This is a genomic window from Leisingera sp. ANG-S5, assembly GCF_000813925.1.
GTDB lineage: Bacteria > Pseudomonadota > Alphaproteobacteria > Rhodobacterales > Rhodobacteraceae > Leisingera.
In genome coordinates, this window is record NZ_JWLH01000002.1 from 181,184 (window position 1) to 238,247 (window position 57,064).

The 57,064-nt window shown below is 63.1% G+C and carries 49 protein-coding genes (2 of these 49 cut by a window edge); 26 read left to right on the forward strand and 23 right to left on the reverse strand.

Annotated elements, in window-relative coordinates:
- Positions 1-267 carry the final stretch of a Crp/Fnr family transcriptional regulator gene (locus tag RA25_RS04445; protein ID WP_019298193.1) on the forward strand. The gene continues 429 nt to the left of window position 1, outside the view, so only the last 267 of its 696 coding nucleotides appear in the window; the start codon falls outside the window, past its left edge; the stop codon is at positions 265-267.
- Between the two features lie 30 nt (positions 268-297).
- Here the strand turns inward: RA25_RS04445 and RA25_RS04450 are convergent, their stop codons facing one another.
- Together RA25_RS04450 and RA25_RS04455 are read right to left on the reverse strand one after the other, a co-directional pair.
- Positions 298-1,701, reverse strand: coding sequence for a methyl-accepting chemotaxis protein (locus RA25_RS04450; protein ID WP_152610578.1), 1,404 nt, complete (start codon positions 1,699-1,701; stop codon positions 298-300).
- 249 nt (positions 1,702-1,950) lie between these two features.
- A complete protein-coding gene (locus RA25_RS04455; RefSeq protein WP_039150935.1) occupies positions 1,951-2,160 on the reverse strand; it encodes a hypothetical protein in 210 nt (69 codons plus the stop codon).
- Between the two features lie 123 nt (positions 2,161-2,283).
- On the opposite strand from RA25_RS04455, the gene RA25_RS04460 reads away from it, so the two are divergent.
- Genes RA25_RS04460 through RA25_RS04480 form a run of 6 tightly spaced genes read left to right on the forward strand, consistent with a single transcriptional unit; the run spans position 2,284 to position 7,172 of the window.
- Entirely contained in the window at positions 2,284-2,736 is a 453-nt protein-coding gene (locus tag RA25_RS04460) for a c-type cytochrome (protein ID WP_039150931.1), read from the forward strand.
- A 13-nt stretch (positions 2,737-2,749) separates the two neighbouring features.
- Entirely contained in the window at positions 2,750-4,093 is a 1,344-nt protein-coding gene (locus tag RA25_RS04465; RefSeq protein WP_039170509.1) for a cbb3-type cytochrome c oxidase subunit I, read from the forward strand.
- 3 nt (positions 4,094-4,096) lie between these two features.
- Complete coding sequence (locus tag RA25_RS04470) at positions 4,097-4,891, forward strand: CbbQ/NirQ/NorQ/GpvN family protein (RefSeq protein WP_039170510.1); 795 nt, start codon at positions 4,097-4,099, stop codon at positions 4,889-4,891.
- Between the two features lie 4 nt (positions 4,892-4,895).
- Positions 4,896-6,776, forward strand: coding sequence for a nitric oxide reductase activation protein NorD (locus RA25_RS04475; RefSeq protein ID WP_039170511.1), 1,881 nt, complete (start codon positions 4,896-4,898; stop codon positions 6,774-6,776).
- 1 nt (position 6,777) lies between these two features.
- A complete protein-coding gene (locus RA25_RS22950) occupies positions 6,778-6,951 on the forward strand; it encodes a hypothetical protein (RefSeq protein ID WP_019298186.1) in 174 nt (57 codons plus the stop codon).
- Complete coding sequence (locus RA25_RS04480) at positions 6,948-7,172, forward strand: hypothetical protein (RefSeq protein ID WP_039170512.1); 225 nt, start codon at positions 6,948-6,950, stop codon at positions 7,170-7,172. The genes RA25_RS22950 and RA25_RS04480 overlap by 4 nt, the downstream gene beginning before the upstream one ends.
- A 117-nt stretch (positions 7,173-7,289) precedes the next feature.
- On the opposite strand, the gene RA25_RS04485 is transcribed toward RA25_RS04480, so the two are convergent.
- A complete protein-coding gene (locus RA25_RS04485; protein WP_019298184.1) occupies positions 7,290-7,538 on the reverse strand; it encodes a calcium-binding protein in 249 nt (82 codons plus the stop codon).
- A gap of 321 nt (positions 7,539-7,859) precedes the next feature.
- Between RA25_RS04485 and RA25_RS04490 the strand changes: the two genes are divergently transcribed.
- On the forward strand, positions 7,860-8,990 hold the full coding sequence (locus RA25_RS04490) for a GNAT family N-acetyltransferase (RefSeq protein ID WP_039170513.1): 1,131 nt from the start codon (positions 7,860-7,862) through the stop codon (positions 8,988-8,990).
- 27 nt (positions 8,991-9,017) lie between these two features.
- Positions 9,018-10,247: a polysaccharide biosynthesis/export family protein gene (locus RA25_RS04495; RefSeq protein WP_039170514.1), complete on the forward strand. Its 1,230-nt coding sequence runs from the start codon at positions 9,018-9,020 to the stop codon at positions 10,245-10,247.
- Positions 10,248-10,295: 48 nt separating this feature from the next.
- Here the strand turns inward: RA25_RS04495 and RA25_RS04500 are convergent, their stop codons facing one another.
- Positions 10,296-11,459, reverse strand: a complete 1,164-nt coding sequence (locus RA25_RS04500) for a glycosyltransferase (RefSeq protein ID WP_039170515.1) — start codon at positions 11,457-11,459, stop codon at positions 10,296-10,298.
- Between the two features lie 118 nt (positions 11,460-11,577).
- Between RA25_RS04500 and RA25_RS04505 the strand changes: the two genes are divergently transcribed.
- On the forward strand, positions 11,578-12,312 hold the full coding sequence (locus RA25_RS04505) for a hypothetical protein (RefSeq protein WP_039150912.1): 735 nt from the start codon (positions 11,578-11,580) through the stop codon (positions 12,310-12,312).
- Between the two features lie 7 nt (positions 12,313-12,319).
- Here RA25_RS04505 and RA25_RS04510 read toward each other — a convergent pair whose 3' ends face one another.
- The gene (locus RA25_RS04510) at positions 12,320-13,417 is read right to left on the reverse strand and encodes a DegT/DnrJ/EryC1/StrS family aminotransferase (protein WP_039170516.1); all 1,098 of its coding nucleotides are present in this window, start codon (positions 13,415-13,417) and stop codon (positions 12,320-12,322) included.
- The gene (locus RA25_RS04515) at positions 13,414-14,979 is read right to left on the reverse strand and encodes a lipid II flippase MurJ (protein WP_039150907.1); all 1,566 of its coding nucleotides are present in this window, start codon (positions 14,977-14,979) and stop codon (positions 13,414-13,416) included. Before RA25_RS04515 ends, RA25_RS04510 begins: the two co-directional genes overlap by 4 nt.
- A 552-nt stretch (positions 14,980-15,531) precedes the next feature.
- Here RA25_RS04515 and RA25_RS22075 point away from each other — a divergent pair.
- The 10 genes from RA25_RS22075 to RA25_RS04565 all read left to right on the forward strand — a co-directional run bounded on the left by RA25_RS22075 (position 15,532) and on the right by RA25_RS04565 (position 27,532).
- On the forward strand, positions 15,532-16,554 hold the full coding sequence (locus tag RA25_RS22075) for a sugar transferase (protein ID WP_199275839.1): 1,023 nt from the start codon (positions 15,532-15,534) through the stop codon (positions 16,552-16,554).
- 85 nt (positions 16,555-16,639) lie between these two features.
- The gene (locus tag RA25_RS04525; protein ID WP_039170517.1) at positions 16,640-18,106 is read left to right on the forward strand and encodes a hypothetical protein; all 1,467 of its coding nucleotides are present in this window, start codon (positions 16,640-16,642) and stop codon (positions 18,104-18,106) included.
- Between the two features lie 70 nt (positions 18,107-18,176).
- On the forward strand, positions 18,177-19,409 hold the full coding sequence (locus tag RA25_RS22080) for a polysaccharide deacetylase family protein (protein ID WP_152612160.1): 1,233 nt from the start codon (positions 18,177-18,179) through the stop codon (positions 19,407-19,409).
- Positions 19,385-20,827, forward strand: coding sequence for an O-antigen ligase family protein (locus RA25_RS04535; protein WP_039170518.1), 1,443 nt, complete (start codon positions 19,385-19,387; stop codon positions 20,825-20,827). The genes RA25_RS22080 and RA25_RS04535 overlap by 25 nt, the downstream gene beginning before the upstream one ends.
- Position 20,828: 1 nt before the next feature.
- Positions 20,829-22,052: a glycosyltransferase family 4 protein gene (locus tag RA25_RS04540; RefSeq protein WP_039170519.1), complete on the forward strand. Its 1,224-nt coding sequence runs from the start codon at positions 20,829-20,831 to the stop codon at positions 22,050-22,052.
- Complete coding sequence (locus RA25_RS04545) at positions 22,049-23,212, forward strand: glycosyltransferase family 2 protein (protein ID WP_019298172.1); 1,164 nt, start codon at positions 22,049-22,051, stop codon at positions 23,210-23,212. Before RA25_RS04540 ends, RA25_RS04545 begins: the two co-directional genes overlap by 4 nt.
- On the forward strand, positions 23,205-24,380 hold the full coding sequence (locus RA25_RS04550; RefSeq protein ID WP_039170520.1) for a GNAT family N-acetyltransferase: 1,176 nt from the start codon (positions 23,205-23,207) through the stop codon (positions 24,378-24,380). The genes RA25_RS04545 and RA25_RS04550 overlap by 8 nt, the downstream gene beginning before the upstream one ends.
- Before the next feature lie 56 nt (positions 24,381-24,436).
- On the forward strand, positions 24,437-25,489 hold the full coding sequence (locus tag RA25_RS04555) for a lipid II:glycine glycyltransferase FemX (RefSeq protein ID WP_237754618.1): 1,053 nt from the start codon (positions 24,437-24,439) through the stop codon (positions 25,487-25,489).
- Positions 25,486-26,421, forward strand: a complete 936-nt coding sequence (locus RA25_RS04560; protein WP_082023036.1) for a sulfotransferase family protein — start codon at positions 25,486-25,488, stop codon at positions 26,419-26,421. Before RA25_RS04555 ends, RA25_RS04560 begins: the two co-directional genes overlap by 4 nt.
- A 13-nt stretch (positions 26,422-26,434) precedes the next feature.
- Positions 26,435-27,532: a GNAT family N-acetyltransferase gene (locus tag RA25_RS04565; RefSeq protein ID WP_039170522.1), complete on the forward strand. Its 1,098-nt coding sequence runs from the start codon at positions 26,435-26,437 to the stop codon at positions 27,530-27,532.
- 33 nt (positions 27,533-27,565) lie between these two features.
- Here RA25_RS04565 and RA25_RS22085 read toward each other — a convergent pair whose 3' ends face one another.
- The 9 genes from RA25_RS22085 to RA25_RS04610 all read right to left on the reverse strand — a co-directional run bounded on the left by RA25_RS22085 (position 27,566) and on the right by RA25_RS04610 (position 37,168).
- A complete protein-coding gene (locus RA25_RS22085) occupies positions 27,566-28,960 on the reverse strand; it encodes a M10 family metallopeptidase C-terminal domain-containing protein (RefSeq protein ID WP_052254159.1) in 1,395 nt (464 codons plus the stop codon).
- Between the two features lie 401 nt (positions 28,961-29,361).
- Complete coding sequence (locus RA25_RS04575; RefSeq protein ID WP_019298166.1) at positions 29,362-30,504, reverse strand: M56 family metallopeptidase; 1,143 nt, start codon at positions 30,502-30,504, stop codon at positions 29,362-29,364.
- Positions 30,494-30,910, reverse strand: coding sequence for a BlaI/MecI/CopY family transcriptional regulator (locus RA25_RS04580; RefSeq protein WP_019298165.1), 417 nt, complete (start codon positions 30,908-30,910; stop codon positions 30,494-30,496). The genes RA25_RS04575 and RA25_RS04580 overlap by 11 nt, the downstream gene beginning before the upstream one ends.
- Positions 30,911-31,154: 244 nt before the next feature.
- Positions 31,155-31,433, reverse strand: coding sequence for a DUF2160 domain-containing protein (locus RA25_RS04585; RefSeq protein ID WP_019298164.1), 279 nt, complete (start codon positions 31,431-31,433; stop codon positions 31,155-31,157).
- Positions 31,433-32,230, reverse strand: a complete 798-nt coding sequence (locus tag RA25_RS04590) for a carbohydrate ABC transporter permease (protein ID WP_019298163.1) — start codon at positions 32,228-32,230, stop codon at positions 31,433-31,435. Before RA25_RS04590 ends, RA25_RS04585 begins: the two co-directional genes overlap by 1 nt.
- Positions 32,231-32,243: 13 nt before the next feature.
- Complete coding sequence (locus tag RA25_RS04595; RefSeq protein WP_019298162.1) at positions 32,244-33,107, reverse strand: carbohydrate ABC transporter permease; 864 nt, start codon at positions 33,105-33,107, stop codon at positions 32,244-32,246.
- Entirely contained in the window at positions 33,107-34,207 is a 1,101-nt protein-coding gene (locus RA25_RS04600; RefSeq protein WP_019298161.1) for an ABC transporter ATP-binding protein, read from the reverse strand. The genes RA25_RS04595 and RA25_RS04600 overlap by 1 nt, the downstream gene beginning before the upstream one ends.
- 7 nt (positions 34,208-34,214) lie before the next feature.
- Positions 34,215-35,279, reverse strand: a complete 1,065-nt coding sequence (locus tag RA25_RS04605) for an ABC transporter ATP-binding protein (protein WP_039170523.1) — start codon at positions 35,277-35,279, stop codon at positions 34,215-34,217.
- A gap of 155 nt (positions 35,280-35,434) precedes the next feature.
- Positions 35,435-37,168 carry an ABC transporter substrate-binding protein gene (locus RA25_RS04610; protein WP_039170524.1) on the reverse strand — a complete coding sequence of 578 codons (1,734 nt, stop codon included), beginning with the start codon at positions 37,166-37,168 and terminating at the stop codon, positions 35,435-35,437.
- Positions 37,169-37,435: 267 nt separating this feature from the next.
- Here RA25_RS04610 and RA25_RS04615 point away from each other — a divergent pair, with 267 nt between their 5' ends.
- A complete protein-coding gene (locus tag RA25_RS04615; protein ID WP_039170525.1) occupies positions 37,436-38,554 on the forward strand; it encodes a THUMP domain-containing class I SAM-dependent RNA methyltransferase in 1,119 nt (372 codons plus the stop codon).
- Between the two features lie 99 nt (positions 38,555-38,653).
- Positions 38,654-39,454: a TIGR03084 family metal-binding protein gene (locus RA25_RS04620; protein ID WP_039170526.1), complete on the forward strand. Its 801-nt coding sequence runs from the start codon at positions 38,654-38,656 to the stop codon at positions 39,452-39,454.
- 63 nt (positions 39,455-39,517) lie between these two features.
- Here RA25_RS04620 and RA25_RS04625 read toward each other — a convergent pair whose 3' ends face one another.
- Entirely contained in the window at positions 39,518-40,369 is an 852-nt protein-coding gene (locus tag RA25_RS04625) for a 2-dehydro-3-deoxygalactonokinase (RefSeq protein ID WP_039170527.1), read from the reverse strand.
- A gap of 849 nt (positions 40,370-41,218) precedes the next feature.
- On the opposite strand from RA25_RS04625, the gene RA25_RS04630 reads away from it, so the two are divergent.
- The 3 genes from RA25_RS04630 (at position 41,219) to RA25_RS04640 (ending at position 44,257) form a co-directional block, all read left to right on the forward strand.
- A complete protein-coding gene (locus RA25_RS04630; RefSeq protein WP_052254160.1) occupies positions 41,219-41,908 on the forward strand; it encodes a sugar transferase in 690 nt (229 codons plus the stop codon).
- Between the two features lie 73 nt (positions 41,909-41,981).
- Positions 41,982-42,899: a CpsD/CapB family tyrosine-protein kinase gene (locus tag RA25_RS04635; RefSeq protein WP_052254161.1), complete on the forward strand. Its 918-nt coding sequence runs from the start codon at positions 41,982-41,984 to the stop codon at positions 42,897-42,899.
- A 116-nt stretch (positions 42,900-43,015) separates the two neighbouring features.
- On the forward strand, positions 43,016-44,257 hold the full coding sequence (locus tag RA25_RS04640; protein ID WP_039170529.1) for a chain-length determining protein: 1,242 nt from the start codon (positions 43,016-43,018) through the stop codon (positions 44,255-44,257).
- Positions 44,258-44,322: 65 nt separating this feature from the next.
- Here the strand turns inward: RA25_RS04640 and RA25_RS04645 are convergent, their stop codons facing one another.
- Positions 44,323-45,693, reverse strand: a complete 1,371-nt coding sequence (locus tag RA25_RS04645) for an oligosaccharide flippase family protein (RefSeq protein ID WP_039170530.1) — start codon at positions 45,691-45,693, stop codon at positions 44,323-44,325.
- Positions 45,694-45,930: 237 nt separating this feature from the next.
- On the opposite strand from RA25_RS04645, the gene RA25_RS04650 reads away from it, so the two are divergent.
- Positions 45,931-47,139 (forward strand): glycosyltransferase, encoded by a 1,209-nt coding sequence (locus RA25_RS04650; RefSeq protein ID WP_019298150.1) that lies wholly within the window; start codon positions 45,931-45,933, stop codon positions 47,137-47,139.
- 132 nt (positions 47,140-47,271) lie between these two features.
- Here the strand turns inward: RA25_RS04650 and RA25_RS04655 are convergent, their stop codons facing one another.
- The 6 genes in view from RA25_RS04655 to RA25_RS04680 are tightly spaced (each overlapping or abutting the next) and all read right to left on the reverse strand, a layout consistent with a single transcriptional unit that may run on beyond the window.
- Positions 47,272-48,108, reverse strand: coding sequence for a glycosyltransferase family 2 protein (locus tag RA25_RS04655; protein ID WP_039170531.1), 837 nt, complete (start codon positions 48,106-48,108; stop codon positions 47,272-47,274).
- Positions 48,105-50,609 carry a hypothetical protein gene (locus tag RA25_RS04660; RefSeq protein WP_039170532.1) on the reverse strand — a complete coding sequence of 835 codons (2,505 nt, stop codon included), beginning with the start codon at positions 50,607-50,609 and terminating at the stop codon, positions 48,105-48,107. Before RA25_RS04660 ends, RA25_RS04655 begins: the two co-directional genes overlap by 4 nt.
- On the reverse strand, positions 50,606-51,544 hold the full coding sequence (locus RA25_RS04665; protein WP_039170533.1) for a hypothetical protein: 939 nt from the start codon (positions 51,542-51,544) through the stop codon (positions 50,606-50,608). The genes RA25_RS04660 and RA25_RS04665 overlap by 4 nt, the downstream gene beginning before the upstream one ends.
- Positions 51,541-52,230 carry a 4'-phosphopantetheinyl transferase family protein gene (locus RA25_RS04670; RefSeq protein WP_039170534.1) on the reverse strand — a complete coding sequence of 230 codons (690 nt, stop codon included), beginning with the start codon at positions 52,228-52,230 and terminating at the stop codon, positions 51,541-51,543. Before RA25_RS04670 ends, RA25_RS04665 begins: the two co-directional genes overlap by 4 nt.
- The gene (locus RA25_RS04675) at positions 52,227-56,795 is read right to left on the reverse strand and encodes a MupA/Atu3671 family FMN-dependent luciferase-like monooxygenase (protein WP_039170535.1); all 4,569 of its coding nucleotides are present in this window, start codon (positions 56,793-56,795) and stop codon (positions 52,227-52,229) included. The genes RA25_RS04670 and RA25_RS04675 overlap by 4 nt, the downstream gene beginning before the upstream one ends.
- Positions 56,792-57,064 carry the 3' end of a glycosyltransferase family 2 protein gene (locus RA25_RS04680; RefSeq protein ID WP_039170536.1) on the reverse strand. Its footprint extends 744 nt past the window's final position, so 273 of the gene's 1,017 nt are visible here — the last part of the coding sequence; its start codon lies beyond the right edge, outside the window; its stop codon occupies positions 56,792-56,794. The genes RA25_RS04675 and RA25_RS04680 overlap by 4 nt, the downstream gene beginning before the upstream one ends.

The following is a 57,064-nucleotide window of genomic DNA, read 5'->3' on the forward strand; positions in this document are numbered from 1 at the left end:
GAACTGGCGACGCAAGCCGTGGAGCAGCGGGTGGCGGCGGCGCTGTTGCGAATGGTGAACCAGTCGGGCCGCAAGGTGGAGGAAGGGATCGAGATCGCCTTCCCGGTGACCCGCCGCAATATCTCCGAGATGACCGGCACCACGCTGCACACGGTGAGCCGTCTGCTGTCGGCCTGGGAGAAGGAGGGCATTGTGCACTCCACCCGCAAGCATATCGTGGTCACGGCCCCGCACAGGCTGGTGCTCCTGAGCGGGGCGCAGGGGTAGTATCTTCCGCCGTGGCAGCGAATGATGAGGTCAGAAGTTATCCCAACCCTGGGCCATCGGCAGATCTTCCTGTCCAGGCCGTGTGTCCGTGAAGGAAGCTGGCGGTGCGGATTTGCGGGCCGTTGCTGCCGGTTCCGGTCCCTCGCTGCCATCTTTGAACTTGGACACCTCCTGGGTGAGATGGCAGGCGTCATTGGTCAGCATCTGACTCGCCGCTGAGGTCTGTTCGACCATCGCCGCGTTTTGCTGGGTGACCTGATCGAGCTGCGCAACCCCCTGATTGATCTCAATCAGTGCCGTCGACTGCTCGGAAGCGCCGGTTGCGATATCCTGGATATGCTCTGAGATTGTGGCGACGCTCTTGATGATCTGCTGCAGTTCTTCGCCGGACTTGCCAACAAGATCGACGCCTGCCGCGACCTGCCGGTTGCTTTCACCGATCAGCTGCTTGATTTCGCCGGCAGCGTCCGCGGAGCGCTGGGCAAGCGCGCGGACCTCGGAAGCAACAACCGCGAACCCGCGTCCGGCTTCACCGGCCCGGGCGGCTTCAACGCCGGCGTTCAGCGCCAGAAGGTTGGTCTGGAACGCGATGTCGTCAATCACTCCAATGATTTTGGAGATCTGTTCAGAAGAATTTTCAATCTGCGCCATCGCGTCAATTGCGCTGCTCACGACCTCGCCGCTGCGTTCTGCCGATGTTTTGGCTTCTGTTACGATGCCGTCCACTTTCTGGGCGCCTTCGGCAGAAGCTTTTACAGTTGCTGACAGCTGTTCAATGGCCGCAGCCGTTTCCTCCAGGGTGGCGGCCTGGCTTTCAGTCCGCTGGGACAGGTCGCCGGCTGACTGCGAAATTTCCTGGGCGGTGCGGCCAACTGCGGAGGACACTTGCTTGACCGTCCTCACAGAAGAGCTGAGCTGCTCAAGCGAGTGATTGAACGTCTTGCCCAGGGCGCCGACATCCGGAAGGTCGGAAACCGCGACCCGGTGGGTCAGGTTGCCGCCGCTGAGTTCCTCAAGGCCTTCTCCGATCTCATCAAGCGCGCGGCGCCGCGCGGTGATGTCGGAGGCAACTTTCACCACCCTCACCACCTTGCCGTTTTCATCTTCCACCGGGGCATATGTCGCCTGGATCCAGATTGTTTCACCGGCCTTCGTCACTCGCGGAAACTGGTCCGAGAACACTTTGCCGCTGGCAAGATCCGACCAGAAGGTTTTGTAGTCATTTGATGCGACCAGTTCCGGAGCGACAAACATGGAATGGTGTTTTCCCTGGATCTCCTCCAGGCCATAACCCAATGCGCTCAAAAAGTTCTGGTTCGCGGTGATGATCGTGCCATCAGGGTGGAATTGAATGGTCGCCTGCGTGCGGTCAACCATTCCGGCGATGATGGCAGAGGTGTCGTCCTTCTCAGTCGTATTCGACTTTTTCCTCATAAAAAACACTAGCTGTACTCCAAGGATTGCTGGGCCTCACTCCTCTGGATCACCAGTCATATCGTAAAAACAGAATAAAAAAGTTAATGCGCCTTTGGCGCCTTCTGAGCAGGACGAGACATGAGTGCTTCAAGTCTTTCCAGGCAGTGAACCTGCCCAATCATACGGCACTGAAAGTACAAGCTCAGGTGTAAAGACAGTCAGCAGCGGGCGGATGCTTCGCGACCTGCAATCCAGCCCCGGCTAGTCTCAAACTAACGCGGCCCCCCGCAACTCCTCCCTGAATGCCATCTCCTCCAGCCCGTATTCCTCGCAGGCATCGATCAGCGTGTGGAACGGTGCGATCGGGCAGCCGGGGCAAAGCATCTGACGGTTCATGAACTCGCCCGCGCAGGCGGGCCAGTGGTGGAATAGTTCTGACAAAGGCAAGTCGGGATCGTCGAAATCGGGGCGGCGCATGGGCATCCTCCTTTTCCTGCATCTTGCGTGCAGCAATGGGGCTGGTCTTTGCGCTTCGACAATATTCGCGGCGGTGCGCGGGTTTAGGCAGAACCCATCCGCAACTGTACTCAGGACCGCGATATGTCAGAGATACTTACCAAGTCGCGGGCCAGGAACGTGTTCTACGGGGGCTCCTTGTTCTTCGTTGTCGTGTTCGTGGCCATGACCGCGCACAGCCACCGCTTCATCGTCAACACGTCCACCGCTGGCATGGAGCTGACCGACGAGGTTCGCCAGGGCAAACATGTGTGGGAGCGCCATTCCTGCATCAACTGCCACACGCTGCACGGCGAGGGTGCCTATTTCGCACCGGAAGTGGGCAATGTGATGACCCGCTGGGGCGTGCTGGACGACCCGGAAGGCGCCTATGAAATGCTTGATGGCTGGATGAAGTCGCAGCCCTCCGGAGTCGAGGGCCGCCGCCAGATGCCGTTCTTCGATCTGACGGAAGAAGAAACCAAGGCCTTGTCCGAATTCCTACGCTGGGCGGATCAGACCGACACCCAGAACTGGCCGCCGAACGACGCGGGCTGAGGGGAGAAAAACAATGAAATATCAATCTCAAAAAGTGGCCTATGCCTATTTCATGGTGGCAATGGGCCTGTTTGCCATTCAGGTTCTGGGCGGCCTGCTGGCCGGCTGGATTTATGTCTGGCCCAACACGCTGAGCGAGCTTCTGCCGTTCAACATCGTGCGGATGCTGCACACCAATGCGCTGGTGGTCTGGCTTTTGCTGGGGTTCTTCGGCGCTGCTTATTACCTGATCCCCGAGGAAAGCGAGCGGGAAATCTTCTCGGTCAAGCTGGCCTATATCCAGCTGGCGATTTTGGTGGTCGGCACCCTGGGCGCCGTCGGTTCCTACCTTGTCGGCATCCACGGCGGGCGGGAGTTCCTGGAACAGCCCCTGTGGGTCAAGTTCGGCATCCTGGTTGCGGCGGTGATCTTCCTCGTGAATATCTCCCTGACCGTGCTGGCAGGCCGCAAGACCGCGATCACCAACATCCTGCTGATGGGCCTGTGGCTGCTTTCGCTCCTGTGGATCTTTGCCTTCATCAACCCGGACAACCTGTCGCTTGACAAGATGTACTGGTGGTTTGTTGTCCACCTGTGGGTGGAAGCCACCTGGGAACTGGTGATGGCCGCGATCCTTGGCTACCTGATGCTGAAGCTGACCGGTGTTGACCGCGAGGTGGTGGAGAAATGGCTCTATGTCATCGTGGCGCTGGCTCTGTTCTCCGGTATCCTTGGCACCGGCCACCACTTCTTCTGGATCGGCACCCCCGGTTACTGGCAGTGGATCGGCTCGATTTTCTCGACTCTCGAAGTGATCCCGTTCTTCGCGATGATGAGCTTTGCCTTCGTCATGGTCTGGAAAGGCCGCAAGAACCACCCGAACAAGGCGGCTCTGCTGTGGTCGCTGGGTGCATCCACCGTTGCCTTCTTCGGCGCGGGCGTCTGGGGCTTCCTGCACACGCTGCACGGGGTGAACTACTATACCCACGGCACCCAGATCACCGCCGCCCACGGGCACCTTGCCTTCTACGGCGCCTATGTGGCGATGAACCTGGCGATGTTCACCTATGCGATGCCGCAACTGCGCAACCGCGACCCCTATAACCAGGTGCTGAACATGGCCTCCTTCTGGCTGATGACCGGCGGCATGGCCTTCATGACCTTCGTGCTGACCTTTGCCGGCACCATCCAGACCCACATGCAACGCATTGTCGGTGAGTACTTCATGGACGTGCAGGACCAGCTGGGACTGTTCTACCTGATGCGCCTCGGTTCCGGTGCTGTGGTGGTCCTGGGCGCGCTGCTGTTCATCTATGCAACTGTGGTGGTCCGCCGCGAAGTCATCAAACCCGGCCCCGCGGCCGTACCGGGAGAGTAAGCCATGAACGCGATGAATACGCCTTCCGTGCCCTTCTACCGTCCCGCAGGCGATGAATGCACCGTCTTCGAGATGGCCCAAGCCAACGGTCTGCCCCTTCTTCTGAAGGGGCCCACCGGCTGCGGCAAGACGCGGTTCGTGGAACATATGGCAGCCCGGCTCGGGCTGCCCCTCCACACCGTTGCCTGCCATGACGACCTGTCGGCTGCCGACCTGATCGGGCGCTACCTGCTGAAGGGCGGGGAAACCGTCTGGGTCGATGGTCCGCTGACCCGTGCGGTGCGCGAGGGCGGCATCTGCTACCTGGATGAGGTGGTCGAAGCCCGCAAGGACGTGGCGGTGGTGCTGCACCCGCTGACCGACGACCGCCGCCGCCTGGTGATCGACCGCACCGGCGAGGAGCTGGCCGCGCCCAAGCCCTTCATGCTGGTGGCCAGCTACAACCCCGGCTACCAGAACATCCTCAAGAAGCTGAAGCCCTCGACCCGGCAGCGCTTCCTGTCGATCGGCTTTGACTTCCCGGAAGCCTCCGCCGAAACTGCGGTCGTCGCTTGCGAGAGCGGCCTGGATGAGGACCGTTCCGCCGCGCTTGTGCGCCTGGCGGGCCATATCCGCAAGCTCTCGGGCATGGATTTGGAGGAAGGTGTCTCCACCCGTCTCTTGATCTACGCCGCCACACTGATTGCCAAAGGTATGGGTGTGGAGCGCGCGGTGGAGGCCGCCATCATCGAACCCCTCAGCGACGAGGCTGATGTGCAGCAGGCGCTGCGCGACCTTGCCGCCAGCGTCTACGGGTGATGCCATGATCCACGCTCTCGACCTTCTGGAACCCGAAGAAACGGTTGGCAACCTGTGGCACGGCATGGCCACACGGATCGGCGCCGCAGAAGATGGGACCGAACACACCGTCCGGTTCGAGGACATGCGCGCCAGCGTGGCGGCCTTGTTCCGGGCGCTGGGCGGGGCCGGGGGCGTGGAAATCCAGGTGGCGCCCGCGGTGCTGTCGGATCACCGTCCGGACCGGCTGCGCCGCATCGGCACCCCGCGCGAGATGGCGCATATGGCCAGTTTCGATGGCGAACGCCTGCGCCTGCCGCCGGAGATGGCTGTTTTTCCCAGCCTGGAATTGAACCGCAAGGCCTATCTGTGGCTGGCTGCAATGGCCGCCTCGATCGAATTGCCTGAGCGCAACGAAGACCGGTGTCAGGCCGATCAGCTGGAGATCGCTGCCAATGCCCGCGCTGCGGACAAGGTGTTTGCCGCCTGTCCGGGGCTGCGGTCTGCCTATGGTGCGTTCTGTGCCCATATCGCCGGGATCCGCAAACGCAATGGCCTGCCACGTTCCGAAGCGCGGATCGAACGGATGGTGCTGGATCAGATTGGCACCGACTGCCGCGTCGCTGAACCCTGCACCTGCATTGCCCCGCGCGGTTACCGGACTTATCAGCCGGTGCCGTTCTGGCTGCGCCTGCCGGTGCCGCAAGCGGGCAGGGGGGCAGCCCCCGCAGCGGATGAGGCGATGAAAACCCCGGGCCTCGCCATCTCCACCCGCAAGACGGCCAAGCGGCAGGATCAGGACCAGACCACCCGCAAAGACAGCTTCATCGTCCACCGGTTCGAATCCATCCTGTCCTGGGCCGAAAGCCTGAACATCAACCGCATGGTGGATGACGACGACAACGAGAACGCACAGAAAGCGGCGGAGGACCAGGACAACCTGACCCTCTCGCAGCATATGAAACGCGCGGCCTCGCGGCTGCGGATCTCGCTGGACCTGTCGCCGCAGGATGCCGAACATGAACGGCTGGCGGGCCAGTTCACCTATCCTGAATGGAATCACCGGCTGGGCAAGCACATGTCCGCCCATACTTGCGTGCTGGAAGCCGAAGGCAAGCCTGCCGACAGCTTCCAGCCCGACCCGCGGCTGGTGTCCCGCGTGCGGCGCCAGTTCGCCCCGCTGCACCCGCGCCGGGTGATGCTGCCGCGGCAGCTGGACGGCGACGAGCTGGATCTGGAAGCGGTGGTGAAATCCCATGTCGATCTGGCCTGCGGTCAGCAGGGCAGCGACCGGGTTTGGCAGGCCAGCCGCCCGATGGCCCGCGACCTGAGCGTGGCGGTGCTGATGGACTGCTCCCGCTCGACCGAGGCCACGGTCGGCGACCGCCCGGTGATCGAAACTGCCCGCGAGTCTCTGGCAGCCCTCGCCGGCGGTATCGCCACGGCTGGCGACCGGCTGGGCATTTGGGGGTTCTCCTCCCTGCGCCGGGACCGGGTGTTCCTGACCCGTGCCAAAGGGTTCGAAGATCCGATGTCCGAGGCAGTCACCGCCCGCATCGGCGGCTTCAAGCCCGGCCACTACACAAGGCTCGGTGCGGCAATCCGCCATGCTTCTGCTCAGTTGGCGGAGGAAGGCGCCGAACGCCGTTTGCTGCTGGTTCTGACCGACGGCAAGCCCAACGATCTGGACCATTATGAGGGCGTGCATGGCATCGAGGACAGCCGCATGGCGGTGCGAGAGGCGCGCGCCCTGGGCCAATCGGTGCATGGCGTTGTGATCGACGCCGACGGGCAGGACTGGTTTGCCCGCATCTTCGGGCGCGCCGGGTTCACCCTGCTGCCTGACCCTGACCGGCTGCCGCGCGCGCTGCCGGAAATCTATCAATCCCTGACCATGGAGCACTGAGATGAAACGTATCCTCGCTCTGGCCTTGCTGGCCCCGTCCAGCGTATTTGCCACCAGTTTTGAACGGCCGATCCCGCAGCCGCAGACCGAAACCGCGGAGTTCTGGTTTCTGATGGGGTCCATCGCCCTGATCGTCAGCTTGGGGTTCGTCCAATACCTGGTGAGTCGGCGATGACACCGCAGCCCTCCTGGCGGCTGCTGGCAGCGCTTTACCCATTCGGGGCGGGGGCGGCGGCCGTCAACATCTTCTTTGCATCGCTGATTGCCAGCTGGATCGGCTGGCAGGTGCTGACCCCGTATGAGTCAGTGGCTTGGGGACTGCTGCTCGGCTTGCCGGCAACTTACATTTTTGCCCGCCATATCGAGCGGCTGAAGCGGCAGGCCGACGGCAGCTAATCCTTCATGGACGCGTAAAAAGGCCCTGCCGAGCAGGGCCTTGCACCATTTAACATCAGGGGGAACCGCAAGTGGCAAGGCGGCTGGTTTTGAGGGGGGAGCCGCCTTGCCGCGGGGTCAGCCAGCCGCTGCCAGCAGGCCGGCCTCCTCCGCTGCCTTCACCTCAGCCAGATCCGCCTCGCCGTCGGCATTGGCGTCGATGGTCGCAAAGGTTTCCTCTGTCAGGTCGGGAAACGCCGCCTGCAGCTCTTCCAGCGAATAGGTGCCATTGCCGTCGGTATCGGCCTCAGTGATGGAATCCATCGCCGCCAGCGGCGAAGCGGCCAAAGCAGCAAGGGCGGTGGCGGTCAGTGCGAGTTTTTTCATGTGAGACACTCCAACTAATTGCATTGATCTTCCTGAGGCCACGGTATTCCGCGTGCCATAGGCAAGTGCTAGGCCGATGCAGAGCCTGCTTCTATCCTCTTGGTGCAAGGTGGCCGTTTCCGGCACCTGTATGCCGGAACTGCCTGGTCCGCCCGGCGCTTTGCCGCCCCGGGAACCTCCTGATCCTTTCTCCGCCTAACGCGCTGGCCGTTTCTTGCGGTTATCTGCCAGTTCCAACGGCTGCGGCTATTTCACAAGCCTGCGTGGACAAGCACCGAATGCCATCTAGGTTGCATAGAAGTGTTCTGGCGGGCGGGTGTTTTGACTGCAAAGACGGAAATCATAACGGATCTTGGTGCACTGGCCGCGCTGCAGCCTGCCTGGGCGGAGCTGCATGCCGCGTCGGGCGGCGGTCCGTTTTCGTCAATGGACTGGATTTTGTCCTGGGCCGGGGCCTTTGGCGAGGGGGCGGCACCGCGGATTGGCTGTGTCTGGCGTGATGGCCAGCTGACAGCGGCACTGCCTATGGGCGTGAAACGCGTGCCGCTGTGGCAAGGCGGGCCGCAGGTGCGCAAGCTGATGATGCTGTGCAGCGACCGTGCAGGGTTTCACGACATTCTGGCCGCACCTGGGCAGGAGGCGGATGCTGGTGCGCTGCTGGAGGAAATGCTGGCGGCAAAGGAGTGTGATTTCGCGGATCTGACACCTGTGCGGACAACACCGGCGCTCAGCCGGTTCAGCGAAGCATCTGGCAAGGGCGGTCTGCGCCGCCGTCAGCGTCAGGAAATTCGGGCGGCTGTCTGCCGCCATGATGACGGCCTGGATGCTTGTCTGGCCCGGCGCAGCAGGAAGTTCCGCAGTTCACTGCGGGCAGGCCACAGGGCGCTGAAGCTGCGGGAACATGAGATGCTGACTGCTGACAGTCCTGGCGATGCTTCCGACCGCATTCTGGGTGCTGCACTGAGCCTGTCAGCACGGACTTGGAAAGCCCGGCTCGGCACCGACATCGGCTCCAGCAGGCGCACCCGTGACTTCTTTCAGGAACTTTGGCGGCGGATGTCGGCCAGCGGCACCATGGCTGTGCACCTTCTGACCATCGAGGGCCGTCCGGCCGCCAGCAGCCTGTGTGTGGAGGCTGGTGGCACCTCCTACGGGCTGATCCTGGATTTCGACGAGTCATACAGCAAGATTTCACCCGGACGGATCATGGCCTGGAGGGGGGTCGAGGCTGCTATCGCGCGAGGCTGCAAAAGCTCGAACACGCTGCGCTCAACACCGTTCCTCGACCGTCTGGCGGATGAATTTGAAACCTTCCACCGGCTGCGCGTCTGCCGCCGGTACGGCGTGGCTGACCTGATGCTGACAGCCCAGGATCTTCTGCGCCCGGTTGGAAAAAAAGCGCGCAAGATGAAGCAGCTGCGTACCCGAAAGCGGTCCGCCTTCGTGGGCTGACCAAACTGGTAAAAGGAGGGACCGCATATGGCCCGCCGCACATTCATCACAAGACTGCAGGCCCGCTTGGCGGGGGCAGTCCTATTGGTCTGTCTGGCCGCCATTACCGCAGCTGCGCAAACGCCGGTGCTGGGGCCGGGGGACGAGGTAAATATCTCCGTTCTGAACCGCGAAGACCTCACCCGGGACTACAGGGTCCGCCCCGACGGCAGGCTGTCCCTGCATGTGGTCGGCGAAGTGCCCGCAGCGGGGCAAACACCGGCCGCACTGGAAGCCAGCCTGGAAGCGCTGCTGAGCGAGCGTACCGGCCTGCCGGCCTCAGTTGCCGTCAGCGTGAGCCGCTGGCGCCCGGTTTATGCCCTTGGCGATGTCGTGACACCCGGCGAAGTTGCTTACCGCGAGGGCCTTACGGTCGGGCGCATTCTAGCAGTGTCCGGGGGGTTATTTCCGCGCGAAAGCGAAGCGGCCTCCAGCCAGCTGGATATCCGGATCGCCGATGAACGCTCCAAGATAGCCGTGCGCCAATCCGCCATGGTGGACCTGCATGCGCAGCGGTTGCGGCTGCTGGCCGAAAGCTCTGGTGTGGTGTCCCTGGAGCCGGACGCCGCCTTCTCTGCCCTGGCCGGGCCGGAAGCGGATTCTCTGATTGCTGAGCAGATTGCGATCCTGCGGGCCCGGGCGGAACGCGACCAGGTGCGGGCGGCTTCTGTCCAGATCCAGGCGGACCTGGCCGCCCAGGAAGCGAGCGCCTTGTCCAGCCAGCAGACAATTCTGCGCGAGCAGATCGAAGCCAGTGCCAAAGCCCTGAAAGATCTGGAAAGCCTGCTTGACCGCGGGTTGACCAGCACCGAGCGGGTGCGCCAGCTGCGGTCAATCTACAACGACGAGAACATCGAGCTGATGCTCTCGGCCAGTTATGAGGCCCGCGCACGGCAGACGGAAATTAACCTGCTTTCCTCGGTCGAGGATGCCCGCCGGGTGCGGGCGCAGCAAATCACCGCAGAGCTGGCAACGGTCATGGCGTCCATCCGAAATGAAGAAGCGGAGGTCACCGCCTCGCGCGAGCTGATCCGGGCGCTGTCTGCCGCGCTGGGGCAAGTGCCCGCCACCGGACCGCTGCTGCCGCCGGAATACCGCATCCGCCGAAATACCGGGCAGGGCGAACAGGTTCTGCCAGCCGCATTGAACACTCAGGTCCTGCCAGGCGACCTGGTGGAGGTGCGCCGCGGCGGGTTTGCAGAGCTGGAGCCAGGCTGAAGCTGCGAGTGCGGAAGCGCTGTTCCCGCATCAAATGCTGTCTCGAAGCTACCGGGTGTCCGCGGCCTTGCGGGCTGGCTGCAAAGGCACGGCTCCATCCGCTCTTAGAATCCCGCTGGCGAAGCTGTCAAACGCGGCTACTGCAGAAGGTATTTTGTATTTAATAGCGGCCTCTTGCCCGCGGGCCAGTATTTCTGCGTCCGGCCGGGATTGCATCTCCTTGAGGATTGCATTTGCAAGCGCGCCTGCGTCACCCGGAGGCACCAGCACGCCCAGCTTGCCACCCTGGAGGATTGCTTCGGGGCCCAGGCAGCGGCTCGCCACCAGCGGTGTGCCTGCAGCCAAGGCCTCGACCGCGACATTTCCGAAACCTTCGCGCAAGGACGGCAGCACGGCCAGCTCTGCGCGGGCAAAATCGCGAAGCAGATCCGATGAATACCCCATCAGATGCACATGATCCGCCACGCCCAAGTCCTGTGTGAGTGTCTTCAGACTGGGATGCTGCGGTCCGGTACCGTAGATCAACAGCTTAGCGCCGGGCGTGCCCCGCCGCACCTCGGCAAAGGCCCGGATCAGCACGTCATGCCCCTTGTCCGGTATCAGCCGCCCGGCAGCCACGATCCTCCCCGGCACGCGGGCCGGAGGGTCGCGTCGCAGCCGGTCCAGATCGGCTTCGTTCAGAACAGGGTTTGGCAGGCAGGCCAGCGGCGGCCTGGGTAAGTTGAGCGCGACCTGCCATCCTTCGCCGATTGCGTGCAGCGGCACCGCCAGGTGATCCGCCCGCGGATAGAGCGCGCGGATCAGCAATTTCCGCAGCAAGGGGTGCCGTGCTGTGGCGAGATAGGTTTCCGCTGTCGTGTGCTCGGAAATCACCAGCTTTGGCTGCAGGTGCGGCGGCAGCAGGGAGACCGCCAGGACAGCCGAAAGATTCATGGCATTGGTGCCGGAGTATAAGACTGCGGCGGGATGTTTCCTCAGCAGCCGCGCCAATGCCCGGGACCTCTGCAGCAGCCCCCTACCGCCGCAATTCAGCACCGGCACGTCGGGGGGCAATTGCGCCAGAAGCTCCCCTTCGGCGCGGTTTAGTATCAGGACCGGTGCCCAGCGGCTGCGGTCTAGGTTGCACAGCAGCGCTTTCACAACCATTTCGATTCCGCCTGCTTTCAGATGCGGCAGGGCAAAGGTGAGGGTCTGCGGCTGAATGGCATTCATGTCCTGTCCCACCAGGGCAGTTTCCGGGCAAACCGGAAAAGAGCCCTATATCCTTAGTTTGTGTTCAACTGAGAGTAGGTCCGCCATGCGATTGCTCAAGTGCCGCCTGCGCAGGAGCGTGTTTCCTGTCCTGACTATTGCTGCTGCTCTGGCGGCGGGCGGCAGCAGTGCGCAGGATGTGTGCCCGTCCGAGGGCCGGTATTGGAGCTTTGGCAGCGGCGGGGAGCATGGCGGCTTCGCTCATGTGCAGTTGCAGCGCGGCACTGCAGTTCTGGTAAATGATCCGGTGCAGCCGGGAAACCAGGTGGCGCGGCTGACAGCAGGACCCAAACAGAAGGGCAAGGTGGGCAAGGCAGACTATATCCACCGGTTTGAACCGCTGCAGGCCGGCAGCGTGATCCTGATGCAGGCAAGGTTCTATTTCCCGTTGGGCACACCGCTCAACAGCCTGATCCTGATGGACCTGGAATGCGCGTCCTGCGGGCTGGAGACCAATCCCGGTGTACGGCTGTATCTGCGCCGCGGTATGTTGCGGGTGGATCGCTCCAAGATCGGCATCAAACAGGCGTTTCTGCCAACCGCACCGCATATGGTTGCGGCCGGGGGCTGGCACGAGGTGTCTTGGCAAGTGACCCTGGGCACAGGCGAGCAAGGCCGCTCTATTGTGATGCTGGACGGTGAAAGGGTGAGCGATGTTCGCGGCACCACGCTGCTGACGCAGGAGATCGTTTCCCGCCATATGGACGTCGCAGTGCAGGAGCAGGCCGACCGATTTCAGGTTGGGCTGACCGCCAATTCGAACCCGCAAGCAGTGGAAATGCTGCTGGATGATGTCAGCTTCTGCCAGCTTTGACCGCAAGTCAGACAGTCCTGTGCAGTGCCTCGCAGATCCGCTGCAGTTCCTGCAGCCGCAGCCCCGAATGCACCGGCAGCCGCAGCACCGACCGCTTCAGTTGCTGCGCTTCGGGATGGCCGGATAGGTCCACTGCGGGATGGAACTGCCGCCAGAAGCGCACAGACTGAATACCCTCTGCCTGCAGTGCAGCATGCACCCGGTCGGCGTCTGGGGTGAACAGCGGGAAAAAGGCCGGGCAGGCGCCAGCGGGCAGGTTTGGCATCAGCGGCCGCATGCGGCTGCGCCGCGGGACACCTTGCTGCAATACCAGAAAATTTGCGCGGTGGGCCGAGGTGATGTCCGTGGCCTCTGGCATTCGCAGCAGCAGCCGGGACAAGGGGGATATCCGCCCGCGCATGTCCGCAGGAGCTATCCCCGCCCGCGGATGCCACGCCTCCAATTGCCGCTGCGGGACTGGCACTGCCGGCAAGGCAGGACGGGGCTTGCCGAAACTGCGCCGCAAGACGCCTTTCAGCCCGGCCAGTGCAGGCCGCAAGGGGGCGGCAGACAGCCGCTCCAACGCTTGTGGCTGCGGATGGCGCAGCCACAAAGCGCCGCCATCCGGCAGCGGCAGGGTTTTCACCAGGCTGAACACGGACATATCGCCCTGGCAGCCCAATGGAATATCCGCGGCAGTGCGGGAGAAAAGCGCCAGGGCTGCGTCCTCGATCACTGCCGTGCCATATTGCTTTGCAAGTGCTTGCATCTCTTCGACGGGCTGCGGGAAGCCGAAGTAGTGTATGGCATAAATGGCCGCGATACTTCCGCCGTCCAGCTGGCGCCGGATGTCGTCCAAGTCGGCTGACAGGTCCTGATGCAGCCTGTAGAGGCCGACTTGCATCCCGGCAGCGAGGACCGCGTCTGTTTCCGAGCCGCAATGCCAGGCTGGTAGTAGCACCTTGGCACCTTGCGGCAGCCCAAGGGCGCGCAAGCCCTCGCGGATTGCAAAGCGCCCGTTGCGGGTAAGATGCGTTTGCGGGCTGTCAAAGGGAAACGGCAGGGCTTTGCGGTGCAGCCGCAGCGGCAACGGAGGCGACTTTTGGATATACTTTGACGGCTTCATGCCGCCCCCCCGCGCACTGCCTTGCGCAGCAGCGTGCGGATCCGCGCTGTTTCCGGTACATGCAGAAGCGTCGCAGCACCAACATAGGCCACCCCGCCGCAGAGCACACAAAGCGCAATCACCAGGATCTCCTCACCCCGGTTGGTCATGCCGGGCCCGGCTGCGGCTTGCACAAGCCTGACTGCGATGGCCGCGGCTGCGGCCGCAAGCGCCATGGCAGCAAAGGGCCGCAGCTCCTGAAGCCGCAGCAGAGAGCCGAACGTGCGGCTCAGCCAGAAGTACAACAGCGCCATCAGCAAGGTCATCGAAGCAAGCGAGGCCGCTGGCACTGTCAGAACGCCAAAAACCGGGAGAAACAGCCAGTTGAGAACAATGCGGAGCGCCAAAGCTGCGGTGATCGACGTTGCGATGATCCTGACATGCGGCAGCGCAGGGTTTGCAAACAGAGCCGATGTCAGCGTCCCCAGTGTTGCATTGACCACCAGCAGCGGAGCAAGCAAGGCAATTATGCCCGCCGTTTGCGCAACCGCCCAGGGTTCAAATGCACCGTGACCGAGCAGCACTGAAACCAGCGGCTTGTTCAGCATGAAGATCGCCACGGCGGCCGGCATCACAAACAGCAAGGTGGCGCGCAGGGCGTCCTGCACGCTGGTCCGGAAGGCGTCGCGGTTGTCCTGAGCCAAATGGCTTGCGAACTCGGTGTAATAGACGATAACCACACTGCTCGTAACCACTCCGGGCGCCATGCTGGTCATCCGCTGGGCAAATTCCAGCGTGGCGACGCCGCCTTCTCCGGTCAGCGATGCCATGGCCAGGTCAATCCAGCCCGCGCCAATCATATGAAACTGCGTCAGCAGCATCGCCCAGATGCGCCGCCGGGAATAGGGCGGTTGCAAGTTGGGAGATTTTACCGGCTCCCAGGTGCGGGACAACGCATGCCGCAGACCAAGAGCAAAGATGCCCGCCATCGCCACGGTGCCTGCGGCAATGGCAGCTGCGACGGCACCCAGGCCAAAAGCGAAGACAGGCACCAGTGCGAGTGCCGCGGCCGCAAACAGACGCGGCATCAGCCGGGCAATCACCGGCATCCTGAATAGCCTGAGCGCATTCAGAGTTGCTCCTGCAAGCGCAGTTGCGGCGGAGAGCGGCAGCACTGCCAGCAGCACCCGGAGATAGGTTTCGGCCGTCTGGCGCTGTTCCTCCGAAAACCCCGGAGCCAGAAAGGTTATGATATCCTCCGACAGAACAAAGGCGGCTGCGCTGAAGACTGACGCGGCCACGAACACTTGCCAAAGCCGCTTACGCAGATGTGCTTTCAGTATGGCCAGTCCTTTGGTTTCCGCCAGCTGCACCAGCGGCGGAACCTGCAGCAGATGAAATGCGCGTTCCAGTCCTGCGGCAATATTTGAAACCAGGCGCCGGGCAAAGAAAAAGGCGTCCGTAGCAAGCCCGGCGCCAAATAGATTTGCAATCGCCAAGGCGACAACGAGGCTCAGCCCCATTCCGGCGGTTTTCCAGAAAGTGACAGAGATAATGTTTTGCAGTGTCCCCCGCTGCTTCATCAGCGGCACTTTCCTGGAACCAAATAAAATTCCCCCCGTTACTTCAGCTTAGTTTCATTCCGGGGAACGGCCATCTCTTAGCTGAACATTTATGTTCTTCCGCAACGGAACCCGCAGCCAAACGGCCTGAAGTTACATCGCGTGTGTCAGCAATTTTGTTTTAAAAGCAGAGGTCTGCGGTTCAGTAAGCCCTTCGGCGTATGCCGGTTGGTCAATTGACACGAATCGCCTCGTTCCGTTGCATCGGATACAGGGGACATCGCAGATTTCGCCGGCCTTTATTTTGTGGGGTTGGTGAACGGGCCTGCGGAACTATCTCAAATACTGGGAATTGTATGGGGGTATACAATGAACCGGGTTTTCTTTCGCGGCCCGCCCGTTGGGGGCGGCGCTGCAACTCGTATTGATGGCCAGATTAGCGTTTCTGCAAAAAGGGCAAGTGTTGCAAAACGCAGGACCAAGCCTAAGCCGCAGCGAAGGCGTGCCGCCGGGGCGGCAGAGGATGCAGGTGTGGCCGGCGTTGTCTCTGCACCGGCACTTGCATCCGCCCCGGTGGCGAAAACCAGGGGGTTGCTGAGCGGTGCCGAGCTGCGTACCGGCTACATGCCTTCCAGTCCGCTTCTGGATGCGGTGATCAACCGCGGGCTGGCGCTGCTGCTGCTGCCGCTTGTCAGTCCGCTCATGCTGCTGATCATCGTGATGCAGAAACTGCTGGTGCGCGGTCCTGTGTTCTATGCCGGCCGCCGTCTTGGGAAGGACCGCAAGGAATTCAAGATCCTGAAGTTCCGCACTCTGAGCTTCAACGCCGGCACGGTGACCCGCGACCAGACACTGCCGCGCCGGTCCATGACGGAGACAAAAATTGGCATTTATCTGCGCCGCTCGCGGCTGGATGAGCTGCCGCAACTGATCAACATTCTGCGCGGTGACATGGTGTTTGTCGGCCCGCGGCCGATACGCCCGGAAATTGAAGACCTTTATCGTGAAGAAGCACCCGCCTACGAGGAACGCTTCCGCATCCGCCCGGGGCTGGTCGGCTTTGCGCAGGCGCTGATGACCCACGAAACCCCCAAGCATCTGCGGGCCCGGTTCAACCGCATGTGCTGCCGTACGCCAATCCGCTACCGTGCTGCTTTCGGCTTTCTGGCTTATGTCGGCTTTTGCGTGCTGGCAAAATCAGCCCGTCTCGCATTGTCAGGGATCGCGGACCAGTTCCGTCCGCTTGCCGCGCACAAATGGCTGCGGGCTGGCTTCAATTGCCCGCCAGACAGCAAGGTTGAGCTGTCGGCAGGCAACAGCACTCATGTCGGAGCGATTTGCGGTATTTCGGATGAGGTTGTGCAATTTGTTTCAACCCGCCCTTTTCCCGCGGGCGAGCATTTCGTGATGCTGGTGCGCACCCGCAAGTCCGGCCGCATATGCCGCCTGAAGGTGCGGGCGAAAATCGAACATTGCGAACCTGTTGGTATCGGCCGCAGCGGATTTGCCAACTATGCGACCTACTCCACCACAACCAGGGGAGCCAGGCATTTTGTTGAGCGCTACTTATTGCAATCGTCGGTGATTTCGTCATGACCTTAGGCAGGCGGCAGCAGCGGGCCGCCGCCCGCTTATCAGAACAGCACTTCGGGCCGCAGGCGGATCTCAGGGGAGGCCGGCCATGATTGCCCATTACCGCCAGCTGTTGCGCTATTACTGGGGGCTGGTTGCCTTTGCCTTTGTAATTCTGGTCGGCGGCACGGCCACAATCAGCACCTTTTTTCTCTATGTCTCGCCAGCCTACGTGGCATCAGCCAAGGTTTCCTTGCTGCCGACGAAAACGGAACTGGCGTTCAGCCAGAATTTCGTCCGGTCAACCACGATCAACCCGGCAAACCTGCTCGCCCAAACTCATATCGAGTATCTGTTAAGCCGTGAAATTGCAGCCAAGACCGTGGACCGTATGGCGGCGGAGCTTTCCGCAGGTCCATCGCCTGAAAAGCCCGCAGATGAGGAAGCCGCCGGGCCTGTTGGAGCAGAGCCGCAACCGGCGCGTCTCAAACAGCAGGTGGCGGAGCGTTTCACCAGCTTCCGGCGCAGTGCCCGCAGGATCTACAACATCCTGAATTCGGGGCGGCACGTGCAGCTTGACCCCTACACCGACGCAGTGCTGTCTTTGCAGGATTCCATAAAAGTCGACATGATCGAAGGGACCTACATCCTGAAGATTAAGGTGTTTTGGAACAAGCCAGAGCTGGCCGCCGCCGCCGCCAACTTCCTGGCCGACGAATATGTAGCATATGCCCGCGCCCAGGCTGAAACTGCCTCTCGGCAGATGGAGGAAGTGCTGAGCCAGGAAATTGCCAAAGGCAACGGCAATTTTTCCGAATTGGAGGATCAGATCAACGCGTTGCGGCTGGCGCGTGCCAACAATTTTGCCGCGTTGCGCGTCATTGATCCTGCAATTGCGCCAGTCTACCCGGCCTTTCCGCGGGTGATCGTCAACACTGTCTTTGCCATAGCCGGCTGGGTGATGGCATCGGCCTTTCTGGTCATTTGCGCAGATACATTCTCCAACACCGTCAAAACCGATGCGGACCTGCGGCAGTTGTTCGGGCCTCGTGTCCTGGGAACAATGCCGCTGCATCGCCCCAACCGGGCAAAACTGGCGGAACTCGCCAAGAAAATGAACATGCAATGCAACGCCATTCCCTGGCAGGGGGCGGTGACTGCTCTTGGCAGTGACAAGGAAAGCCGCCGGCTGACTGCAGTGATCGAGGTTGCCCTGCGCCGGCTCAAAGGCCGCCAAAAGCAGAGGGAGGCGCACCTGGAAACCCTGGCCGGCAAGGTCGGGGTTCAGGGAGGTACAGCAACCCTTCGGGCCGTGCCCAGCGACACCAGCGAGTCGGTTGTTCACCTTGGGCGGTTGCTGGACGGGCGTGCCGGGGCAGCACGTGTAAACGGTGTCAAAGTAACTGATCTCGGCGGCGCTGATGAAAGCTTCTCAATGGGCAATGCCGGAGGATTCAACTGGGTGGTGGTCGGCATCCGTCCCGGCGCCGTGGCAGAGGAAGCACTGCAAGGCCTGACGGCCCGTCTGCAGGCGCAGGGGGTGGAGAACATTTTTGGGGTCTTCTTGAAAGGCTGACAGGAGGTGACCGGGGGTGCTACAGCGCAACACATCGTTGGCTGGCGGCCGCCGCAAGTCAGAGCGGCGCTTGGCGCTTATTCTCTGGGGCGGCGGCGTTACTCTCATTCTGATTGCCTGGGCGCTGCTGGCCGCGGGCATTTTTTCCGCAGCAGATGTGCCGGGATGGAGCGGGGCGGCAGCCTTGGGAGGCTGGCTGTGGGTCGCCGATGGCTGGATGCGGCGGCGCGGGGGCGTGCCGTGCCTTACCTGGCACAGCGTCAGCGCGGATGCGTCCTGGCTGCCCTGGGCGGCAGAGACATCGGTCAGGCCCGAAACCCTGGACCGGCAACTTGCGCAGCTTCGGAAGATGGGTTGCACTGTAATGAACACGGCGGAGTTCATTCGCCGCCGCCGCGCTTGCAAGCCCGTTCCCTCCGGCACGGTGCTTTTGCATTTTGACGACGGATATCTGGACAATTGGGTTGCCGCCGCGCCGATCCTGCGCCGCCACCGCATGCAGGCGACCCTGTTTGTCTCACTGGAATTCGCGGCACCCGACCGCCCCGAACCGCAATCCCTGGACGATACCAGCAGCCCGGCGCGCTGGGATGGGTATCTCAGCTGGGGCGAGATCCGGGCCCTGGACAGAGCTGGCCCGGACAAGGTCTTTGACGTGCAGCCGCACGGTGTGGATCATATCCGGGTGCCAGTCGGTCCGCGATCAGTGGGGCGGCTCACCCGTGAAAACTGGAAACGTCACGCCTGGATGCAATGGGCGGCCATGCGCGGCAGCAAGCACGACTGGTATCTGCCGGAGGAACCGCCTGCGGTCCCGGCAGGGACGGCGATTCCTGAAAGCGATGCGGCTCTGGCGGCGCCGGCATTTACAGGCGGGCAGCAGGAGACGGCGGCGGAATACGGCGCCCGGGTTCGGGCCGAACTGGCCCGCTGCCGGACAGAGTTCAAGGCCCGGCTTGGCAAAGCACCCGAACTGTTCTGCTGGCCCCAGAACCGCACCTCCAGCCTCGCCCGCCGCATTGCCGCGCAGGAGGGCTATTGGGCGACCACGGCCGGACAGGGAAGCAACCGGGCGGGGGAGGATCCGGCGGTGATCAGCCGGGTGCATGCGGGGGAAAACGCCGCTGGGTTTGAAAGTGCCTGGATTGACACCTGGCATTTCCACGCAACGGTGCGCTGCTTTCAGGGCAACGCATACTGGTATCTGGTGATCCTGGCTGCGGGGGTGAGCAAGGCCTTGCATAGGCGCGTGAATGCGCGACGGCAACGCAGCCGGCAATGCCAGGGCGCACCCGCGGCATGATCTGGCGGTTGACCGGATATCTGCTGCTGGCAGGCGGGCTTGGCTTTCTGGCGCTGCTGCTGGTCGCCTATGCCGCCGAGTCCCCAAAGAAGGGCCTGATGCTGGTGCCCGGCCTCGCCGCCGGCGGAATACTCACTCTGAACCCCTATGCTGCGGCGCTGCTGCTGGTCGTCTTTTCCCATCTCGATGCTCTGGCGGGCCTCCTGTCCAAGGCTCTGCCGCTGTCGGCGTTCAAATTGCTCAGCGTCGCAGCCGTAGGAGGGATGCTGATTCAAAGCTACCGCAAGCCGCGTCCGCTGCGCTTGGGACCGCCCAGCCGGACCAAGTCTCTGGTTGTATTGTTCCTGATCTGGCTCTGCATTTCGTTTTTAACCTGCGAGTTCCGCGCAGCCGGCAAAGAGCATGTCATTGGCTTTGCCAGCGTGATTGTGCTGTTCTTCCTGATTGTTGCCCTGGCTGACACACCGGGACGGTTGCGCGCCATGGTCTGGGTGCTGGTCGGGACCGGGCTGGTATCGGGTTTATTCGTGCTGGCAGAAAGTATGCTGGGCGTGCGGCTGGTGGCAACCGAAGCTGCTGCCACCACCGCCCAGTTCGAGGGCCAGGCCCGCAGCGCCGGCGCTTCCAATTACAATCCAACTACTGCGGCGCATATGCTGCTCTGCACCGTTGTGATTGCTGCGGTTCTGTTCTTCGAACACAAACCTTACAGGTGGTTCAGCGGCGCGGTGGTGCTGGTGGGCATGGCTGCGCTGGTGCTGACGCTGGCCCGGTCGGCGGCGATTGCCCTGATGCTGATCGCGCTGACTTACATGTGGCAGAACCGGACCCGCCGGCTGTTCCCGCTGATGCTGATATGCCTTGCCGCCGCCCTTGCCTCGGCGCTGCCGTTTGTGCCTGAGGTCTATTGGGAGCGTATGGGTACGATCTTTGAGCAGGGGTCTGACCGGACCTTGCTGCGGCGGTTTTCCTATAACCTGATCGGGTTGGAGCTGCTGTGGGAGAACCCGGTTTTCGGCGTCGGCCCCGGCAATTACCCGCATTTCTATGCCGGGGATGATTTCCGCTGGTATCCGGGCCGGGAGCCGGGACCGCGGCAGCTGCACAATAGCTATTTGGAAGTTGCGGCAGAGCTTGGATTAATCGGCCTGGCGCTGTTTATGGGGGTGATGCTGACCGCCATGAGATCGGCGGTTCAGGCCGCGCGCGCCGCGGTGCCAGGCTTGTCGGTTTTTGCCAAGGCGTTGGCCTACGGCTTTGCAGCCTTTTTGATCGCATCGCTGTTCATGCCCAATGAAGACACTAAGTTTATGTGGATCCTGCCCGCACTCTGTGTGGCGGCCCGGACGCTATGCCTTGGGGGAGGCACCGGGACAGCCGGCACAGGCCAGGCGGGCAACGGGGGTGGGGGAAACTGACATGCGGCTGGCAGTTATCGTTACGGAATATCCGAAATTCACTGAAACCTTCATCTTGAGGGATGTGCTGAAGTTTCTGGAGTTCGGGGCTGAGGTCCGGCTGTACCATCTGTCGCCCTATAACACCTCCGAAGTGTTGCATGAGTTTGCGCAGCCAACCCGCGCCATTGCCCGTCACGTCGGGCTGATCAGCCCGGCTACCCTGGCCAGCTTTACGGCACAGCTGGGCAATATGGCGGGGCCCCCGGCAGTGATCGGCACGCAACAGGGCCGCAAGCCGGTTCTGGCCGGGAAGTCCGCCGTGGTGTCTGTTGCCGCCAGCGCAATAGCCCGGGAACTGGCAGACTGGGGCGCCGATCATGTGCATGCAGAGTTCGCAGGCCATCCGGCGACCGCGGCGTGGGTGATCCACCGGCTGACAGGCATCCCCTATTCCGTGAGCTGCCGCGCCCATGACATTTTCCGTACCCAGCGGTTGCTGGCGGAGAAGCTGGGCGAGGCCGCCTTTGTCCGCACCATCAGCAATTACGGACGGGATTTTCTGGCGGAACATGTCCGCGGCCTGTGCGCGGGGGAAATTCAGGTGATCCACTCCAGCGTCGATGTGGAGACGATCCCGCAGCTTGGCCCACCACCGCAGGACGGGCCGTTTCACGTGCTCTATGTAGGCTCCTTGCAAATACGGAAAGGCGTGGACTTGCTGCTGCGCGCGCTGGCTGCGATGGAGGTGCCGGACTGGCGCTGCTCGCTGGCAGGCGATGGGCCGGAGCGTGCGCAGCTAGAGGCATTGGCGGCGGAACTAGGCCTGGGTGAGCGGGTTGCGTTCCTTGGAAAGCAGGACTTTTCCAAAGTTGGCAAGCTCTATCAAAGCGCCAATGTGATCGCGGTGCCTTCGGTGATCGGGCCCTCCGGGCGCACTGAAGGTATCCCCAACGTGGCGATTGAGGGGCTCGCGTTCCAGCGGCCGGTGATCTCCACCAATGTGTCCGGCATCCCGGAACTGATCCGCCCGGGCAGGACAGGTTTCCTGATCGAACCGGGCTCCGTTGACGAATTGGTCCGGGCGCTGGAAGACGTGCAGGCAGATCCCGTGGCGGCCTACGCCATTGCCTGCCAAGGGCGGCGGCTGGTGGAGGAGGAATTTTCGCTGGCGGTCAATGCGCGCCGCCAGTTCGATCTATTCCGCGCCTATTCAGCTTCGGCCTTGGGGAGGGCAGCGGAATGACTCTGCTGTTCTGGGTCTGCGCTGGGATGATTTGCTTCTCATTAGCGGGCTACGGGCTGCTTTGGTGCCTGCTGGCCGCGGTGTTCGGGCGCCGGGCGCCGCTGCCGCCAGAACAGCCGCTGAAGGCCACGGTGCTGATTGCGGCCCGCAACGAAGAAGCCGCGATCCGGGCCAAGCTGGAGACCGTCCTGGCGCAGGACTGCGGCCCGCACAGGGTGGATGTGCTGGTGGTCTCCGATGGTTCTGAGGACGCGACGCTGCAGCAGGCGCTGTCGCTGGGCAGCCCCCGCATCCGTGCCTTTCAGACGCCGGAGCATGGCGGCAAAGCGCAAGCGCTGACCGCGGGGCTGGCCCGGATCGACGCGGATGTGGTGGTTTTCTCCGACGCCAACAGCATGCTGTCACCTGACGCCTTGCGGCATCTTCTGGCGCCATTTTCACGGCCGGACACAGGCGGTGTCTGCGGCCGCCTGCGGCCAAAACACCGCAAGGGCCGCGGCGGTTGGCTGGCGCGGGCAGAACGCCTGTTCTGGGTGTATGACTCGGCCCTCAAAGCAGCAGAGAGCCGTTTGGGCGGTGCGGTGTCGGCTCAGGGTACGCTCTACGCTATGCGGCGGAAACTGGTGCCTGAGCGGGTGCCTGGCGATGTTGCAGATGACTTTTTCATCTCAGTACAGGCCCCTGCGCAGCACCGGCGCCTTGTGTTTGAGCCGCGGGCGGTCGCGCAGGAGGCGGTCACAAGCCGCACCGGGGAGGAGTTTATGCGGCGGGTGCGTTCCACGGAACGAGGCTGGCGCGGCCTGATGCGGATGCGCCGTCTTATGAACCCTGGCAAATACGGGCTCTATGCACTGCAGTTGCTTTTGCACAAGGGTCTGCGGCGGATCGTGGCCTTCCTGTTGCCGCTGCTGCTGGTGCTGAGCCTCGCGGCTGCAACGGCACATGGCGGAATTTATACTGCGGTCTTGCTGATGCAGATGGTTATCTACGGCGTCGCAGCCGGATCGCTGCTGTGGCCGTTGTTGGCCCGGTTGCCTGGGTCAGGGCTTTGCCGCTTCTTTGTGCTGGGCCATGCCGCAATGGGGTTTGGCATTCTGCGGGCGATGGCCGGGGTGCACAGTGTGCGCTGGGCTCCGGCGCGGAGGGTGGCAGATGAGTGATGGCGCGGCCCTGCGATGCGCAGCGCTGGAACCGCTGCAAACCCGCATCCTGAACCGCTGGGAAGACCTGGCCGTTCTGGAGCCGGAATGGCGCCGCATGCACGAACGCTGCCGCGGGCGCTTGTTTTCTTCCTTTGATTGGCTGGCGGCGCAGTACGCAGGATTTGGCTCGCCGGGCGAGTTGCGGGTCATCACTATTTGGCAGGCCAGCCAAATGGTCGCGGCCGCACCCATGTGCCTGATCCGGAAACGGTTCAGCAAGCTGCTGCCCTTCTTCCGGCCGCGGGTGCTGACCGGCTGGCTGTGCCACTACGCGGGCTTTTTCGAATTTCTCGCCACCAGCCGTGAAACGCTGAGGGCGCTGCTGGAAGCCGTATGCAAGTCTGCGCCGCGGGCCGGCATTGAACTGGCACTGTTCCGCGTCTGCACCCGTGACGTGTTTGCCACCCGATGCCTGCGTATTGGAGGGCTGGAGCTGTGGCAGGATCGCGCCCAGGGAAGCTCAATCGCAGAGAACCTCACCGATTGGGACAGTTACTGTGAAACCCGCAGCCGCTCATTCCGCAAGAAAGTCCGCATCAGCGACAGGCTGCTGCAAGAGGCCAAGGCGGAATTGGAAGTTTTTCAGTCGCAGGACACCGCGCCAGTGCAAAGGATGCTCGTGTTGTCGCAACGCAGCTGGAAGCAAACATCAGGAACCGGATTGGCTGCTCTGCAAGGGGGCAGCACTTTCCTGCATGAACTGTGGCGCCGCTTGGCCGCACGAGGCTGCGGCAGCCTGATCCTGTTGCGGGCCGGGGAGAAGGACATTGCTTCTTTTTGCGCGGTCCGCTGCCAAGACACCTGGTATGGCCTGTTCTCGGAGTTTGACGAGGAGTTCTCCGAGTTGTCGCCAGGCCGCAGCGTCATGTACCGAAGCCTGCGGGAGGTGATCAGCCAGGGGCGGCCTGTACGCTTTGAATTCGGCCGCAGGACGCACTACCTGCGTGAATTCGAAACCGGATCCTATCAGGTCCGGCGCCTTCGGGGGGTACGGCGGGGCAGCCCGGCCTATTGGCTGCTGAAGCTTGAGGATGCATTGCGGGAACTGACAGGGGTGCGCGGTCTGCTGCCAAACCGCAAACCACGGCGGGCCGACATCCTTGCTGGTGGCAAGGGAAGGACCTGATCATGCTGCAGCGCCTTAGCTTTGAAAATGCAGAAATCCATGTCAGTTTGGATCAGGTGCCGCAATCTGCGGCCAGCAGCAGTGTCGAAGCTTTCCTCCAGGATTGCCCGCCCGCTACCTGGCTGCAGTCTCCTGATTTTGCCACTGTCTGCCCGCCGCCGCCGCGCCACCGTTATCTTGTGCTGACTGCATGCTACCCGGATGGCGGCATCGCCGGCTTTGGCGTCGCGCGTCTATCATGGCTCGCGCCGGGGCGGTACTTTGCTAGTTTCCGGCGCGGGCCTGTTACCAGGACGCCGGAGGCGCTGGCGCAAGTACTGCCAGCCTTTGCAGCGCGTTTGCGCCGCGAAGGCTGCTGCTCGATGCAGCTCAACCCGCGCTGGAGCGGTGAAGTGGAAGTCCAGAGAGTCTGTGAAATGTTACAGGCCGCAGGCTGTGTCCGGCTGCCAGTTGGTGCTCAATCTCAACACACGGAAACGGCGCTGGTCGGATTGCACGGCTCCGCAGAGGATTTGCAATCCAGGCTGAAGCAGCGCTGCCGCAGGCAGATCCGCAATGCGCAAAAGGCAGGGATTGAGGTGCGCCCTGCTGCAAGCCTGGAAGAAGCCCTGCAGTTCAAACCGCTGATGAAGGCATTCTTTCGCGCGCGCGGATTGGGTCTGGAATCTGTGCCGCCGGTAGAGTCGCAATGGCAGATGACGCGGAACAAGGGCGCGTTTCTTTTGGCTTGGCAGCGGGGAAAGCTTGTGGCCGGGCATGTCATGATTGCCGATGGCAGCCGGGCGTTCTGGCTGGCCCTCGCGCGTTGTGAGGAGCATTCCAGTGCGGCTGCAGGGTATCCGCTCGTCTGGGAGGCCATGAAAACCGCCCAGGCGCAGGGGTTTGCGCAATATGACATGGCCGGTGCTGTGAGCGTGCCTGACGCTGGCGGCGCGGAAGTTTCCGGTGGGGCCAGAAACCGCGCGCAGTTCAAGTCAGCTTTCAGGCCGGAAGCAGTGCCGCTGGTGCCGGCCTATGTTCTGCCGCTGCGCCAGCCCAGCCATGCTCTGCTGTTCAACCTGCGCCGCGCGTGCCGCGGGTTGCGGCAGCAGGCGGGGGCGGGCGTATGACCACGCATCGTGCCATGCCCATTTTTGTTCTGGGTTTGCAGCGCTCCGGCACCACTTTGGCTGCCAATCTGCTGGCGGCGCAACCCGGAGTTGCCGCCGTGGCGGCGGAGCGTCACCACGGGGTGCATGAAAGTATTTTCTTCTCGCATTTCGCACCAGCCATGGAGCCTTGGCCAAGTGCTGGCTGGCGCGCCGATGCAGCAGGGGATTTCCTGCGCAGCGAATACTACCGGCTATGCGGGTTATCGCGCAGGTGGGGAGAGCAGGCAGCCGAAGCCAGCGCCAGCCCTGCAGAATTGTTCTGCGGGGTTATGGAAGCGCTGTCGCAACGGCAGAACGCAATGGCCTGGGTTGAGAAATCGCCGCACCACACCCTGCTGGGGCCAGATATAGCCAAGGCTGTGCCCAGAGCACTGTTTTTATGCGTGAGCCGCGGCAACCCGGGCTTCCTGAGATCGCGGCTGTGGTCCTATGGCCGCCGTCCGCCATCTTACCCGTGGCGCGCACTTCTGATCGGGCGGGCCTGTGCTTCGAATGTGTTTCATCAGCGCTGCATGCGCCAGCTGCAGCGGCAACTGGGCAGTAAACGCGTCTTTTTGGCGGACTATGAAACCCTGCGCGCCGATCCGGGCAAGGTACTGGCACCGGTGCTCGCGGCCGCCGGGCTGGAGGCGGACAGCATCCGGCCGCCGGAATATGCTCCGAACTCCAGCTTTGCCAGCCGGGACCAGCGCAAACAGGCACTGACGGCGGCGGATCTGGCTGTCGCAAAGGCCGCGCAATTGATTGCCTATGGCGTGCCGCAGACGCTGCTTGCAGCAGCTCAGCGGCGGCGTGCCAGCCGGCGGCCGGCAGACTTTCCTGTCTGGGTCTGGCCGGCAACCGTGAATGGCCCCCCGCGGGACGCCTGGTCCCGGGATCCGGCAGAATAAGGAGGAAACCTGAATGCCGACACTGCGTGCCGAAGTTGCTTGCAGCCTGCCTGAACTGCAGGCGCTGGACGGGCAGCTGACGGCCCTGTCTTCGGCGGCAGGCGCCGGTGCCTTTGACAGGCCAGGCTTTTTCCTGCCGTGGGCACGTGCTGCAATTGCCGAAGGGCAAAGACCTGTGTGCTTGTGTCTGTGGCGGGGCGGGGACCTGGCCGCCTTCCTGCCGCTGTTCCGCCGGCGCGACTGGAAAGCGGCCTTGGCTTGGCGCGCAGGGCCGCCTGTTTACGGGTCATCCCCGGCTTTTGATCTGCTGTTTGACCCGCAGCTGGACCAGCAGGAATTGTCCTCGGCCTTGGTTCAGGCCTTGGAACAGATGCGCTGGCTGGACCTTACCTTTGAAAATTTGCCGGAGGGCAACCGCCTGGGCCGCTGTCTGGCTCAGGCATTTGAACGGGGGGGGTACTGCGTCGGGAACCGTGCCGGCTTGGGCTATTACCTGGTAGAAGGCGTGGCAAGCGGCGCTGAGCTGGAGGCACAGCTCAGCAGCAAGAACCGCCGCAACCTGCGTTCAGCCGAGCGGAAACTGGCAGCCAGCTGCGAAGTCTGCCTGAGCCCGCCTGACGATGACCCGGAGGCCGCGGTAAACGTGCTTAGGGCGGTGGTGTCTGCCAGCTGGAAGAATTGCCCGCGCATGCGCCACGTCGGCTTACAGCTATACGAAGACCAGATTCGCGGCTGCGCAAGGGACGGAACACTGCGGTTCTTGTCGGCTTCACTCCGGGGGCAGCCTGTTGCCTTTGTTTTCAATCTGGCAGACCGGGGCGGAACGCATCACGGTTACTTCACAGCCCTTACGCCCAACGGGGGCGAGCTGGGGGCCGGTACCGCCCTGATGTTCAAGTCTATCAAACACAGCTTGGATGAGGGGGCTGTGTCCTTCAATCTCTGGTCCGCGCGTCATAACCTCAAGCGGATGGCAAACAGCCGGATGCAAACCTGCAGCCTGCGTATCAGCCGTGCCAGCCTGGGCGCGCGTCTGCGTCTGGAGACTGCCAGCCAGTTGCAGCTTCTGCGTCAATCTCTCAGATCAGGAAAACCCCGCCCGCGGACCTGAAACAGGGATGGGCAGGACGGCAGCAACCCCTGCTCAGGACCCGTTCAGCAGAAAGTCGCTGCTGGACAGATCAGAGTAGCTTACCCCCTGAAGCAGAAGGCTGTCTTCCCCCTGTATAATCAGCACCCCGCCGTCTTCGCCTGCAACATTCCGAAACCGCAGCGCGTTCAGTTCCGCCGAGGTGAAATCAAGGTGCACCTGGTCGGAACCCACTGCAAAATCAGTGATGATGTCCTGGCCCGCCCCGGTTTTGAACGTGAAGGTATCATTACCGCTGCCCCCCTTTAGCGTGTCCTCACCGGCGCCGCCGTACAGCACGTCCTGGCCATTGCCTCCGAAAAGCTTGTCCTTTCCGTTGCCGCCGAACAGCTTGTCCTCACCGCCTCCGCCGTGAATCTGGTCGTAGCCCTTCCCTCCGTGAACTTCGTCTTGGCCAGAGTCGCCATACAGCCTGTCACCACGGGTTCCGCCATAAACTGTATCATCGCCGCTGCCGCCAGAGATGGTGTCAAGTCCACCACCGCCCCGAAGCAGATCGCTGCCTCCGGCCCCATCAAGCCAGTCCCTGCCATTGAATGCTCGAACGGCATCAGCATTGCCGGTTCCCTTCAGAACATCGTCGTTCGGGGTGCCGGTAATGGTGTTAAAACCGGGTTCTTCCACCGGCGGTTCGGGTGTTGAAGGCTGATCCGGATTGATTTCGCTGACATATACGGGGTCAGCTTCGGTGCCATTGCGGTAAATGCCAACCGAGTGCTGAAGCGCATCCAGCGGGTTCAGGCTGTAGTGGCCATCATTGCCAGTGCCAGGATGGTCAACGGTGATTTCGGCATTCCGAACCGCCAAGGCCGCGTCATAGTCGTTTACGTTGGCGGTAAGGCCGATTTGAACGCGGTCGATTTCCCCATTGGCATAGCGCGTGTCCATGGTCTGGCCCTGCTCGTCCACGACGAGCTTACCATCCAGATACAGCTGAATTTCTCCGCTGTTTTGATCACCGGGACGCATGACGATCTTCAAAGTGTACCATTTTCCGGTCTGCAGCAGTTCATCCTGATCCGCCGGCCACAACTCTTTGATACCGATCTTGCCGCGTTCGACCCGGATCAACCCGTCACGGACTTGAATTCGCACACCCGGGTTGAACCCGCTGCTAGAGGCGTTGCTCTCAAGGTCTGCCAGATAAATATGGCTCAGCGGATTGCCATCCGGGATCATGAACTCAAACTCGGCGGTGATCAGACCGGAGGCGTCAGTTGAATTGATTGCAGTGCTGTAGGCCGACTTGCCAACCTTTTCGCCTGCCGATCCTGCCCGCATCAGGGAAACGCTGCCATCTTCCGAGATGTCGATGCGGCCGTCCTGAAGCTGAAGAATAGTATTGAATTGGCCGTATCCGCCAATCGGTTTGTAGTCCGTCTGGTACATGCCCGTCACCTTTTACCCGTAAGCTAACACTTGCGCTTGTTGTGGACTTGGCATGTACCAAAAGAAAACCCTCAGGCTCCGCCGTGCTGCTGCCACAGCGGGAACCTGCCAAATACATGCAGATGAAAGGTGAAAACCCGCTGACAAAGGCGCTAACCGCCTGGGGTTGAAGCGGTTTAGCGTCAGTTTTCGGGGGCTAAGAACGCATGTTTCCCGCTTCGCGCCGCGCTGAAGCAGTCATTTTCCGCCGCGCTGACCTCTCTCAGAGGGGGAGCAACGGAGTTTTTTTCTTGAAAGGGTGGATCGTCTGCGCAAGATCGCGTCTTTAAGTTGACTGGTGGCAGCTCCCGGTGCCACCTGCCAAGATCACTGTGTTCACAGGTGGCGACTGGCCGGGAGAGTTACTGGCTTGGCACAGCAAAACCGCCGTTCAGGGCACTGACGGCAAGCTCCGGAGTGCTGTTGCGGCTGGCCATGCGCTCCAGGTTGACGATCGTCGACAGCATGATGCGGTCATGGCTCCAGTCGCTGGGGCGTTGCAGCAGCACCGCCGTCGCCAGCACCACCCCGGCCATCGTCAAAGAGACCAGCCCCCAGCCAAGGGAGTTCGGCCCCCGCGGCTGAACCGCTGTCACCGCAATGATGCGGCGTTGCAGGGAGGCTCCGCGGCGGGTTTCGCGGCGGTCTACCAGCGCCACAGCGGGGCTGCGGCGGGTGAACAGTGCCGGGCCGCGCGCGGCAAGGGCACAGGCACGGATCAGGCATTCGCAATAGGCGCGCACATCAAACGCAGGCCGCGCCATCAGCGCCTGGTCGCAGGCAAATTCGCGCAACAGACGCACCTCGCGCCGCCAAAGGTAGAAGGCGGGATTCCAGAATAGGGCGGGGCGCAGAAGCTCCAGCAGAAACTCGCATTCGATGTCGCGTTGGCGGAAGTGCTGCAGCTCATGCGCGATGGTCAGGCGCAGGTCACGCGGATCATTCAGCAATGCCGAGGGCAGCACCACGTAGCGCCGCAGCAGCCCTCGGGTGGAATAGGCCACGCGGATGTCATCGGACACCATCAGCTGTACCCGGCCAATGCGTTTCCAAAGGAAGGAGCCGGCCAGGTTTTGCCGCAGGCGGAAGACAGAGGCCGCCACATGCGCCAGGCAGATGAGCGCCCCAACAGCAAAAGCCGCTGCAACGGCCTGCGCCCAGCCGGGTTGCAGGCTGGTGAGGCCGCGTACCGCATCTTCGCGCAGGCCGAGGGTGGCCTCAAAAGTTCCGGCACTCATGCTGACATTGCCCTGCAGATACTGCGAAACCAGCATGTCAGAGAAATTAGGCGGATGGGCGATGACAAAGCGGGTAAACGCTAGGATCAGCAGCGGCGAGGCCGCCAGCAGTACCGTCATTCCGTTCAGCAGCCGCAGCTGCGGCCGGTAGGCGCGCCCCAGCGGACTGCGCGCCAGCGCCTTGCGGGCGGCGAACCACAACAGGGTGCCCGCCAGCAGCAGGATATTCAGATCAATATAGGCATTCAGCAGAACATCAGCGTTCATTATCCCCCAGCCTTTCCTCCAAGAGCGCCCGCATCTCCTCGAGCATCTCGTCGGTCACATCCTCATCATCGACCAGCCGCGCCACCAATGCGGCGGGCGCGCCGTTGAAAAGCTTGCTCGAAAGGTTTTTCAGAGATGTTTTCTGATACTCTGCCTTGGGAACGGCGGGGCGGTACACCAGGGAGCGATCCTTGCGCTCGCTGGTGAGAAAGCCCTTCTGTTCCATGATCTTGAGAACCGTGGCCACCGAAGTGTAGGCGCGTTCCTGCATCTTGTTCAGCTCGGCAAGGATATCACGCACGGTGCCGCCGCCCATGTCCCAGACCACGGTCATGAATTCCAGCTCAACCTCGGTCAGCAGGGAAGTGTCGTGTTTCTTGCGCATCGCCTCGGCAGTCCGGCTCATGTGATCGTTCCAGTCATGCTAGGGGAAGCAGGCTTCCGTGAAAACTATTTTTTTAGAAGATGCGCGGCAGCGGGGCTTTTGTTGTCACAATGTGCGCTGCCGCGCGAGTCTTCTCAGCAGGTTGCAGGGTGATGGCCAGTATTCGCGATGGTGCCTGGCGCATCCGTTCGGGGTCTTGGCTGAGACGGCCTTGAAGGACGGGTTTGCCTTCAAGGCCTGTCCCGACTTTGTTTGAGGTCGCGGGTCAAACCTTCCAGAAGCAGAAGATGCCCCAGGCAACCGACAGCCCCAGCGGCCACCACAAGGGCATCCCCACCAGTCCCAGCCAGGCCAGGAAGATGTAGGAGGTGCCCAATAGGCTGATGAACAGCCGGTCGCCGCGGGTGGTGGTGAGGCCGAGCACGCCTTTGCGGGCCGCGCCGCCGGGGTGGCGGATTTCGGCGATGATCAGCACGCCGATGGCGCTGAAGATACCGATGAACAACAGGGCAGTGGGCCAGGTCCAGGCCATCCATGAAAGCATTACACCCTCCCCATCGCGAAACCCTTCGCGATGTAGTTGCGGACAAACCAGATCACGATGGCGCCCGGAATGATTGTCAGAGTTCCCGCAGCCGCCAGCAGCCCCAGTTCATAACCCGCGCTGGAGGCGGTCTTGGTCATGGTGGCGGCAATCGGCTTGGCGGCAACGGCGGTCAGGGTCTTGGCCAGCAGCAGCTCCACCCAGGAGAACATGAAGCAGAAGAAGGCCGCCACACCCACGCCTGCCTTGATCGACGGGATAAAGATCGTCGCGAAGAAGCGCGGGAAGGAATAACCGTCGACAAATGCGGTTTCGTCCAGCTCCTTGGGCACGCCGCCCATGAAGCCCTCCAGGATCCACACCGCCAGCGGGATATTGAACAGGCAGTGCGCCAGCGCCACCGCCAGATGGGTGTCGAACAGCTCCACCGCGGAATAGAGCTGGAAGAACGGCAGCGCGAACACCGCGGCAGGCGCCATCCGGTTGGTCAGCAGCCAGAAGAACAGCTGCTTGTCGCCCAGGAACCGGTAGCGGCTGAAGGCATAGGCCGCCGGCAGCGCCACCGCGATGGAGATCACCGTGTTGATCGACACGTAGGCGATCGAGTTGATGTAGCCCCAGTACCAGCTGGGATCGGTGAAGATGGTTGCGTAATTGTCCAGCGTGAAAGTCTGCGGGAACAGCGAGAAGCCCGACAGGATTTCATTGGTCGTCTTGAAGCTCATCGCCACCAGCCAATAGATCGGCAGCATCAGGAACAGGATATAGACGATGGGGACGATGGATCGTTTCTGCATCTGGATCCCTCCCTTAGTTCAGATCGTCCTTGGTCATCAGCGTGTAGAACAGCCAGGAGACCAGGAGCGTGATTGCAAAATAGATGAGCGACATGGCAGCGGCGGGGCCGAGGTCGAACTGGCCAAGCGCGATTTTCACCAGGTCGATCGACAAGAGCGTGGTGGAGTTGCCGGGACCGCCGCCGGTCAGCACAAACGGCTCGGTGTAGATGTTGAAGCTGTCCATGAAGCGCAACAGGATGGCGATGGTCAGCACTGTTTTCATCTTGGGCAACTGGATGAACCGGAACACCGCCCAGTTGGAGGCGCCGTCGATCTTGGCCGCCTGGTAATAGGCGTCGGGGATCGACACCAGGCCGGCATAACTCAGCAGCACCACCAGCGAGGTCCAGTGCCAGACGTCCATGGTGACGATGGTCACCCATGCTGCAACCGGATCCTGCGTCATGTCATAGGAGATGCCCAGCACATGGTTCAGGAAATAGCCCAAGAGGCCAATGTCGGGCAGGGTGAAGATGTTCCACATCGCGCCGACGACGTTCCACGGGATCAGCATCGGCAGCGCCATCAGCACCAAGCAGACCGGCACCCAGAACCCCTTGCGCGGCATCGACAGTGCAATGGCGATGCCCAGCGGCACCTCGATGATCAGGATCAGGAAAGTGAACAGGAACTGGCGGCCAAGCGCCGCGTGGAAGCGGTCAGAGCGCAGGATCTGCTGGAACCAGTCCAGGCCCTGCCAGAAGAACACGTTGTCGCCAAAAGTCTCCTGCACTGAGTAGTTGACCACCGTCATCATCGGAATGAGCGCGTTGAAGGCGACCAGCGCCAGCACTGGCAGGACAAAGAACCAGGCTTTCTGGTTTTCGGTTTTCATCAGGCTGCTCCTTGTTCACCGGTGGCATTGGCCGGGGCGGTGGCAAGCCAGCCGTCCACATAAAGCCGGGTCATGTCCTGGCGGAAGGCCAGATGCACAGCGCTGCCCTTTTGCGGCGCGGCGCCTTCGGTCACGGCGTTGATGCGGCAGCCGCCGGCCTCGCATTCCACCACCGTGTGGCGGCCGATGTCAGAGACCTTGGTGACCGTGGCAGGCAAGCCGTCGCCTGCCAGCGACACGAACTCCGGGCGGATGCCGATCTCGGTCCGGCCGTTTGCGGCGCCCTGTACGGGGCCTTCCAGCGCAATCTGCTGACCGGCAAACACGGCCGCACCGTGCTGCACTTCGCAGGGCAGGATGTTCATCCCGGGCGAGCCGATGAAATGGCCGACAAACGTATGCGCGGGGCGCTCGAACAGCTCCACCGGCGTGCCGATCTGCACCACCTCGCCCAGCTGCATCACCACCACCTGATCGGCGAAGGTCAGCGCCTCGGTCTGGTCGTGGGTGACGTAGATCATCGTCGCCTTCACCCGCTGGTGCAGCTCCTTCAGCTTGGAGCGCAGCTTCCACTTCAGATGCGGGTCGATCACGGTGAGCGGCTCGTCGAACATCACCACGTTGACGTCCTCGCGCACCAGGCCGCGGCCCATCGAGATCTTCTGCTTGTTGTCGGGGCTGAGGCCTGCTGCCTTCTGCTCCAGCATCTCGGTGACTTCGAGCATCTCGGCAATTGCCATCACCCGCTGGTGCACGGTGGCCTCATCCCGGCCGCGGTTGCGCAGCGGGAAAGCCAGGTTATCGTAGACCGTCATGGTGTCGTAGATCACCGGGAACTGGAACACCTGGGCGATGTTACGCTGGTCCGGGGGCAGGGCGGTGACGTCCTTGCCGTCGAACAGGATCTGGCCCTCGGACGGCACCAGCAGGCCCGAAATGATGTTCAAGAGGGTGGATTTGCCGCAGCCTGAGGGACCGAGCAGTGCATAGGCGCCGCCGTCGGTCCAGTCGAGGTCGATTTCCTTCAGCGCGTAATCCGAGTCGGATTTCGGCGTCGAAAGGTAGCTGTGGCGCAGTTTGGAGAGAGTTATTTTAGCCATTGATGCCTCACGCCGCGCGGCTGCCGTCGGGGGCAAAGAAATATGCCTGCGCGGGGTCCATGTAGAAGTCGTGCAGCTCACCCACCTGGTAGGGGTGGACGCCGTGGGCCAGCGAGACCCAGCTGCCGGAGCCCATGTCGAAATGGGCAGAGCTTTCAGAGCCGGAGAGTTCTGTCACCTGCACCTGGCCTGACAGCTGCACATCAGCGCCGTTGCGGGGCTGCGGCAACACATGGTGCGGGCGGATCGCGATGGTATAGGTGCCATCGGCCAGACCGGCTGCGTCGCCAGCCAGCTCCCAGGTGACGCCGGCGCCCAAGCGGGCCATGCTGCCCTGCTTGGTGATCTCGGCGGTGTTGATCGGCGGATCGGAGAACACCCGCGCCGCATCGACATTGCCGGGGTTGCGATAGATCTCTGCGGTGGGGCCGAACTGGGTCACGCGGCCGTCGCGCATTAGCGCGGTCTTGCCGCCCAGAAGCAGCGCCTCTTCCGGTTCCGAGGTCGCATAGACCACCACCGCACCGCGGCCTGCAAACAGTTCGGGCAGCTGGTCGCGCAGCTCCTCGCGCAGTTTGTAGTCGAGGTTGGCCAGCGGCTCATCCAGGAACACCGCGCGGCTTTCCTTGGCGATTGCACGGGCCAGGGCGCAGCGCTGCTGCTGACCGCCGGACAGCTCGTGCGGGCGGCGGTGCAGCATCGGTTTCAGCTGCAGGATTTCCGCAGCCTCTTCGACGCGGCCTTCGATTTCCGACTTCGCCATTCCAGCCACCTTCAGCGGCGAGGCGATATTTTCGAAAACCGTCATATGCGGGTAGTTGATGAAGAACTGATGCACCAGGCTGATGTTGCGCTTCTGAGTGCTGAGACGGCTGACATCCTCGCCATCCATCAGCACCTGGCCGCTGGCCATCGGGTCGAGGCCCGCCATCAGTTTAATGAGTGAGGTCTTTCCGGAGCCGGTGGCGCCGAGGAGGACGTTAAAGTGACCGGGCTCCAGCAGCAGGGAGGTTTCCTTGATGTGCTGAATGGCGCCGACGCGCTTGGTCACACCCTTGAGTTCGAGTGCCATCTTGCTTTGACTTTCTGGCAGGCGGCCTGTTCGCGCGCGGGGCAGGGGCGCGCTCTGATCTTGGGGAAGATGGCCCCGGATGACGGAAGAGGGTCTCCGGGGCCAGGATAGCCCGGCCAGATGATGGGGATCGTTGGCCGGGCCGGGAGGAGGCCTTAGTTGGTTGCCCAGCGGGCCACCAGCTCGTCATAGTTGACGGTCTGGCCCTGCGGCTTCTCGTTTTCCAGCGGGGCTTTGGCGCCGCCATTGGCGTACCACCATTCCGCGTCTTTCTCTTCGTTCAGACGCGGGCCGCAGCCGCCATAGACATTCGCCTGCTCGTCCGCACGCTGCATACGGCCCATGGTGATGTCCATTTCCTCGGCCAGACGGTCCATCGCTTCCTGCGGCGTGAAGGCGCCGGAGTTCACGTCACCGATCTGCTGCCACCAGATCTGGGCCAGCTTCGGATAGTCCGGCACGTTGATGCCGGTCGGCGACCATGCCACACGGTCAGGCGAGCGGTAGAACTCGACCAGGCCGCCCAGCTTGGGTGCGCGCTCGGTGAAGCTCTCGTGGTTCACGGAAGAGTCGCGGATGAAGGTCAGACCAACGTGCGATTTCTTCACGTCCACGGTCTTGGACACCACGAACTGGGCATAGAGCCAGGCCGCCTGGGCACGGTCCAGCGGGGTGGACTTGAGGAAGGTCCAGGAGCCCACGTCCTGATAGCCGACCTTCTGGCCTTCTTCCCAGTAGGGGCCGTGCGGGCTGGGCGCCATCCGCCACAGCGGGTTGCCGTCGCCGTCGACCGTGTTGTTGCCTTCGGACTGCGGCTTCACCATGTCGGCGGTGAAGGCGGTGTACCAGAAGATCTGCTGTGCCACGTTGCCCTGTGCCAGTGCCGGCAGCGACTGGTAGAAGTCATAGGACGCGGCACCCGGAGGCGCGTATTTGCGCAGCCATTCGTCCCACTTGCGGATCGCATAGACCGCTGCCGGGCCGTTGGCGGCGCCGCCGCGGGTCACGCTGGCACCAGCCGGGTTGCAGGAGCCTTCTTCCATGCGGATGCCCCATTCGTCGATCGGCACCCCGTTCGGCTCACCTTTCGAGCCGGCACCGGCCATTGACAGCCACGCATCGGTCATCCGCCAGCCAAGGTCCGGCGCGCGCTTGCCGTAATCCATGTGGCCATAGATCGCGGTGCCGTCGATTTCCTTGACCTGCGTGCTGAAGAACTCGGCGATGTCCTCATACGCGGACCAGTTGACCGGAACGCCCAGGTCATAGCCGTATTTCTCCTTGAACGCGGCCTGCAGGTCTTCGCGGTCGAACCAGTCCTTGCGGAACCAGTAGAGGTTCGCGAACTGCTGGTCGGGCAGCTGGTACAGGTCGCCGTCCGGGCCGGTGGTGAACTGGGTGCCCATGAAGTCATCCAGGTCGAGGCCGGGATTGGTCACGTCCTTGAACTCGCCTGCCATCATGTCGGTCAGGTTGTACGCCAGCTGCAGGCGCGAGTGGGTGCCGATCAGGTCGGAGTCATTGACGTAGCCGTCATAGAGGTTCCGCTTGGTCTGCATCTGGGTCTGCACGGCCTGGACGACCTCGCCCTCACCCAGGATCTGGTGGTTCACCTTGATGCCGGTGATTTCCTCAAACGCTTTGGTCAGCACTTCGGATTCATAGCTATGCGTCGGAATGCCTTCCGACAGCACGTTGATCTCCATGCCTTTGTAAGGTTCCGCGGCCTTGATGAACCACTGCATCTCTGACAGCTGTTCATCCTTGGTCAAAGCCGACGGCTGGAATTCTTCATCAATCCATTTTTTGGCCGCCATTTCGTCGGCATAGCCAATTGATCCCGCAACCACCGCACAAACGGCTGCTGCGGAGAGAAGATACTTACGCATCTCTTCCTCCCTGAAAGTCTCTTGAGGCCAGCTGCGCGTTGCCTGCACCTGACTGGCATAGAGCTTTCATAGGTTGGATTGCATTGTCAAACTAATTTTTTAGTAATGCTTATTGTATTGAATTTATTTGGAAATTGTTTCCTCTGTTGAGCGTCGACGCTATGCCGCAGCGCGGCATCTGCGGTTGTAACGCAACGGCAGTTTCTCTCATGGCGCGACCGGAAAAAACAGTCGCCGCGGATCTGCTTTGCGTCTAAGGAGGGCAGCATGACGCAAGAAAGCACATTCGAGATCTTCCTGACCGCACCGCCGGGACTGGAACAGGCGCTGCTGGCTGAGGCCAAGGAGCTGGGTTTTGCCGCGCCCAAGGCTGTCCCGGGCGGGGTCACGGTGCAGGGCGATTGGCGCGAGGTCTGGCGCGCCAATCTGTGTTTTCGCGGCGCTGCGCGGGTGCTGGCGCGGATCGGCGAATTCCGCGCCTTCCATCTGGCCCAGCTCGACAAACGGTCGCGCAAGTTCCCTTGGGGCGATGTGCTGCGCCCGGATGTGCCGGTGAAGGTGGAGGTATCCACCAACAAGAAATCCAAGATCTACCATGCTGGTGCCGCCACCCAGCGGGTGGAGAAGGCGATTACTGAGACTCTCGGCGCCCCTGTGACGAAGGACGCGGAGCTGACGGTCAAACTCAGGATCGAGGACAACCTCTGCGTCTTCAGCGTCGACACCTCGGGCGAGGGGCTGCACAAGCGTGGCCACAAATCCGCTGTTGGCAAGGCGCCGATGCGGGAAAATCTCGCTTCCCTGTTCCTGCGCGAATGCGGTTTTAACGGTGCTGAGCCGGTGGTCGATCCGATGTGCGGCTCCGGCACCTTCGTGATCGAGGCGGCAGAGATCGCCAAGGGCCTGCTGCCCGGCCGCAGCCGCAACTTTGCCTTTGAGCAGCTGGCAACCTTCGATGCAGACGCCTGGGCAGAGCTGAAGCAGCAGGGCGAGGCGCGGAAAACGGACATCCTGTTCCATGGCACCGACCGCAACGCGGGCGCCGTGGAGATGGCCGCTGCCAACGCGGACCGGGCGGGCGTGGACGATTGCACCCGATTTGCACAGGCCGCGGTCAGCGACCTGCAGCGCCCGGATGGCCCGCCGGGCCTAGTCATCGTCAACCCGCCCTATGGCGCCCGGATCGGCAACAAGAAACTGCTCTATGCCCTTTACGGCGCGTTGGGGCAGGTGCTGACGGAGCGCTTCTCCGGCTGGCGCGTGGGCATTGTCACCTCGGAAACCAGCCTCGCCAAGGCGACCAACCTGCCGTTCCTGCCGTTCGGCGCGCCTGTGGCCCACGGCGGGTTGAAAATCCGTCTCTTCAAGACTGATCCGCTTCCCTGAGGCATCCGCCCCTTTAAGACCTTTCGTGACGTATGGTCCCTGTTCCTGGCCAGTGCTTCGCGCGGCTATCCTGCGGTTTAGAGGAATTGGGGAGGACACATGCAGCAGGCCGAAGATTTCCGCGCCGAAAGCCGCACCCTGGCGGCCATCCTTGAGGAACTGCCGGAGGCGGAGTTCCACCGCGAAACCCAGTTCAAAGGCTGGACCATTGATCACGTGCTGGGGCATCTGCACCTGTTCAACGCTGCGGCAGAGGCCTCGCTGAAAGGGGAGGGTGCCTTTACCTCCTTCATCGCGCCGGTCCTGCAGGACATGCAAGCTGGGCGTACCATCCTCGAATGCCAGTTTCCCTGGCTGGACGGCCTCAGCGGCCGGGCGCTGCTTGCAGCCTGGCAGGAGGGGGCGGAGCGCTGCGCCGATGCATTCGCTGCGGCAGATCCCAAGGCGCGGCTGAAATGGATCGGGCCGGACATGAGTGCGCTCAGCTCTATCACAGCACGGCAGATGGAGACCTGGGCGCACGGGCAGGAGGTGTTCGACCTCTTGGGGCATGAGCGGCAGGAGCAGGACCGCATCCGCAACATTGCGCATCTGGGGGTAGCCACATATGGCTGGAGTTTCCGCAACCGCGGGCTGGACGTGCCGGAGCCAGCGCCCTTTGTCCAGCTGACCGGGCCTTCGGGAGCGCTCTGGGAATGGAATGCCCCGCAGGACGCGAACTATATCAAAGGCTCTGCGGTGGAGTTTGCACAAGTTGTCACTCAAGTGCGCAATATCCAGGATACCCGGCTGCAGGCCGTTGGTGCAGCAGCGGAAAACTGGATGCGCATCGCACAGTGCTTTGCCGGACCGCCGGAAACCCCGCCCGGCAAGGGTGCGCGCTTCAGGACCGGCCGCTGAAGTTTTGGCGCTGCGGGTTCTGGAAGCCCCGAAGTACGCCCATGCCGCAAGCCGGTGCCGCGATCAGTTCGCGGCCCAGGCCCGGGTCAGCCCTTCCAGCGTCATGCGCCGCGGGTCTGCCACGGTGACCGGCAGCCCTTGAGCCTCCAGCGCCGCGGCATAAAGCGGCTGCAGCGGCGCTTCAGCCAGCAGCGCCAGGTTCTGGCCCAGCCAGTAGGGGCGGGCAGCAGCCAGCTCCGCCCCCAATAGGAGCCCCCAGAGCCGTCCCCGCGCTGTGTCCGCCTGCAACTGCCCCAGCGCGGCGTCCGCCTGCAAAGACGCCAGCCGCGCTGCCAGCAGTTCCGGTTTGGCAATGCCGTCGGCTGCCGCCTCAGCAAGCGCTGCCTTGCTGCAGCTGCCTGCGGCTTCCAGCGCCATTGGCTGCGCAACCGCAGCCGCCAGCTGCCCGGTAAGCGCGCTTTGAAAGCTGACTGCTTCTCTGGCACTGACCTGCACCCAATGGGTCACACCGGTGTCCGGCAGGCAGACCACGCCGTCCCAGTCCGGGTTCAGCTGCAAGAAGCCGCTCAGCCGGGCTGCGGCACCCTGTATCAGCCCGCACGGCGCAGACTGGCTCAGCCCTGGCAGGGCATGAACGGTCAGCTCTTCCAGCGGGGCTGCCGTCAAAGGCAGGTCTGCAGGAACGGCGGGCACTGGCTGCGCAGGCACCAGGGTGCTGCCACCCAGCACTACCGGCAGTGCCCCGCCTGCCAGCAACTGCCGTAAACCTGCAGCAATTTTATCCGGGCCGTTGCCGGGCAGGTGCAGCCGCTGTGCCGGGCCTGCAGTGCTGCCGGTCATGGTCCAGGCGGTCAGTGCGGTTCCGTCCAGGTTGGCGGCCAGCCAGCTGGCGCCGCTGCCGGGAGATTGCATCATGGCTACACCCCTTCTGCCATCGCTTTGCTGAGGCTTATGGCTGTGTTTCCGGTTTCCGGCAAGTGTGCGGCCTGCCGGTTCACAGCGAGGAGATGCAGGAATACAGGGACTTTCTGCAATATTCATGCTCCGCACTGTTGCCGTTCAATAGGGCAATTGCGGTATCGATTATTTAACCGCTCTTCCCCATTCCCGGGGAATTGCAATATCCACCGGCAATAGGCTATCAGCAGGCGAGTGCTTTCTGTTGGCCCCGATTTTCAGGCTGCTGTGCAGTTGGAACCGTCTCTGGCAGATGGGTTTACTCCGCTCGGTTCCGAATAAGTTGAGGGTGGCAAGGGACATTTTCCCGCGGCTTCGCGGCCCGGAAAATTCCCGAAAGCAGCGGAACATTGATTCCGGGAAACGTCCGACCTCTTGCGGAAACAATTCCAATCACTCTTCTTCCATTGTTTCCTGATTCTTCCTGTGCAAGGCGCAGTTTGAGGGCGTTTTGCGGGAAAATGAAAATTTTGCGCGCAATTGTCTAAATTTGTCCTAATTAGGGCGGAGTGCTGCAACGCACCGCCGCCAGGGGATTGGGCGGCATTAAAAAAATGGCGCGGGCGCGTGGGGGCGTGCCCGGTTTTGAACCGGAAAATCAGTAGCGGCATTCCGCGGCCATTGGCTTGCGGACTGTCAATGTGAGTTTTGAATGACCGCCGCATTCAGCGGCGGCCCGGCCAGGCGACTGGCTGGATCGAGGGGTGTGGAATGAAAGACATGGTTCCCGGAGGGGCGGGGCTGTCTTTAGTGCACGTTGATGCGGAAGGCGGACGGTCTGCAACGGCCGTTCCCCTGTTCAATTCTATGCATTTGAAGGCAGCAAACATGAATGCCTCGCTGAGCGGCCTTTCACCGGCTCGGCAAGCCGTAAAGGGCGCTGGCGGCGGAGCATACGCCGGCGGCGGTAAACGCGGGCTGGACGTGCTGCTGGTGCTGCTGAGCCTGCCTGTGGTTCTTCCGCTGATCGCTCTTTGCGCTGCTGCGCTGGCGCTGGAGGGCGGCCGCCCCTTCTACACTCAGGCACGGCTGGGCCGCGGCGGTCAGGTGTTCCGCATTCTGAAACTGCGCACGATGGTGCGGGATGCTGACTTGCTGCTGCAGCACTACCTGGACACTGACCCGGCTCTGCGCCGGGAATGGGAGGAAACTCAAAAGCTGAAGAACGATCCGCGGATCACCCGGGTCGGGCGGTTTCTGCGCGCCACCTCGCTGGATGAGCTGCCGCAGCTTTGGAACGTGGCCAAGGGGGACATGAGCCTGGTCGGACCGCGGCCGATGATGCCGGAGCAGCTGCCGTTATATGGCGATGCGCGGGCCTATTTTGCCTTGCGGCCGGGCATTACCGGCGCTTGGCAAGTGTCGGTTCGCAATGAGGGCAGCTTCGCCAGCCGCGCGCAGGCGGATGCCGGCTACAAGCGCGGTTTGTCATTTACCGGGGATCTGTCGCTGATCTGGCGGACCGTCGGTGTCGTGCTGAAAGGCACGGGATATTAAGGCCTGTTTGATCTGTTGTCCGGGCCGTCAGGCGCATGCAGCAGATCAGCCAGCCATTGCAGGGAGCAAGGTTGTGAAGCATTTTGCGTCATCAGAAGCCGTCACCGCCAGCCCGGTGCGCGGCCCGCAGAAGACACAGAAGGACGACGAGGACGTCATGACCGAGCAAGGTTTTAAGCGGTTCCGCCGCCGCGCGCCGGCGGATGCCACACCCTCCGCTGCCGCGGAGGAACGTCCCTTATCTGCCCCCGCCTCATCTGTTGCCGCCCAGTTGCCCGCCACCCTGCCGGAGCCTTGGGACCGGATCCGCCAAGTCCCGTTTGATGCAGAGGCAGACGGGTCGCGTTGCCTGCCTCTGGTTAGCCGCTTCCGCACTGCGCCCGCGTCCAAGTCCTTTGACCTGTTGCGCACTCGGCTGCTGCACACTCTGAAGGCCCGCGGCTGGAAGCGGGTGGCGGTGACGGCCCCTGCCGGGGGCTGCGGCACCACGTTCTCGGCGGTCAACCTGGCGCTTAGCCTGGCAAGAGTGCCGGGCAGCCGGACCGTGCTGCTTGACATGAATTTCCGCCGCCCTGGGGTGGCACAAGCCATGGGGATACCGGTTCAGGCGGAAATGAACGCGTTTTTGTCCGGCGCTGCCCCGATGGAAGAGCACTTGCTGCGCCCGCTGCCGTCGCTGGCGGTTGGCCTGAACAGCGCGGCGGATCAGAACGCCGCCGAAATCCTGCACAGCCGCAGTTGCAGCGCCGCTTTGGACGAACTGATGCTTCGCAGCGGTGCCGATACCGCGCTGTTTGATCTGCCGCCGGTGCTGGAGCATGACGACACTGCCGCCGTCCTGCCGCAGGTGGACGGTGTGCTGCTGGTCTCTGATGGCACCAGCACCACCGCCGCGCAGCTGGCCGCCTGCGAAAAAGTGCTGGCGGGACACACTCAGCTTTTGGGCGTGGTGCTGAACCGGGCGCGCAAATCCGACTGCCCCCTGCACTGAAGACGCAAACGCCATAGTTTCGCCTGTTTGCTATGGTGTAAAACCGGGCGGCGGTCCGTATGAGGCCGGCTGGCATTTGAACACACCGGGCACCCCGGCAGCATGAGAGCAGACAGATGGGGCCGATTTATTCTCTGGGTGATTTTCTGGACATGGTGCAGCGCAGGCTGTTCATGATCGCCTGCGTTTTTGTCCTCGGCTGCCTGGTGTCACTGTGGTTCGCCGCCAGTCAACAGCATGAATATGAAACCGCCGAGGTGCTTCAGATCACTCAGCCGCAGATTGCCGGCGAGCTGGCCAAATCCACCGTCGAAGGCTCCTCTGCCCGCCGTATGCAGCTGATCGAACAGCGTCTGATGGCCCGCGGCACCCTGCTGGAAATCATCGAAAAATATGGCATTTACGCTGACCAGAACGCCTTGACCGATCTGCAAAAGGTCGTGCAGCTGCGGACTTCCGTGCAGATTACGGGCGTTGCAGCCGCTCGCGAAGGTTTTGCCGACGACGGCACTATTTCGGTACTGACCATTACCGCCCGGATGCCCACGGCTGAGCAGGCCCAGCAGGTCGCCAGCGAATTCGGGCGCCGCACCATAGAACTCAGCATCGCCACCCGCATCGACCAGGCCCGCGAAACGCTCAGCTTCTTTGCAGAAAAGGAAGCGGCCCTGGCGGATCAGGTCGCGGCGCTGGAGGATGAGATCGCCGCCTTTCGCAACGCAAATGATGTGACCTTGCCTGGCACAATTGAATTCCGCCGGGCCGAAATCGCCGCGATGAACGAGGGTCTCCTGGAAATCGCCCGCGAGCGGATCGAGATCCGCCGCGCTGCTGATCAGGCCCAGACTACCGAACGCCCTGCAACTGCGCGGCGCATGCAGGAAGAGGCCGAGCAGCAGCTGGCCACGCTGGACGCCCAGGAGGCACTGCTGACCCAGCGCAAGGCCGGGCTTGAGGCGTCATTGCAGACCACCCCGGAGGTGGAGCGCCAGCTGGGCGCCTATGACCGGCGGCTGGCGCAGCTGCAGGGGGAGCTGGCGCAAATGACGGCCCGCCGCAACGAGGCTGAGGTTGGGTTCCGGCTGGAGACCAGCCGTCAGGCAGAACGGCTGACGGTGATTGAGCCGGCACCTCTGCCGGACTACCCGGTGACCGGTGCCCGTAAAACGAAGGCGCTTATGGGCGCGGCGGTCAGTGCGATTCTTGCCCTGCTGGCTGCTTTCTTGCAGGAACTGCGCCATCCGGTGCTGCGCACCGCCGTACAAATGGAGCGGGAGACCGGCCTGGTACCGGTGGTGTCCATCCCTGAAATGGACACGCGCCCGCCGCGCCGCGGGCTGTTCCGGCGCAAGGCGTAGGAAATTTTGTCTGAAATCAGCAACCGTTAGCTGGCCGATGAGTCAGTTTTCCCTGGTTATTGAGATCAGGGTGTTCCCAGCGCCCCCGCCATTGCAGTTACCTCTGCCCAATGCCAATGCAGCGCCGCCCCGCCAGCGGCCAGTGTCAGCAGCGCATAGCCAGTATCATGCAGGGGATCCCAGACGTGATGCCTGCGCGCCAGCCGCACCAGCACCGGGTAAGCCCCCAGCATTGCCAGACCCAGCGCCGTAATGCCGCCAGCCAGCCCGAACCAGGCCACCCCGCCCAGAAACATGACTGTCTGCAGGCAGGCCCGCGCGGCGGAAAAAACAAAGAACCCGCGGCTGTCGCCCGCTGCCAGCGCCGCCTGGTCGTAGGTCATGGTGATCACCGCAGGCGCCAGTGCCAGCGCGATCAGCACCATCATCGGCCCGGCCTGCATGTAACGGTCATCATACAGCAGTTGAACCAGCCAGGGCCCGGCCCAAGCCATCACCAGAAGCAACCCGAGGATACCACCGGTCAGCCCGCTGCGCAGCTGCCGCTGCCGCCGCAGGTTCTCCGGCGCCGCCTGTGCGGGCTTGTCGCGGTACACAGGGATCATCAGCCGCTGGTTCACTGCATGGCCCAGCAGCATCGGAAAACTCGCCAGGAAATAGCCGATGTTGTAGACACCCAGCACTTCCAAGCTGACAAATTTCCCCAGGATCGCCCGGTCCCCTTGCGAGGTCAGAAACCAGAACGCGGTGGACAGGAAAATCCACTTGCCGAAATGGATCAATTCCCGCGCTGCGGCCTTCTCCCAGCGGAAGCGGTTGGCCGCCCCCGGCAGGCCGTAGTGGCACAGCGCCAGCTTGGCTGCGGCCTGAATGACCCCGCCCAGCACCAGCGCGATCACCGATTGCGTAGCCAGCGCCAGCCCGACCATCGCCGCCAGCCCAATCACCTGGCCCGCCAGATCCAGCACCGTGACCCGCCCCGCCAGCAGATGCCGGTGTGCGGTCTCGATCCGGGTCGGGTTGAAGCCGGCAACCGCCAGCCCCGCTCCCGCGATGGGCAAGTAGATCAGCAGCTCCGGCGTGCCATAGAACGTGGCCGCAGGCCAAGCCAGCAGAGCCGTCAGCGCCCACAACCCGAACCCCCGGATCACCTGAATGGTCCAGGCCGTATCAAGAAACGCCGGATCGTCACCCCGTTTGTTCTGGGCAATCGACGGCCCGATACCCACGTCGGAAAACAGCGACAGCCCCACCGTCACCACCGTAACCAGCGCCATCATACCGAAGGCTTCCGGGAACAGGATGCGCGTCAGGATCAGGTTGGAAGCCAGCCGCAAGGCCTGGCTGCCGCCGTATCCGATCATCAGCCAGGAGGCGGAGCGCAGCACCCGCGCCATCATCCCCTGACCGGCAAAAAGCGAAGCAACCCGCTGCATGTCGGCGCATTTCCCCAAAGGTTCAGTGCCGAAGGCTAGGCGGGCCGGGCAGGGGCGTCAATTGTACGGACTGCCTTCGGGCTTATAAGCTGCACAAGCGCGGAAAATACCTCAACAATCCTGCTGCCTGTGCCGCATTCTCCACGCCTCCGGGACAAGCGGCAGCGGGTGCTGGGCAAGCCGCCAAACCGACGCTAACCTGCCGCGGATACATGCACTTGCAGGGAACCCGCTGCGTTGAAAATCGCTTATGTTCTGAACACTTATCCGCAGCCCTCGCACAGCTTCATCCGCCGTGAACTGCATGCGCTGGAACATCAGGGCTTGGAGGTCCTGCGCCTGGCGATGCGCCCTTCCGAAACAACGCTGGCCGATCCGGGCGATCAGGCAGAGGCCGCTCGCACAGAGTATGTGCTGAAGGCTGGCGCGGCCGGTCTTCTGGCCGCCTTGACGCGAGAGGCTTTGGCAGGCCCGCTCCATTTTACAAAGGCGCTGAGGCTGGCTTTCAAACTGGCGCGTGCTTCGGACAAGGGCGTCTTGCGGCATCTGGTCTATCTGGGTGAAGCGGCCCATGTGAAACAGCGCTGTCAGGCAGAAGGCGTGCAGCACATGCACGCCCATTTCGGCACCAATTCCGCGGCGGTGGCGATGCTGGCTCATGTTCTGGGCGGCCCCGGCTACAGTTTCACTGTTCACGGTCCGGAGGAATTCGATGCCCCGCATGCGCTGTCACTGGGCGAAAAGATAAGCCGCGCCGCCTTCACCGTGGCGGTTAGCAGTTTCGGCAAGAGCCAGCTGAGCCGATGGGCGCCTTTTGGCAAATGGGACAGCCTGAAGGTGGTGCATTGCGGCATCGAAGCGAAACACTTCGCGGACCCGGCACCGCTGCCGCAAGGGCCGCTGCGGCTGGCGGCTATCGGGCGGTTTGTGGAACAGAAAGGCCAAATGGTGCTGGTCCGCGCCATGGCGCAGCTGGTGGAGCATATCCCGGATGTGCATCTGGCGCTGATCGGCGATGGTGAAATGCGTCCGGAACTGGAGGCGGCATTTGCCGACCTTGGGCTGCAGCGTAATATCACCCTCACCGGTTGGCTGGCAGAGGACGGCGTGCGGGCGGAACTGGCCCGCGCCCATGCGCTGGTGATGCCCTCCTTTGCCGAAGGCCTGCCGATGGTGGTGATGGAGGCAATGGCCGCCGCCCGCCCGGTAATTGCGACTTATATCGCCGGCACGCCGGAACTGGTGGTGCCGGGGCAGACCGGCTGGCTGGTGCCTGCGGGGGACGAGACTGAACTGGCTCAAGCAGTACTGGATCTGGCGGAAACCCCCGAGGAGCAGCTGGCCGCCATGGGGCAGGCGGGGCGCATTCGGGTGTTGGAGCGCCACGCCAGTGCAATCGAAGCCGCAAAGCTGACCGCGCATTTCCGCGAGGCAATCAAACAATAAACGGCACCTCCCGCCCGCCGCCTGCGCATCTGAAGATGCACCGCTCCCGCTGAGCCTGGCCCAAGGCCGCGAAGGGTGGTCTGGCACAGCCAGCCTTCCTGCGGGCGCGGGAGCGCCCCGGCAAATCAGCGTTTAGCGGCCGCGGGTCCAGCGGGTTCGGGAGGCGAACAGCGGTGTCTTTACGGCCAGGGCAACTGCGCCGTAGGCCAGAAAGCCCAACGGATCCCGCAACAGAAGTTGCAGCGCAGTACCCGCACTGGCCTTCACGGTGTCCTCGTTGCGCGTCAGCTGAGGGAATTTCGCCGCCACTTCCGACACGCCGGCATTCTGCCGCCGCCGCACTTTCACCAAGTTGCGGAACCCCTCGACCATCGGCCAGCTGTAACTTGCCGGAACCTGCACCCGCTCACCGGGCGCAAATTTCAGCCGGGCAAAGATGTCATCGGCAATGATATCCGGCCAGTTCCCCCAGCGCTGCCGTCCGGCCCGGTTCATGGCAAAGATACCGAACCCCGGCACTCCGCTGGAAAAGAACGGCAGCTGCATCCACAGCCGTGCATAGGCCCGTGTCACCGGGCTACGTGCAGAGGAGACTAGGGGGCAGCCGCTGGCATAGCGCGGCGCTTCCAAGTCCAATGCTGCGGCGATTTGAGGAAGCAGGCCGGGCGAAACCAGCACATCGGCATCCAGGTAAATCAGGATATCCCCGCGTGCCGCAGCATCACCCGCATTCAGCGCCCCCAGCTTGCCGCCCTCGGGCAGTTCAAGCACCCGCAAATGCCAGCCCTCCGGCGGCGCGGCAGCACGGGCCAGCGTTGCGGTTTCATCGGTGCAGCCATTGGCCAGCACCAGCACCTCTGCTGTCATTGCACCAGGCAACGGGCCGGATGCAAAGACCGCCTGCAGGCAGCCTTTGATATAGTCTGCCTCGTTATGGGCCGGGATCAGCACAGAAACCCGCAGGCTCATTTTACGGCCTCCAACGCTTCCCAGCGCGGGTTCTGGTCGCTCAATGTCCGCAATGCGCCCCAGCTGCCCCATTTTCCTGGCGCCCCGACATCGGAATAGGCGGTGAACAAGCTGCCGCCAAGCGCCTGCCAGCCCGCCAGCAGCTCCTGATAGAGCGCGCCCATCTCGGGAGTGTAGTTGAAATGGGTGAAGAAGCTGGTCAGCGCCGCATCCTCGACCATCGGGCCGATGCCCACCACATGGCTGCCGCCCTCGTACATGATCAGCTCCAGCCCGTGCTGTTGCGCAACTTCTGCGTGATACGGCAGCACCCGGCCCAGCAGGTCGGTCAGCGTGTCGGCTGCTTCGCCCGAAATCAGCCCGTCGCGCAGCTCAGCGCCGGCCTGGGCGCTTGCGGCATCATACCGGTGCTGTTCCGTGAACTCCTCCGCGGCCACACCGCTCAGCCCGCGCCGGGCGGCAACCGCCTGCGCCTGTTCCCGGCTGCCGGCGATCCAAGCCCGCACCTGCGCGGCGCGTTCCTTCAGCCCCAGCACGCCGCCGAAATAGCCAGTCACCGCATAGGCATCAAAATATGCGGCTGGTGCCCGGCGCCCGGCCTGCTCTGCCTTCCACAGCGGTGCAGCCAGCACCTGCTCCTCCAGCCCCAGCCAGCCGGTCTGAGAAGAGATCACCCGCACCAGCCGCTGGCTGTCTTCGCCGAACACCCCGGTCCAGATTTGCGCCACCTCCGCTGCACGTCCGCCATAGAACTGCATCCACAGCCCGTCGCCGCCCCAGCGCGTCTTTGCCTGCGCATCGGCCCATGCGGCCTGCTGGAACTGCCAGTTCCAGACCTCGTTGGAATATTCGACATAGGCACGCAGGTCCTCGTCCAGCCCGCGCTCCACCTGCTGCGCGAACTGCCGGACATAAGTGTCATCTGCCATATGCGGCATGCTGAACCAGGGATCGGCGCCCAGCGTATTAGCCAGTTCCAGCATCACTTCCACCGGCACCCCTTTCTGCGCCCAGGTGTAATCCGAGCGCAAAGGCCGGTCCTCCCATCCCGTTTGCTGTGAGTCATTGGTGGCCATCCAGTCCATGAACCGAAGCACGGCAAATCCGTCCAGATGGCCCAGCCACAGCGGGTTGAACAGGGCGCCGCTATCGTAGGCGTCCAGATGCTCTTCCTTCACCACGGTAATATTGCGCACATAGCCGCCGTCGCGGCCCATCCGCTGGATGCGGATCTCCACTGGGCCGGGGCCGGGAGTAAAGTCGAACCGCACCTCACCCTTGCCATAGCGGACGTTCTTTGCCCGCCCCAAAACCTCGACGATGCCTTCCCCCTCGAACCGCAGCACATAGCGGCCGGCCAGCGACACCGCTTCCTCTGGCATATCTGTCAGGATCACCGTCCCGATAGAGCTCAGCTCCGGCGGGATTGCGGTGGGCCAGCCCGCCGGATCAAGATAGCCCGCCGCCAGCAGATCACCATGGTCCGCGCCGCCCCAGCGCCTGGGCAGATGGCCGATCCAGGGCCGCGCGGTCTTGAAATGATCCAGAAAGGGGGCCTGGGTGCTCCAGTCCGCGATGCCCGCGAGGTTGATGGCAATGGGCTGACGGGAGGCTGTTCTTGTCGGCTGCGCCGCATCTTCCAGCACCGCGGCATTGAGCACGGGTTCAGGCGGGTCCTGCGGCAGCGGCGCGGGATCTGCGGGCAAAGCCGCAGTGCGCACACCGTCCCCCTGGGCGGCGGCCCAGGCGATCTGCTGCAGCCGTGCCGCCAGTTCGGGTGAGGGGGCACGGTAGGGCTTGCCCCAGCGGTCCTTCAGCTGATGCGGCAGCCCCGCGGGATCTTCCCCGGTCAGCACCGCATATTGCAGCAGTGCCATAAAATAAAAACCGGTGGCATTGGGGTGGATGTCATCGGCAAAGACGTCGCGGATGCTAGAGAGCCCCGGCATCGTGCCGGCCCGGATCGCATCATCCAGCCGCGCCATTGCCTGGCCCGCAGACAGCAGTTTCACATGGCCACCGGTGATTGTGCTCACCTCGTCGGCCACCGCCTGCCAGCGCGGCAGGTCCTGGTCCAGCCGCACCCGCCACGGTACATCCGCCCCATCGTCAAAAGGCACATCGGCACCGGTGCCGCTGTCCAGGCTGTGCCAGGTTTCCTGCAGGTAGAATTGCACCTCCGGATTGGCCGTGCGCGCCAGCTCATAAAACTGCGTGACCGCCTGTTCCGTGCCGCTCCATTTCAGGTGATTGGCCAGCGGGATCGCCTCGGTCACGATCACCGCATCCGCGGGTGCCTTCAGCCTTTCACGTGAATCAACACCCTCGGCGCTGCCGCTGTGCTGCCAGTTATAGCTAAGCGGCGCGCCATTGATGATCTGCGCTTCCACCCGGGCTTCTGCCTGCGTGTCCAGCAGCTGCTCCAGCATCTGCGGATTGTCCGGCCCGAACAGCGAATGGCCGATCATCACAACCGAGGTGATCAGCGCCTCCAGCTTCATTCTGGCGCTCCCGCGGCAGCAATCCCTGTGCGGGGCAGGGCGCGCACGGTGTCCCAGACGATAGCCTGCACCTTGGCGGCCGCCTCAGGGCGGAATACCTGCGCCGGGGAACCGTCCGCTCGGGTCAGCTGGTGCGGCAGACCTTCCGGTGAACGCTGATACAGAACCGCATAATGGGTCAGGGCGATCACATATGCCCCCAGATCATTGATGTGAATGGTGTCCAGGTCTCCCTCGGGTGTGCGGGCAAACAGCGATTCACGTGAAGCCAGCCCCGGGATTTCCCCGGCCTCCGCCGCTCGTGCCACTGCGGCCAGCACCTGCCCGCCGGGGATCAGATAGACCGGCTGCTGCGGAGTGCGGCGGCTGTCGGCACCCAGCAGTTGCCGCGTCCACAGAGCTTCCAGATCTCCCTCAATCCGCTCCAGCCAGCCATCCGGGTCATCCAGCCGGTGCCAGGTTTCATACAAGTAGAGACGCGTCTCCGGCGAGGCCCCGCGCGCCAGATCAGCCCATTTCCCCAGATACTTGGCAGCGTCGAAATACTTTAGCGCATCGCGCAGCTCGACCATCTCGGTCAGCACCACGGCGTCGTAATTACCGGACCCAATTGCCTCTTTCGCATCGCGGTAGGCTGGCGCCTTGTTGGCAGTCTCAAAATCAAGGATCGCCTCGTCCGGCTCCCAATGCCCCCTCAGCGAGGTGCCCGATCCCAGCTGGCTGTTGTATCCGTGGCCCTCCGGTGCCAGCTGCGCCAGCATATGCGGCATGTCCGGCCCGACCAGCGAATGGCCGAGGTGAAACACCTTAAGCGGCCCCTGCGGCGGGTCCAGCGGCGGCGGCACCGGCACCGGCCGGCTTCGGGTGACAAACGCCATCAGCCCCAGCGTGGCCGCGGCAGCGCCTGCGGCCAGAAGCCCGCGCCGCCCCATCATCCGCGCCCCCGGATTTCTGCCGTGGTCATGATCAGGCCCGCACCAATGGCAAACCGCCCGCCCACCGCCTCACCGCGCTTGAAAGGTGGCCGGTCGGCAGTGAAAAACGCCTGAAATGCGCTTGCACCCAGATCAAACTCCAGCTCCATCCCGTCAAAGCCGTAAAATGCCCGGCTCAAGCCGTACTGCGCCTTATAGGCCGCCTCCTTGGCGGAAAAGATCACCTTGGCCATCTGCCCCGGATTGTCCTGCCGCTTCAGCCAGGCCTGCTCCCGGTCAGAGCAGATGGCGGGCAGCAGCTCATCCTTCAGCGGCACGTCTTCCTCCACATCAATGCCCAGCCCTTGCACCTCGCCGGCCCGCGCCAGAACCGCCATGGCGCAGCTCCTGGTGTGGGTGATGGAGCCGACCAGCCCCAAGGGCCAGACCGGCGCCCGGTCGCTGCCGACCTGTACTGGGGCAGGGGGCACGTCCAGCTGCCGCATCGCCTGATGCACAGCGGACCGTCCTGCGGCAAACTCGTTGCGCCGTTTCTCCACCGCGTTGGGCGACAGCCCTGCAGCTTCCTCCGCCAGCGGCGCGGGCGGCGTGCCCAGCGGGTCCGCCCCGGCCAATGCCACATCGGCGGCAAAAAGCGGCCGGACCAGGGCCAGCCGCTCTGCCAGTTTGCTGTTGCTGTCCGTCATCCGGTCCTTGCCCTGCGGTTTGCCCGCATCGCCCGCCGTTTCGACATGGTGTCTGCACGGTCAGGCCCCCTTGCGGTGTCCTGAGGCTGTTGTTCCGTATTTGCCGGGGTGCCTGCAAGCCCTTCGAGATGGGCGGCCAGCCCGGCCAGAGTCGGAAAGCGGAAAATGTCGGTGATTGACAGTTTCGCGGTGCCCAGTTCCTCGCGCAATTCCCTGTGCGCCTGCACCGCCAGCAGGGAATGGCCGCCCAGGGCAAAGAAATTGTCCTGCGCCCCGATGCCGCTGACCCCCAGAATGCGGCTCCAGACCGTGGCGATACGGGCCTGCGCGCCTGCGTCCAGCGCAACTGCCGGGGCGGCATTGGCCTGCGCGGGCTGCGGGTCCGGCAGCGCCTTGCGGTCGATTTTCTTGTTCGGTGTCAGCGGGAAGGCGTCCAGGGTGACGATATGCGCCGGCACCATGACCTCAGCCAGCCGCGCCGCCAGCGCCTGTTTCAGGGCCTCTCCGGACACAGGTGCGGAGGCGGTGATATAGGCAACCAGCTGCTCTGCGCCAGCTTCGCCAAGCGGCACCACAACGGCGCCCGTCACACCGGCTTGCGCCACCAGTGCGGCCTCGATCTCGCCCAGCTCGATCCGCTGGCCGCGGATTTTCACCTGGTGATCGGTGCGGCCCAGGAAGGCGAGACTGCCCGCGCTGCTCCAGCGCACCAGATCGCCGGTGCGGTAAAGGGGTGTTGCAGCGAACGGTGCCTTTACGAAGCGTTCAGAGGTCAGCTCCTCCCGCTGCCAATAGCCCGCCGTGACACCCGCGCCGCCAATATACAATTCGCCTGGAGTCCCCGCGGGGACAGGCGCCTGTTTTTCATCCAGCACATAGACCTGCGTATTGGCAATTGGCGTGCCAATGCCGGCTGTCCCCGCAGGGACGGCGCTGATTTTCTCCACCGTCGACCAGATCGTCGTCTCGGTCGGCCCGTACATGTTGTGCAGCTCCGCGTTTGTGGTGTCCTGCAAGGCCTGCACCAGATCCCCCGGCAGCGCCTCGCCGCCCACCAGCAGATGCTGCAGCTGGCCCAGGCAGGCGCTGGCATCCCCGTCCGCGGCAATCATCCGCGCCATCGAGGGCGTGCATTGCATGTGGCTGACGCCATGGCGCACAATCTGCGCCGCCAGCGAGAAGTCATCCGCCGCCAGTTCCTGCGGCGCGTTCGACAGGCGCAGAACCTCTGCCAGCGGTTTCAGCCCCTCCAGCACCACATCCGGCGCGATGCCATAGTCGATCAGGCAGGCGATTTCATCGACGCCGATGCGCTTCAGCTGCTCCACCCGCTGGCAGGCGTCCTGAATGGTGCCAAACAACCCGGAGTCCTCGAAGTAACGCTCAAAGGCAAAGTCGAGGATGGCTTCCAACTCTTCCTCCGACAGTGAGCCCAGGTCCATTTCAAACGGGCTCTTCACGCCTTCGGGTTTCTTGAAGGCGGGGAAGGCCCAGGCGTATTGCTTGATCAGCCCGGCGGCAGAGCGCAGGTAGTCCTTCATCGGTTCCCGCGCCACCTTGCGGGCTTCTTCGCGGGTCTGCGCCAGGTAGCTGTGCAGCATCAGCGTGACTTTGAAATCCGCGGGGTCATGGCCGGCCTCGCGCAGGGCATCGTGGTAGATGCGGATCTTGCCCGCGACCTCTTCAATGCTCTGCCCCAGCAGGTGGGTCAGCACATTTGCCCCGATCGCACCCGCCTCGCGCCAGGTCTCCGGGTTGCCCGCGGTGGTGACCCACACCGGCAGCTCCTTGGACACCGGGCGGGGCTGGGTGAGGACGCTGTGCTCCCCGCCGTCCCTGCGGGGAAAACCCACCTCCTCGCCGCGCCACAGCTTGCGCACGGTCTCAATGGTTTCAAACAGCGCGGGCTTGTTGGCGGGCGGGGTATTTTCGGGCCGCAGGATGAAGTCATCCGGCTGCCAGCCGGAGGCAAAGCCGATGCCGGCGCGCCCCGCGGTCAGGTTGTCAATTACTGCCCACTCCTCGGCAATCCGCGCCGGATGGTGCAGCGGCGCCACGCAGGAGCCGGAGCGCACCCCGATGTTTTGCGTCACCGCGGCGACAGCGGCGCCGGTGACGGACGGGTTCGGGTAAGGCCCGCCAAAGGCATGAAAGTGGCGTTCCGGCGTCCAGACCGCGTTGAAGCCGTGCTGGTCAGCGAATTTGGCGCCTTCCAGCAGCAGGTGGTATTTCTGCGGCCCCGGCCCGTCGTCATTGCCCCAGTAGAACAGGTTGAAATCCATCTTCCGGTCGCTGAGCGCCACCGGCCCCTTGGACAGCTCCAGTCTGCTTTCATCGCTGGACAAAACCAGCTTGAACCCGCGCGAGAGGGTCCAGAACAGCTCCAGCACCGAGATGTCGAAGCTGAGGCTGGTCACTGCCAGCCAGGCATCGCCGGGCTGGTGCGGGATGCGCTGATCCATGCCGATAAAGAAGTTCGCGACATTGTCGTGAGTGACCATCACCCCCTTGGGCAGGCCGGTGGAGCCGGAGGTATAGATCAGATAAGCCAGATCGCTGCCGGTGGCACCGCCATCAATGTTTTCACCTTCTGTCCCCGCAGGGACGTCCTCTATTTTCAGCACCTGCGCGTCTGAGGCCGGCAGGCTGGCGGCCAGTGCGGCTTGGGTCACGATCACCTGCGCCTGGCTGTCGGTGATGTAATGCGCGATGCGGTCGGCCGGGTAGGCGGGATCCAGCGGCACATAGGCGCCGCCGGCCTTCATCACCCCAAGCGCTGCAAACACCAGATCCGGCGCGCGGCGGATGTGGATGCCGACATGCACGCCCGGTTTTACGTTCATTTCACGCAAGCGCCCCGCTACTGCATTGGCGCGGGCGTTGACCTCAGCGTAAGTGAAGCTCTGGTCCTCGAACACCAGCGCGGTGGCCTTCGGGGTCTTTGCGGCCTGGGCCTCAAACGCGGCGTGGATGGTCAGGTCCGCAGGGTAGTCCGTGGCGGTCTGGTTCCAGTCCTCCAGCAGCAGTTTGCGCTCGGCTTCGGGCAGGATTGGCAGCTCTGCCACGTTGCAGCTGCCGTCTTCTGCGATGGCAGTCAGCACCAGCTCCAGCCGCGCGGCGAGCAGGGCTGCGGCGTCTGGTGTCAGAGCGGCTGCGTCGCAGTGCAGCACCATGGTGCCATTGGTCAGGGAGGCTGTAGCAGCGCAACCCTCAATCGCTGCATCGGACCCCAGCAAAAGACCGAAACCGGGCATAGCCTGCGCCGAAATCTCCGGCGCGCGGGCCACAATGTCTTCGGCAAAGCCGCCGGTTTTGCGGGCCTTGGCAATCTCTTGCGCGCTGCGTTCAACGAGGTATGCAACGCGGTCCTGCCGACGCGCCTGCAACGGCACCCAGCCGGAGATCAGGCCGGGCAGGCCCTCCATCCCCTCTACCGCCAGCGCCACATCGCCGGTTTCCGCGCCGCTGCTGAGCAGGGCAAAGGCGAGGGCAGCAGCTGCGGCCTGTTCCTCGCTGAGACCGGCGGGCAGGGCGATGTCCAAGCGGTTGAAACCGCTGCCGCCAGTATCCGATGTCAGCGGGACCTGCACCGGCTGCATCGCGGCGAGCCGCTGGCGCCAGTGGCTTTCACCACCCTGGACCGCAGCGAGACGGGCGGTGAGTGCCTCGGCCTCTGCTGCGGTCAGGGAGGGAACCTCGTCTCCGGCTGCGGCCAGTTTTGAAACGTCCAGAGGCTGGCCCGCGAATGTGGTCAGGCGGGACAGTGTAAGGGCACCGCTGCCGGTTGCGATTTTTACGCTGGCCTTACTGACCTCCAGGACGGTGCCCGGCGCGCCGTTGCCCTTCGCAACTTCTGCAGTGCCAGCCAGCACCACGGTGCCGCCGATGCGCAGTTTGGCGGCGCACATCGGGTTCCAGTAGCCGCCGGTGTCCAGCGCCCGCACCAGCCGCGCCAGTTCCGCCGCGGGGCGGGTGAATTCCAGCATCCCGCCTGCCGCCGGGCGGTCCGACTTCCTGAACAGGCGGCGCTGGCTCAGGTCCTGTTTCTGACGTTTCAGATCACCGGTTTCCAGCTGGGTAACTACCTCTCCAAAGCTGTCCATTGCGGCGGCATAGCATTTGGAATTGAGGCTGAAGGCGGTCTCATCCTCGGCCACATCGAACAGCCGCTGGGCCAGAATGTCGCCCTCATCCACGCCGCCCTCGATCAGGTGCCAGGTGATGCCGTGCAGCGCCTCGCCGTTGATCAGCGCCCAGTTCGGGGTGTTGAGGCCCGCGTAGTGGGGCAGCGGCCCGTCGTGAAAGTTGACCGCGCCCTTGGCCGCCTGCGCCAGCACCGCATCCGGGATCACCGTCAGGTTGGCAATCGACAGCAGCCAGTCAAAGCCGCCGCTGAGGTCTGCAGGAGTGTCCAGCAGTTCCAAGCCCTTGCCTGCGGCCCAGGTGCGAATGTCCGCATCCTGGGACACCACCGCCCGGATCAGGTGGCCGCGCGCCAGCAGCGCATCGGCGCAGCCGATCAGAAGGGATTCATTGCCGATCAGGGCACAGGTGAATGCGGTCATTTCTGCTCCTTTGCAAGCGGAGAAGGGAGGCGCGTTTCCGTAAGTGTTGTGCGGCGCGGCGCAAACAGCGCGCGCAGGCTGTGCAGGCAGAGATCGCGCAGGAAATACGGCGGATCAGCCTGCGGCTTGTTCTGGATCAGGCGGCGCAGGCCATAGATCAGGCTGCCGCTGATGCGGGCCAATGTGGCTGCGGCGGCATAGGCGCGGCCATGGTTCTTGACGAAGTAGTGCAGACGCGAGTCAAACCAGTAGCCGGGCGTGCGCTGCCA

Bases quoted from the DNA above. Each gene is read 5' to 3' on its own strand.
- RA25_RS04450 (WP_152610578.1), bottom strand. From the start codon at position 1,701: ATGAGGAAAAAGTCGAATACGACTGAGAAGGACGACACCTCTGCCATC.
- RA25_RS04455 (WP_039150935.1), bottom strand. From the start codon at position 2,160: ATGCGCCGCCCCGATTTCGACGATCCCGACTTGCCTTTGTCAGAACTA.
- RA25_RS04460 (WP_039150931.1), top strand. From the start codon at position 2,284: ATGTCAGAGATACTTACCAAGTCGCGGGCCAGGAACGTGTTCTACGGG.
- RA25_RS04465 (WP_039170509.1), top strand. From the start codon at position 2,750: ATGAAATATCAATCTCAAAAAGTGGCCTATGCCTATTTCATGGTGGCA.
- RA25_RS04470 (WP_039170510.1), top strand. From the start codon at position 4,097: ATGAACGCGATGAATACGCCTTCCGTGCCCTTCTACCGTCCCGCAGGC.
- RA25_RS04475 (WP_039170511.1), top strand. From the start codon at position 4,896: ATGATCCACGCTCTCGACCTTCTGGAACCCGAAGAAACGGTTGGCAAC.
- RA25_RS22950 (WP_019298186.1), top strand. From the start codon at position 6,778: ATGAAACGTATCCTCGCTCTGGCCTTGCTGGCCCCGTCCAGCGTATTT.
- RA25_RS04480 (WP_039170512.1), top strand. From the start codon at position 6,948: ATGACACCGCAGCCCTCCTGGCGGCTGCTGGCAGCGCTTTACCCATTC.
- RA25_RS04485 (WP_019298184.1), bottom strand. From the start codon at position 7,538: ATGAAAAAACTCGCACTGACCGCCACCGCCCTTGCTGCTTTGGCCGCT.
- RA25_RS04495 (WP_039170514.1), top strand. From the start codon at position 9,018: ATGGCCCGCCGCACATTCATCACAAGACTGCAGGCCCGCTTGGCGGGG.
- RA25_RS04500 (WP_039170515.1), bottom strand. From the start codon at position 11,459: ATGAATGCCATTCAGCCGCAGACCCTCACCTTTGCCCTGCCGCATCTG.
- RA25_RS04510 (WP_039170516.1), bottom strand. From the start codon at position 13,417: ATGAAGCCGTCAAAGTATATCCAAAAGTCGCCTCCGTTGCCGCTGCGG.
- RA25_RS04515 (WP_039150907.1), bottom strand. From the start codon at position 14,979: ATGAAGCAGCGGGGGACACTGCAAAACATTATCTCTGTCACTTTCTGG.
- RA25_RS04525 (WP_039170517.1), top strand. From the start codon at position 16,640: ATGATTGCCCATTACCGCCAGCTGTTGCGCTATTACTGGGGGCTGGTT.
- RA25_RS04535 (WP_039170518.1), top strand. From the start codon at position 19,385: ATGCCAGGGCGCACCCGCGGCATGATCTGGCGGTTGACCGGATATCTG.
- RA25_RS04540 (WP_039170519.1), top strand. From the start codon at position 20,829: ATGCGGCTGGCAGTTATCGTTACGGAATATCCGAAATTCACTGAAACC.
- RA25_RS04545 (WP_019298172.1), top strand. From the start codon at position 22,049: ATGACTCTGCTGTTCTGGGTCTGCGCTGGGATGATTTGCTTCTCATTA.
- RA25_RS04550 (WP_039170520.1), top strand. From the start codon at position 23,205: ATGAGTGATGGCGCGGCCCTGCGATGCGCAGCGCTGGAACCGCTGCAA.
- RA25_RS04560 (WP_082023036.1), top strand. From the start codon at position 25,486: ATGACCACGCATCGTGCCATGCCCATTTTTGTTCTGGGTTTGCAGCGC.
- RA25_RS04565 (WP_039170522.1), top strand. From the start codon at position 26,435: ATGCCGACACTGCGTGCCGAAGTTGCTTGCAGCCTGCCTGAACTGCAG.
- RA25_RS22085 (WP_052254159.1), bottom strand. From the start codon at position 28,960: ATGTACCAGACGGACTACAAACCGATTGGCGGATACGGCCAATTCAAT.
- RA25_RS04575 (WP_019298166.1), bottom strand. From the start codon at position 30,504: ATGAACGCTGATGTTCTGCTGAATGCCTATATTGATCTGAATATCCTG.
- RA25_RS04580 (WP_019298165.1), bottom strand. From the start codon at position 30,910: ATGAGCCGGACTGCCGAGGCGATGCGCAAGAAACACGACACTTCCCTG.
- RA25_RS04585 (WP_019298164.1), bottom strand. From the start codon at position 31,433: ATGCTTTCATGGATGGCCTGGACCTGGCCCACTGCCCTGTTGTTCATC.
- RA25_RS04590 (WP_019298163.1), bottom strand. From the start codon at position 32,230: ATGCAGAAACGATCCATCGTCCCCATCGTCTATATCCTGTTCCTGATG.
- RA25_RS04595 (WP_019298162.1), bottom strand. From the start codon at position 33,107: ATGAAAACCGAAAACCAGAAAGCCTGGTTCTTTGTCCTGCCAGTGCTG.
- RA25_RS04600 (WP_019298161.1), bottom strand. From the start codon at position 34,207: ATGGCTAAAATAACTCTCTCCAAACTGCGCCACAGCTACCTTTCGACG.
- RA25_RS04605 (WP_039170523.1), bottom strand. From the start codon at position 35,279: ATGGCACTCGAACTCAAGGGTGTGACCAAGCGCGTCGGCGCCATTCAG.
- RA25_RS04610 (WP_039170524.1), bottom strand. From the start codon at position 37,168: ATGCGTAAGTATCTTCTCTCCGCAGCAGCCGTTTGTGCGGTGGTTGCG.
- RA25_RS04615 (WP_039170525.1), top strand. From the start codon at position 37,436: ATGACGCAAGAAAGCACATTCGAGATCTTCCTGACCGCACCGCCGGGA.
- RA25_RS04620 (WP_039170526.1), top strand. From the start codon at position 38,654: ATGCAGCAGGCCGAAGATTTCCGCGCCGAAAGCCGCACCCTGGCGGCC.
- RA25_RS04625 (WP_039170527.1), bottom strand. From the start codon at position 40,369: ATGATGCAATCTCCCGGCAGCGGCGCCAGCTGGCTGGCCGCCAACCTG.
- RA25_RS04630 (WP_052254160.1), top strand. From the start codon at position 41,219: ATGCATTTGAAGGCAGCAAACATGAATGCCTCGCTGAGCGGCCTTTCA.
- RA25_RS04640 (WP_039170529.1), top strand. From the start codon at position 43,016: ATGGGGCCGATTTATTCTCTGGGTGATTTTCTGGACATGGTGCAGCGC.
- RA25_RS04645 (WP_039170530.1), bottom strand. From the start codon at position 45,693: ATGCAGCGGGTTGCTTCGCTTTTTGCCGGTCAGGGGATGATGGCGCGG.
- RA25_RS04655 (WP_039170531.1), bottom strand. From the start codon at position 48,108: ATGAGCCTGCGGGTTTCTGTGCTGATCCCGGCCCATAACGAGGCAGAC.
- RA25_RS04660 (WP_039170532.1), bottom strand. From the start codon at position 50,609: ATGAAGCTGGAGGCGCTGATCACCTCGGTTGTGATGATCGGCCATTCG.
- RA25_RS04665 (WP_039170533.1), bottom strand. From the start codon at position 51,544: ATGATGGGGCGGCGCGGGCTTCTGGCCGCAGGCGCTGCCGCGGCCACG.
- RA25_RS04670 (WP_039170534.1), bottom strand. From the start codon at position 52,230: ATGACGGACAGCAACAGCAAACTGGCAGAGCGGCTGGCCCTGGTCCGG.
- RA25_RS04675 (WP_039170535.1), bottom strand. From the start codon at position 56,795: ATGACCGCATTCACCTGTGCCCTGATCGGCAATGAATCCCTTCTGATC.